Origin of the sequence: Candidatus Poriferisocius sp., assembly GCF_965208475.1 — a bacterium.
In the GTDB taxonomy this organism is placed as follows: domain Bacteria; phylum Actinomycetota; class Acidimicrobiia; order Acidimicrobiales; family Bin134; genus Poriferisocius.
This window is the reverse complement of record NZ_OZ242338.1, coordinates 287,457-345,127: the sequence shown is the minus strand read 5'-3', so window position 1 is coordinate 345,127 and position 57,671 is coordinate 287,457. Positions and strand designations below refer to the sequence as shown.

Genomic DNA, 57,671 nt, shown 5'->3' with positions numbered 1-57,671 from the left:
TCGCGCCGGGGCTTCGGGGCGTTGCGCAACGACGACTACCCGCTGTTCCCGGTACAGGTGGGCACCTGGGGGCCGCTGGTGTTCGTGAATCTGGACCTCGACGCCGAGCCCCTCGACGAGTACCTGGAGGCCATTCCCGGCCTCCTGGAGTGGGCTCGCCTCGACGAGTACGCCTGCGCGTATGACCTCACCGTGCCGCTGCCGTGCAACTGGAAGACCCTCATCGAGGCGTTCAGCGAGACCTACCACGTGCAGGGCATCCACCGGGAGATGCTGCCCAGCTGCGACGACGTCAACTCTGTTAACCGGCTCTACGGCCGACACGGGTCACTGCACCAGCCCTACGGAGTGCCCAGCCCCCGGCTGCGCAACGGAGCCACCGACCAGGAGATATGGGAGTCGATCATCGTTACCCAGGGCGCCCGCTACGGCCAAAACTCCGAGAATCCCGGACCGTGCCCGCCGACTCCCGACGGCGGAAGCGTGCGCGACGTGCTGGAGGAGATGGTGCGGGCCCAGACCACGCAGAAGGGCCTCGATCTGGGCAGCTTCGACCAGTCGCAGATGCTGGACCTGTTCCAGTTCAACCTGTTCCCCAACATCACGGTGATCGTGATGTGCGACTCCATCACCGTGCTGCGGTCCCGCCCCGGCGACACCCCCGACGACGCCTTCATGGACTTGCTTCACCTCGACCGCCGCCCCCCGGGCACCGAGCGAACCCAGCCCGTGCAGGCCACGATCCCCGCCGAGGAGGCATCAATGAACCTGGTGTTCGACCAGGACCTCTCCAACCTCCAACGAGCCCAACGCGGCCTGCACCAACCAGGGTTAGATCACATCGTGTTGAGCCGCGAGGAGATGCGGATCATCAACCTCCACTACAACCTCGAAGAGTTCATCGGCATCAGCGAGCTGTCTGACGAGGCCGTAGCCGAAATCGAAGCCCTCAGGGCTCAGCCCGCAGCCATCGGCCCCATGGTCAGCCAATAGAGATACTCGGTTTAACCGAGTATTGGATACTCGATTGAATAGAGTATCCAATACTCGACTTAATAGAGTATACTGGCAAGGTGGATCGAAGCCCGTTCCCCTACCATGGCCCGCTGCAAGCCGATCAGGTTTCTGGACGAGAAGCCTTGGTTGTCGACATTGCCCAACGCATCACAGATCGTCGACTTACTGCATTGGTCGGACCCCGCCGCTATGGCAAGACCAGCTTGTTGAAGCGGGTTGCCGCCGACCTTCAAGCAGTCGGCCCTCAGCCGGTGTGGATCGATCTCTATCAGCTGACATCCATGGCCGACTTGGCCAGCGCGGTAGACCGCGGTCTCGCCACCGTTGTTGGGCCAGTGCGCCAGGTGCTCGACTCCATCGCCAGCGGCATGTCGTTGAAGATCGGCATGTTGGGCATTGAGCTTTCGCGGCGGCACCGCCGAGAATCCGATCCTGGGCTGTCATTGCGATCTCTCCTTGAAGCGCTGGTGGACACAAGCCAGCGCCATGACATATTCATAGTGTTCGACGAGTTCTCCGGCATCGCCGGAGTGGAAGGCGGCGCGGGGGTGCTGAGGACCGAACTGCAACATCATTTCCAGTCGATGGGCATCGTGTTCGCTGGTTCAGAACCCTCCGTTATGCGGACACTGTTCAGCGATCAGACGCAGCCCTTTTTCGCCCAAGCCGATCTCGTGGAGGTCGGCCCGCTGGCCGATGACGCACTATTCCGCATCGTTGAAGACGGGTTCGACCGCACCGGTCGGAGTACCGGCGGCGTGACCAGCCGCATCGTGGACTTTGCCAAAGGGCATCCCCAGCGGGCAATGCAACTCTCCGACGCCGTTTGGAGGCTCGTTGATCCAGGTGGTACCGCCGACTCGCAGACCTGGGGGCGAGCCCTTGCCAATGTGCGCGCCAACGTGGACACGGGATCAGAGCGCATCTTCGGATTGCTTCCGACAGGGCACCAGAAGACCCTCAGGGCAGTGGCTTCAGCCGGGAGCATTTATGGCCGCCATGCCCAACTGCTCTACCTGTCGCCCGGAACTGCCCAAGGAGCGTCCATGGCTCTGTTGGGCAACGGCCTGCTGCGCCATCACCGAGGCCAACTCGTCGTTGTCGATCCCCTTCTCGCCGATTGGCTCCGTCGCCGTTTCCCCCTCTGAACCAACTCAGGTGTGGAGTATCTTTCGGAGCCAACTCCTTGCACGCCACGTGCGAGCGGGCAAGAACCTGTCATAGTGCCGCGGTGGTCGACGGCACCGCGACGCACCGGCCTTGCGATCAAGAACGAGCGGGCAAGAACCTGTCGTAGTGAAGGGCTAGCCTCCAGCGAGTGAATCGCCGTGAAACAGTAGAACGGGCTGCGGAGCAGTGGGCCAAGGAGCTGACCGACGAGTCCGGGCGGAACCGCCTGCTGTATTACAGGGAACTGAGGGTGGGCACGCTGAGCTTGGGCGACGCCGATCCCAGGGCACTGAAGAGCTTGTTGGGCGGCAAGAAGGTGCGGGCCCAAGAGCTGTTCCCCAATGACCACTTCGACGACGCGGTGCGGCGCATCCGGGCGGTCAACCGCAAGGCCGTGGCCAATTATGAGGAAAAGGGCATCAACACCCTGTTTTTGGGATGGGGGATGGCCACGTGGAAGCCGGCGTCGTCGAGCGCCACGCCGAACGCTCCAGTGCTCTTGTGCCCAGTGGATTTGGAGCGCACCGGCGCCGCCGAAGTCGATTTCGACCTGCGGCTGAGCGGCGACTGGACTCTCAACGAGGCATTGCTACAGCACTTGGACAACGAGTTCGACGTTGACGTGTCTGGCGAGAGCCTCATGGACCCTTATGGAGATGGGGAGCAAATCAGCGAGAAAGAGGAGCAGGCCATCTTCGCAGAGCTCAGCCGACGGGCCGAGCGGGTTCCCGGCTTCGACATAGACGAGCAAGTGGTACTGGGCAATTTCATGTTCAAGAAGATGCCAATGGTCAACGACATCAACAACAACATCGAAGCTCTGGCCCGACACAACCTGATCGCGGCGATCGCCGGCGACGAGGAGGCCGAGGAGTCGGTGCGGGCCGACCACGCCAGCACGGTGACGCCGTCTATGCCCGACCACACCCCTCCTCAGCAAGAGTTCTTGGTTCTCGACGCCGACTCTTCTCAGAACGCCGCTATCAACGCTGCTTTGGCTGGGGAGTCGTTTGTGCTCCAGGGCCCGCCGGGCACGGGCAAGAGCCAGACAATCTCCAACCTCATCGCGACCATGATGGCTCAAGGCAAAAGCGTGCTGTTCGTGGCCGAGAAGCGGGCGGCCATAGACGCGGTATCCAAGCGGCTGACCAAAGTGGGCTTAGACGGGTTTGTGATGGACCTCCACGGAGGAGTCTCCTCCCGCAAAGAGCTTGCCCGCCAGCTCGACAAATCGTTCGCAGCTATCAAACAGACCCCTCAAGTCGACCACCAAGACCTCCACCAGAAATTGGAGTTATCCCGCCAAGAGCTGTCGGGCTACGCCGAGGCGCTGCACAGCGAGCGCAAGCCATGGGGAATTTCGTATTTCGAGGTGCTGTGGCGGCTGATGCAACTAGAGGCATCAGGGTCTCAGAACGGCGACAAGCCTCAACCGCTGATGTGGATCCCGCCCCCGGCTCTGTCCGAATTGGACGAGGCAGTCGCCCAGCAGGTGCGCCGCGATATAAGAGACTGGGCCGACTGGGCCGAACCGCTCTGCTCAGGTCGCTCGCCATGGTCCGGTGCCCGAATCACCACCGACAAAGAGGCCCGGAGAGCGCTCGATGCGTGTACCCGACTGTCCTACGAGATCATTTCCGCCTGGCAAGCTCAACAGAGGGTGCTGGCAGATGATCTGGGGATCGACGATCCGGGGTCGATTTCCAGGTGGGGTGAGGTGGTTGGCGAAGTTGCTGACTTGGCGCGCGGCATTGCGAAAACCGAGTTGGCCCTTACCCTTGATGTGTTCGACCGAGACGTCAATCGGCTGGCCGAGGACATGGTCCCCGCGGCCAAGAATGTGTTCATCCGGCTGTTCAACAAGCGGTACAAGGCGGCCAAAGCAGAACTGAAGAGCCTCCAGCCTGAATCATCAACACTCGAGAGAAGAGCCGCGGCCGAAGCGGTCGACGCTGCCCGAAACCAAGCGCGTCGCTGGGCCGAACTGGGCTGTATCGGATTGCCCCGGGTCCCGGCCAACGCTGAAGAGGCAGCCGAGGCGTTCGCCGAGATGAAGAACACCATCGACGAACTAGCCCTGCTGCTGCCCGAGGGCAGGCTCGCGGCAGAGACCATCGACGGAATCTCCCAAACGATTCTAGAACTGCTCGACGATCAGCGCACACTGTTGAGTCTGCCCCGGTTGGCCGAAGTGGAACAGCGCCTACAGGTTGCCCACGTAGGACCGCTAATCGACAGGGTCGCCGACAACGCTCTTTCGCCTGCTGGCTTGGAAGCCGCCTTCGACTACTCATGGCTGAGGTCGATTCAACGGGACGTGCTGCTGGCAGGCTCCCGCTTGACGGGGTTCCAAGGATCCCGCCAGAGCCGCTACGTGAAAGAGTTCCAACAGAACGATGCTAAGCACCTAGATCAGGCACCGGCCCGAGTGGCCCGTCGCGTCGCTGAAAGCGCGGTGAAAGCGCTCAACCAGAATCCCGGCCAAAACCAGTTGATCCGCAAAGAGGCCCGGAAGAAGACCCGCCACTTGCCGCTGAGGAGTCTGTTCGAGCGAGCCCCTGAGGCGCTGACCGCGCTGCGCCCATGCTGGGCCATGTCACCGCTAGACGTGGCCCAGACCCTGCCGCCCCAACCGCTGTTCGACCTCGTGGTGTTCGATGAGGCCAGCCAGGTGATGCCCTGCGACGCCATCCCCGCACTGCTGCGGGGGCGACGGGCGATGGTAGCCGGAGACTCCCACCAACTGCCGCCCACTTCTTTCTTCGACACCACCAGTGCCGACAATGATCTCGACGAAGAGGAGGAGTCGGTGACGGATTACGAGTCGATCCTCGATGTCATGGACTCCCGGCTCAATCGGCACCCCCTCACCTGGCACTATCGCTCTCAAGACGAGCGGCTCATCGCCTACTCCAACCAGGAGATCTACGACGGCGGCCTTACCACTTTCCCCGGGGCCGATGCCGACCAGAGATTGGACTGGGTGCTGGTACCCCACCGTGAGGGTGTAGCCACCGAGAATGGCAGCAACTCTGACGAGGTGCAGCGAGTGGTGGACCTGATGATCGACCACGCCCACCAGCGGCCAGAGGAGAGCCTCGGGGTGACCGCCATGGGCTTGCACCACGCCAGCCACATCGAGGAGGCACTTCGACAGCGGATTGAAAGGGAGAACAAGCCCGAATTCGAGGAGTTCTTCAAGGAGTCGCACATGGAGCGGGCTTTCGTGAAGAACCTAGAGCGTGTGCAGGGCGATGAGCGCGATGCCATCATCTTGAGCATCGGCTACGGCAAGAACGCCGCTGGCAAGATGCAATACCGGTTCGGACCGCTGAATATGCAAGGCGGCGAGCGGCGTTTGAACGTGGCCATCACAAGAGCCCGCAAGCGGATGACTTTGGTCTCGTCTTTCGCCTTCTCCGACATGGACCCCGACAGGACAAAGTCCACTGGGGCGAACATGCTTCGGGGTTTCCTGAAGTTCGCCCAATCAGGCGGCACCGAGTTGGACGGAGCCGATGAGCGGACCCCTCTGAACCCCTTTGAGGTTGATATCGTCAATGAGCTTAGATCTGCTGGCCTCGATGTCGTGCCCCAGTATGGGTGCTCGGGCTATCGAATCGATTTCGCGGTGCGCCACCCGACCAGGACTGGCCAGTTCGCCCTGGCAGTGGAGGCCGATGGAGTCAGCTATAACTCCTCTCCCACAGCCCGAGATCGCGACCGATTGCGACAGGAGCATCTGGAACGACTCGGATGGCGGTTCTGCCGCATCTGGTCCACTGACTGGTTCAACGACCATCGTCATGAGGTGGACCGGGTATTGGCCGCCTACAAACAGGCAGTAGCTGGCATCGATTTAGGCATGGTCACACCGCCGAGGACGCTGGATTCCGCGCCTGCCCTCCAGGGCCTTGCACCCGACAGCGATCTGCCAGCCAGGGACGACAGGCCCAGAGTCCGGCGCTACCCCTCCATCAACGAATACTCACACCACGAACTCGTGCAACTGGTCAAGTGGATCAAATCTGACGGACTTCTCCGCACCGACGACGAACTATTTGAAGAACTGTTCCAAGATCTTGGCTTCGGACGTCGAGGCCAGAAAATCGTTGACGCCCTCAACGAAGCCATCGATTCGGCGGGATAACGAAGCAGGAGCGACTGCTGACAGCAAAGCACTACCAAGGCCTGACAACAAGGTTAGCCTCTTCTAACTGCCTGGCAATCCTGGGTAGAGGTCGTCCATGGTCCAGGAGATGACTTGGCGGGTGGGGTCGGCGACTTCGTGGAATGAGGGGGCGTAGCTGGCGGCGGAGACGAACCAGAAGGGCGACTGCGGGGCCAGGGCCTCTTTGGCCCAGCCGAGGCCGCTGTCGGCTAGGCGTTCGAGGGCGGCTACGTGATCCAAGTAGGTCTTGGCGTCGGCGGGGCGGGTGCGGAACTTGACTGAGCCGGTGACCATGCCTCCGTCGAGGGTGCGTCCTGCCAAGTCGATCTCCACCTCGCGGCGCAACCGGTCGCGGCCGGCCCATCTGCTCCACTCGGCCACTGGGGGCAAGCCCTGGGCAGGCCCCCAGCGCCGACAGGCTTGGCGGGCTACGTCCTCAAAGACGTGCTGGCCAACGTAGGAGGGAAATATTCCTGGCTCAATACGAACCCGCCATGCGGCCTCCGGGCCGAGCACGGCCACCGCTGACTCGGCCGGCAAACCGATTCCGTAGTGAAACCGCGTCGCGGGGTCGGCCAGGCGATAGCGGATCCCCCTCTGGGGGGAGGCCCCGAAGTTGACCTCGCGAACCAGATACGACATGTCCTCGAGCTGATCGACTACACGTTTCAATGCCGTGTCGGCCTGCTGGCCCATCGACGAGGCGACCTCCCCGACGGTGCGGGAACCCAGCCCGATACTGGCCAGCACTGCCCGATAGCGGGAGGTGTTGCGCAATCCCTCCTCCTGGTCGATCTCTGTCGCTAGACGAGAGCGGACCACACCGTGAGGCGACAGAAGGAGTTCAGCGATGTTCTCCCCCACCGAGTGGGTGTCATCCACCACGGCCAGATTGGCCGGCAGACCGCCGAACGCCGCGTAGGCGCGAACCTGGTCGCGGAGCCCATACCGGTGAACCATCTGGCCGGCGTTGTAATAGTCGAACGGTTCGAGTGGGATCACGGCATCAAGCCGGCCGTAGAGGGGAGACCCTCCGGCGGCCAAGGCCTCGAGGGTGCGCACCGCCGACCCGGAGAGCACCACTAGCAACCCCGCCGAGCGGGGCAAACCCGACTCCCACACCGCGTTCAGCTCCGAGGCGACCTCTCGCAACCCGCTCTCGCCATCGGCGAGATACTGGAACTCGTCCAACACGATGACGGTTGGCTGGGTGGGCCGCAGCCCGAACAGAGTGCGAAAGACCGTGCGCCAAGTCGGGTGATCCTCAAGGCGGATCTCTTCTCCCGACCAATGGGCTGCTTCTTCGATCAGCGCCTGGCGGTTGAACATCGGGGTGGTGGACGATGCCGAATAGTGCAGCGCTTGCTCGGACGGCCAGAGATTGGACAGCAGATATGTCTTTCCCACCCGTCGGCGGCCGCGCACCAACGCGAGAGCGGGCGTGCCCCGTTCCAGCAGAGTTTGCAGATTCTCCGCCTCCGCCTCCCGGTTGACTAGTGCCCTTGGCTCCATACTGCAACGGTACAGTCAACTATCAACTTAGTCAACTAATATATTAGTGTACTAATGCATTAGTTGACTAACATATTGATATATCACCGCGATGGCTCGCTAAAGTGCGTGTCCACCGCGGCGTTGGCGGGCGATCTCGAAGCAGAGGACGGTGGTTGCAGCGGCCACGTTGAGAGACTCGACCCCATCGGCCATGGGGATGGACACCCAGCGGTCTACTGGCGCAGTCTGATCGAGGCCGTGGGACTCGTTGCCCACCACCAGAGTGAGGGGGCCGGTAAGGTCAACTTGGTCGCAGGAGTCGCCCTGATGGGGGTCGGTGCCGAGGCGCTCCCCGACGGGTGCCGCAACAGCCAATGGGACTCGAAAGAGCGCGCCGGCGGATGCTCGCACTGTTTTGGGGTTCCAGGGGTCCACCGAGCCGGGGCTGAACACCACCGCTTGAGCGCCGGCGGCAACCGCGCTGCGCACGATGGTTCCGGCGTTGCCGGGATCGGCCACCCCCTCCAGCTCCACGACGAAGTCGCCGTCAGCCAAGGGCGCCAGATCGGGAATTCGGGCCGTGGCGGCAACGCCTTGAGGGGTGGCTACGGAGCCGATTTTGGCCAAAACGCCCTCTGCCACAGTCCACAGGGGTACGTCTACGGCAACCCCGGGATCCACGCCGGGCTCGACAAACACGTCCACCAACTCGATGCCCGCATCCGCTGCTTCGGCCAGCAGACGCGGACCGTCGATCACGAACTTGCCGGTTGCCGTGCGATCACGGCGCTTCTGGGCTAAGCGGCGTAGCTCAGCAACCCGGGAATTTCGCGAACTGATCAGCCCTACTACCCCACTGAGGCGGTCTCGGCCTTGTCGGCCGATTCTTCGGCCGCGGCTGCGGCTTCGTCGGCGGCTGCGTCGGCGGCTGCGGCTTCGGCGTCCGCTGCTGCTGGTTCGTCGGCGGCTTCGGCGGCTTCCGCGGTAGCAGTGTCGGAGTCAGGCTCGGCCCCGGCCGCGGCCCTGGCCACTCCAACCAGAGCGGTGAATGCCGCGGGATCATTCACGGCTAGCTCGGCCAGGATCTTGCGGTCGACCTCCACCTCGGCCAGCTTCAAGCCGTTGATGAAGCGGCTGTAGGAGGTGCCGTTCTGGCGGCAGGCGGCGTTGATGCGCTGGATCCACAGGCGGCGGAACTCGCCTTTGCGGGCCCGGCGATCCCGATAGGCGTACTGGCCGCTGTGCATAAGCTGTTCGTTGGCGCCCCTGAACGTGCGGCTCTTGTTGCCGTAGTACCCCTTGGCCCGCTTCAGGACCGCCTTCCGGCGCTTGCGGGCGGGTACGGCGCGCTTGACTCTGGCCATTGCGTGCTTCTCCTTGGACTCGAATCGGTCGCTTCAGGCCTAGAGGCCCAGCTGGCGCTTCACCGCGGGAGCATCAGCGGCTGACACCTGGGCCGGGCCGCGCAGCTGGCGCTTGCGCTTGGGGGACTTTTTCTCGAGGATGTGGTTCTTGTAGGCGCTGCGGCGGCGGATCTTGCCGGTGCCAGTGGTCTTGAACCGCTTGGCCGCGCCTCGGTGGGTCTTCATCTTGGGCATAGCTGTTACTCGCGCTGTAGTGAGCCTTGAAGTCACTCAATCAAGTGACCTAGATCAAATGATCCAGGCCAAATGATCTCAGATCTCAATTCAAGTTGCAGAATCGGTTGCCGCGGTCTCCTCGGCCGCAGCGCGAGCCGCCCGGGCGGCCTGCTTGCGAGACTTCTTCTTCACCGGGCCAAGCACCATGACCATGTTGCGGCCATCGAGCCGGGGATAGACCTCGACCTTGGCCACTTCCTCAACCTCCGCAGCGATGTTGTCGAGAATGCGCCGTCCCAATTCGGGATGCTGCACCTCGCGGCCCCGGAACATGATCGTTACCTTGACTTTGGAGCCTTCTTCCAGAAAACCCCGCACCTTGCGCGTCTTGGTCTCAAAGTCTCCGGGCCCGATCTTGGGCCGGTACTTCATCTCCTTGACGATGATGTTGGTGCTGTTTCGCCGGGACTCTTTGGCCCGCTGGGCGACCTCGTACTTGTACTTGCCATAGTCCATGATCCGGCACACCGGCGGGGTCGCCTTGTCAGCGACCTCCACCAGGTCCAAACCGGCATCACGGGCCATGTCCAACGCCTCGGGCAGTTGGCGAATGCCTATCTGCTGTCCATCCTGACCGACGAGCCGAACCTCATGGGCTCTGATCCGATCGTTGATCCGGGGCTCTGCATCTGCCGAAGCTATGGCCGATCACCGCTCTGCAATGCGCATGTTCCTCTCTCTCGACTATTGGGGTTGGCCCGCCGGGATTAATCTCATCCCGCTTGCGCGCCGAAGTTGCGGGGTAACAGTATCAGCGTTGAGGGACAATAACGCCAGACGAGGTAAAAAGGAGTCGAGAACGACAATGAGCACACTCTGGACACCAGGCGGGGAAATACCGGTTGAGGACGGCCGGGGGCGGTCGGCAGCCCCGTCGGCGCAGGCCCCTCCCGAGCCGTCGGAGGATCCGATGGCCGGGCTGAGCGACGAGGAGCGGGCCCAGGCCGAGGAACTGGCCCAGCAACTGGCCGAGGCCCGAGAGCAGATCGCCACCACGCCGGCATCGGTGGTGGTGGGCAACCATGCCATGGGCCTGTACGAGCTGGGGGCCATCCACCTCAGCCAGCAGCCGCCCAATCTGGACGAGGCCCGGCTGGCCATCGACGCACTAGGAGCGCTGGTGGAGGGGATGGAAGACCGCCTCGGCGAGCACAAGGCCACGCTGAAAGACGCCCTCCACCAGATCCGCATGGCCTTCGTGCAGGTGTCTAGGGCGATGGAGGGAACTGCTGAGGGGGATCCTGGGCAGGCTGCTGAGGGGTGACCCCAGTCGCCTCCCACACGCCGAGGTGGCCGGGAGTCAGATGAAAGACCACCGGGGCGCCTGCCTCGATGGACCGGGTTCCATCGGCGATCGCCGTGCAGTGGAACGGATAGCCGGTGCCATCGCCGGCCGCGATCACACCCCAGCCGGTGCCATCGTCGAAGCCGGCCACCGTGCCGATGAGGGAAACGCCGCGGCCTGACAGGCTCAATGGACGATCTTGGCCAGCGGCAACTCGATGATGTCGCTGGCCCCGGCGTCACGCAGGTCGGGGATCAAGATGTTGATGTCGGCTTTGGGCACAACTGTTTCCACCGCGTAGCCGTGGCCCCCGAACAGCTCGTTGACCGTGGGCGCCTTCATCGACGGCAGCAGGTCGATCACCTTGTCGAGGCGCCCGGCCGGCACGTTCATCTTCACCAGCACCTTGCCCCGCGCCTCCAGCACCCCGCACAAGAGCGTGTGGATCTGCTCCATGGCGTGGCGGCGCTCGGGGTCGGCGTAGCTGGCCGGGTTGGCCACCAGCTCGGTGTAGGAGGTGAGGATGGTGTGGATGATCTTGAGACCGGCGGCCCGCAGCGCCCGACCGGTTTCGGTGATCTCCACCACAGCGTCCACGATGTCGGGAGCTTTTGCCTCGGTGGCGCCGTATGACAGGGCGATGTCGGCCTCGATGCCCAGATCGTCGAAGAACCGCTTGGTCAGGGCGGGATACTCGCTGGAGATCTTCACCCCCTGGGGCAGATCCTCGGCGGCGTTCCAGGGCGAATCACCCGGCACTGCCAGCACCATCCGGATCGGCCGGGATGTGTTCTTGGAGTACTGGAGCTCGCCCAGCGACACCACTTCGCTGTTGGTCTCGGCCACCCAGTCGCGCCCGGTGATGCCCAGATCGAACAGCCCGTCAGCCACATATCGGGGAATCTCCTGGGGGCGGAGGATGCGAACCTGATCGATGCGGGGGTCGTTGATCGTCCCCCTGTAAGCCACATCCGAACCGCGGTGCACGGGGATGTCGGCGGCGTCGAAAAGCTCCAAGGTCGCTTTTTCCAGCGACCCCTTGGGCAGCACCAATGAGAGCATGTCCCAACGCTACCGGGCTGAAAGTCCGGGGCTGCCATCAATACCCAGATGGGAAATCCCGGTACCCCGTGCCCGTTTGCCATTCCCGGTTCAATGGGGCCGCAGGTCGATCCGAAGGTCCGATCCAAGCTGGGCGACCGAGGTGATCTCTCCCCGCCACAAGTCGGCGACAGAGGCCGCCCCCGGTCCGGCAAACATCGCACGGCCGTCTTCGCCGCCGAACAGGGCCGGGGCCAGGTAGACCGCGTACTGGTCTACCAGACCGGCCCGGTGGAAGGCGGCCGCGGTGGTTGCGCCCCCTTCGACGAGCAACTGGACCACGCCTTGATCCCCCAAATCTGCCAGCACCTGCTCCAATGGACCGCTCATCTCCAGCGCAGGGCGGATGCGGGCATCGGGGGGCGCGGCGCCCAGAACCACGCGAAGCGGCTGTTCGTTGCGGGGCGCCACCCCCGCAGGAGGCTGCCAGTCGCGCACGGTGAGGGCGGGGTCGTCGGCTCGAACAGTGCCCGCTCCCACCAGCACGGCGTCGCTCTCGGCTCGCAGCCGGTGAGCGTCGCGGCGAGCCTCAGAGCCGGTGATCCACCGGCTGGTGGCGTCGGGAGCGGCGATGCGACCGTCCAGCGAAGCGGCCAGTTTGAGCACGACCCAGGGGCGCCCGGTGCGACGGTGCTTCAGATAAGGGGCCAACAGCTCGGCAGCCTCGTCGGCCCGTATCCCCGTCTCCACCGAGACTCCGGCCCCTTGCAGGGCGGCGATGCCCCGCCCCGACACGGCCGGGTCGGGATCCTCGATGGCGACGAAAACCCGGGCTATCCCCGCACCAGCGATGGCGTCGGCACACGGCCCGGTACGTCCCTGGTGGTTGCAGGGCTCCAGCGTGGTGTACAGGTCAGCGCCCCGGACCCGCCCGCCAGCGGCCTCTAGGGCATTGATCTCGGCATGGTTTCCCCCGGGCGGCGACGTGGCCCCCGAGAACCGGCCCTCGCTGCTGTCGATCACGCACCCCACCCACGGGTTGGGCGACGTCACCAGCCGGCAGGAGCGGGCCGCCTCCAAGGCCAGATCCATCATCTGATCTGATCGATGCGGGCTTTGGGTCAATGCTCGGTGGGCTGATCGATGCGGGCTTTGGGTCAGTGCTCGGTGGGCTGGTCGGCCAGCAGACGCAGGGCGTGGGGGATGGCGTCGAGCACTGCGCCCAGACACTCCACCGATCCTTTGGGGGAACCGGGCAGGTTCACGATCAGCGCCGTGCCCCGGGTGCCGGCAATGGCTCGGGACAGGCGGCCGAACGGGCTCACCAGCCGAGCGGCCTCGGCCAAGCCGTCGGCCCGGCGCTCCAGCACCGCGGCGGTGCCCTCGGGGGTGAGGTCGCGGGGGCCGAAGCCGGTGCCCCCGGTGGTGACGATGAGGCCGGCAAAGCCATCGGACATGTCCGACAGGGCGTCGCGCACCGACTCCACGCCGTCCTCGACGGCCCGGCGGTCGGCCAACCGATAGCCCTCGCCCGCCAGCAACTCCACTAGGGCTTCGCCCGAGCCGTCTTGGCGGGTGCCGGCGATCACGCCGTCGGAAACGGTCAGCACTTTTGCCGCCAAACCCGCGGCCTCCTGATCAGCCATTGCCGGTCAGGCTAGCTGTCCGGGGTTTTGTAGATGACAACGAACATCCCATCGGTGTTGTGGTCTTGGGGGAGCACGAGGCCGCCGCGGGCATGGGAGCGCCAACGAGGGCCCCCAATGGGCACAGCGACGGCATCGGGATGCTCTCGGGCCACCAACTGGTCAATTTCCGACGTCTCGGCCGCGGTCAAGGTGCAGACGCTGTACACCACGACTCCCCCCGGCCTGACCAGGCTGAACGCCGAACGGACCAGCTCTGCTTGGAGGCGGGCCAGTTCCTCCACGTCGTCGGGTGCCACTCGCCAGCGGGCATCGGCCCGCCGGCCCAGCACGCCCAAACCCGAACAGGGGGCGTCCACCAGCACCCGGTCGAATGTTCCGGGACGAAACGGCGGGTGGCGGCCGTCGGCAACCACCACTCCGGCCAGGTTGGCGCCAGTGCGAACGGCGTTGGCCGCCACCAAAGATGCCCGGTGCCGGCGGTGATCAGCAGCCACCACGGTTGTAGGCCTGCCGGCCAGCGCGGTTGCCTTGCCGCCAGGGCCGGCGCACATGTCCAGCACCCGCTCGTGGGGCTGGGCGCCGACCAACTCGGCCACCCATTGCGACGCCTGATCCTGGATGTAGCCGTCAGACCGGGCGGACGCCCCACCGGGTCGATTCATCTGCTCTAGTGCGGCGCGGGCCTCGCCATGGCCGAGGTCATGCTCGAGGCGCTCCACCATCCAATCCGGGTAGCTCAGCCGAATCGCGTCGGTGGGCCAGGCTGGGGTCATATCAGCCACTCGGCGCAAGACGGCGTTGACGAACCCCCGCAGGCGCCGGGGCGCGGCTGCAACGGTCTCGCTCACCGCGGCGTAGGCCGGAGTGGCCATCATGTGGAGTTGGTAGGCCCCAATCCGCAGCAGATTGCGGGTGTTGAGATCGGGCGGCTCGGACACGAAGCCGTCGATGAGGTGGTCCAAAGCCCGGCGCATGCGGGTGGCGCCGTAGACCAGTTCGGTAATCAACCCGGCATCGCGTTCGGGCAGTTCAGCCGACGCCAACACCAGATTGGCGTAGGCGCCGTCCCGCTCAATCCGGTCGAGGAGATTGGCGGCAACGGCTCGGGCGTTCCCCGAAGCCTGGCCCGAGTGGGCGCGGCTCACGATCCGAGCCGGTCGCCGGGAACGGGACGGGCCCCCCGGAGCCAGTCCTCAGCGGCTTGCCGGGACTTGCCCTCGGCCTGCACTTCAACCAGGTGAATCTGGCCGTCGCCGGTGCCGACCAGGCAGCCGTCGAGCCCTCCCGGCGCCAGCGATCCATCTTCTGTGTGGGCTGGCCAGGTGTTCGGCATCTTGCCAGTGACCGGTGTAGTGCTCGGCAATTTCGCGACCGGGTGGGCCGACCAGATCTTCAGCACCTTGCCCCGCCATGTGGTCCACGCCCCACCAACCCGCACTTGCCGATGCAACAACTCCGCCGCTTGCTCCCAGTCGAGGCGAAGCTCGTCCCGGGTGATCTTGGCAGCGTAGACCGGCTCGCCATGTTGAGGTTCAGGCGAGCCGAGGCCATCGCGCAATGCACCGACGAGCATCGGAACCGCGGCGGCCACTAGTTCAGCCCGCAGCGAGGCCCCAGTGGCGTCGGGGGCGATGGGCACTTCGACTCGGCGGTACACCCGGCCGGTATCGAGCCCCTCAGCCACTTCCATGAGGCACACCCCGGTGGTCTGATCCCCGGCCAAGATGGCCCGCTCCACCGGTGCTGCGCCCCGCCACCGGGGCAGCAGAGAGAAGTGAACGTTGACCATGGCCAGACGATCGAGCACGTGGGGCTTGATGATCTGCCCGAAGGCCACCACCACGCCCAGGTCGGAATCGGCACCCAGCACATCGTCCACATCGGTGCAGACCGGGATGCCCAGGCTCTGGGCGGCGGCTTTCACCGGGCCGGGAGTGGGCTCGGCCCGCCGTCCTCGGCGTCTGTCGGGCCGGGTCACGGCCAGAACCACATCGAGCCCGTCCGCGGCCAGCGCCTCCAGAAACGGCACTGATTCACTAGGAGTGCCGAGGTAGACGAGCCGGCGTATTTCAGCCGGCGGGTCGATCACGGCAATCCCAGCCCGCCGCCGGCAAATGGTCGATCACGGCAGCGACAGCCCGTCGCCGGTGCTGGAGGGAAGGCTCGGCCCGCCCATCGCCCGCTGGCGCAGGATGCGCTTGGCCTCGCGGCGCTGATCGTCGTCTAGATAGTCGAGCAGGATCTTGCCCTCGAGATGATCCAGTTCGTGCTGGAACAGGCGGGCCTCGAGATCCTCAGCCTCGACGCTCACCTCCTTGCCATCCAGGTCGTACCCCTTCAAATGGATGCTGCGGGGGCGGACGATCTCCCACGACAGCTCGGGCACCGACAGGCAGCCCTCGTTGTAGGTCCACTCGCCGTCGCTCTCGGTGATCTCCGGGTTGACCAGCACGCCCGGCCCGTCGCCGAAGTCGTACACGAAAAACCGCTGCGACACCCCCACTTGGGGAGCGGCCAGCCCGATGCCGGGCGCCTCGTACATGGCGGTGAGCATCTCCCGGCACAGATCGGCCATGGCCCCGTCTATGTCGGCAACGTCTTGGGCCACGCGTCGCAGCACCGGGTCGCCGTACACCCGTATCCGCAGTGGGACCATCGTTTCAGGTTACCGTCAACCCGTGGGCGACTCCCATTACTTCAGCGCCTCGCCGGGGGGGAAACGGAGGGCGAAATCGGTCGAGTTGCGGGTGGGCGACCTAGACATGGAACTGGCCACCGACCGGGGGGTGTTCGCAGCCGACGAGGTGGACTTTGGCACCCGCTACTTGCTGGCTGAAGCGCCCCGACCGCCCCAAGACGGGCCCTTGCTGGATTTGGGCTGTGGCTATGGCCCGATTGCGGTGGCGCTGAGCCGATGGGCACCGCAGGCGCCGCTGTGGGCTGTGGACGTAAACCCCCGAGCGCTGGAGCTGTGCCGGGCCAACCTGGATCGACACAGCAGCGACACCAGCGGCGACGCCACCGTGTGCCATCCCGACGAGGTGCCCCCCGGCGTGCGCTTCGCCTCCGTCTACTCCAATCCGCCCATCCGCATCGGCAAAGCGGCCCTCCACAACGTGCTGGCCCAATGGCTGGGGCGCTTGGCCGACGAGGGGCGGGCCTACCTGGTGGTCAACAAGAACCTGGGCGCCGACTCCCTGGCCCGCTGGCTCAATCAGCAACAGTGGCCCACCACCCGGCTCAGCTCCCGCCGGGGCTACCGAATCCTGGAGGTGGTGGCTAAATCGCCCTGATGGGGTCGACGTCGATGCGGAGTCGGCCGGGGGGGCGCTCTACCGCAGCCAGGGCGTTGCAGAGGGTGTCGTAGTCGGAGGCACGCAGGTAGAACTGCCCGCCGGGATCGGGGGCGATGCGGATGTCCAGGGGATTGCCGAGGCGCGCCATGAAGTCTCCAGCGGCCGGGCCGGAGACCACGGCGATGGCCCCGTAGGGGGGCAGGCCCAGCTCTTGGCGGCGGTCTCGCTCAGAGCGGGCCAACAGCGCGGGGTCGGCCCGGAACGCGGCCACCACCGCGGGGTCGTCGGGCAGGCGGGTCTGAAGCAGGATGCGCCCGCCGGCGGTGCGGGGGCCGGTGATCCGGGCGGCCCGGGCGATGAGGGCCATGGCCTGCTCCCGGGCCCGGAATCGGGGGGCCAGCAGCTCTTGGTCGAGCTCCAAGAAGGCGACCACGTCGAAGGGACGGCCCAGGTGCAGCGCTGCTTCGGTGCCGACCACGACCCTGGCCGTGGCCGGTCCGACATAGCCGCTGCCGGTGACCTCGGCCACCGGGGTCCGGACCAGCGACTCAACTTCTTCGCGCACCCGCTTTATCCCGGCCCGCAGGTTTCGCATCCCGGTGCTGCCGCAGTCGGCGCACACCAGCGGGCGGGTATGGTCTCCAGACCGGCACTGCAACCACCCATCGTCACCCTGGCACATGGACATTCCACACTCGGTGCAGACAGCCAGCTCGCCGCACACCCGGCAGGCCAGCAACAGAGAGCGGCCCAGGCGGTTCAGCACGCAGGCCACCCGACCCCCGTCGCGCAGCGCTCGGACCAGCGCAGGAGAATACAGCCCAGCCCGAGCCGGGTCCTCGCTCCGGCGATCCACCACCTCTACCTGCGGCCAGCCGTCTCGCTCTGCCCCCCGGGACGGGCGCAGCACCGGCTTTGACCGCAGCGCTTCCAGGCTGGGCACCGGCGACAGCAGCACACAGGGCACGGCCGCTCGACGGGCCCGCTCGATGGCCACATCTCGGCCGCTCCAGGCGGGTGCCGACCCTGAGCGGTACGATTCGTCGTGCTCGTCGATAACGAGCACTGCGGCCAGATCGGGGGCCGGCGCCCACGCGGCCGACATGGTGCCCACCACGGTGGCGCCGGCCGCGGCTGCGGCCCAGCCATCCGGGTAGCGGGTTACCCATACTCCTTGCCTCGCCAGCCGCCTCACCAGCTCATCAGCTCGGTCGTGATCGGGCGTCAGGATCAGGGCCTGGCCTCGGGTGGCCGCGGCGATGGCCACTGGGAGCGAGTCGTCTGAAGGCCTCGACCGCAGGGTACGGCCTTCACCTTCGAACAAGTCGGCATAATCGCCCGTGTCCACCAGCCGAGTGCGCTGAGGGCGAGGGAGGGCGGCCACCATCCGAGGGGGGGAGGCGGTCCGCAGGTAGTGGGCCCGGCGTCCAGCCCAGCGCCACGCGGCCCACTCGCTCAACTCGATCAGCCCGCGGCTAGGTCCCCGGCTGCTGAGTTTGGCCAGGGGCGCCAGTTCCACGCCTTCGGGGCGCTCCACGTTGGCCTCAGTGATCCAACCACCCACTCGGCGGCCATGAAGCACCACCCGGACCATGGCCCCAATGCCGAAACGGGGGCTGTCAGCCCATCCTTCGGGAACCGTGTATGTGAACTCGCGGTCTATTGCGACGACATCGGGAAGAACCCGGACGAGCAACTACGACAGGCCCAGCGCGGCGCGGAGGTCGCCCACCCGGTCGGTGCGCTCCCAGGTGAAGGTGGCCTCGGGGCTGCGCCCGAAGTGGCCGTAGGCGGCCGTGTTCCGATAGATGGGCCGCAGCAACTCCAAATCCCGGATTATGGCTGCGGGCCGCAGATCGAATATCTCCTGCACCTCGTGGCTGATCTTGGCCGGGTCCACCGTCTCGGTGCCGAAGGTCTCCACCATCACCGACACCGGGCGGGCAACGCCGATGGCATAGGACACCTGCACCTCGCAGCGGGCGGCGGCACCGGAGGCCACCACATTCTTGGCCACCCAGCGGGCCGCATAGGCGGCCGAGCGATCCACCTTGCTGGGATCCTTGCCCGAGAAGGCGCCCCCGCCGTGGCGGGCCATGCCCCCGTAGGTGTCCACGATGATCTTGCGCCCGGTCAGCCCGGCGTCGGCCACCGGGCCGCCCCTCACGAACTTGCCGGTGGGGTTGACCAGCACGTCGTAGCCGTCGTCGCGGAACTGCTCGGGAACCACCAGATCGATGACCTGCTCTTTGAGATCGTCCTTCATCTCCACCAGATCGGTTCCGTCGCGATGGTGGGCCGACATCAACACGGTGGTCAGGCCCACCGGCCTGGTGCCCTCGTATTCGAAGGTCACCTGGCTCTTGCCGTCGGGCCTCAAATAGGGCACGCACCCTGAGCGGCGGACTTCGGTCAGGCGCTCCACCATGCGGTGGGCGATGTGGATGGGCAGGGGCATCAGCTCAGGGGTCTCGTCGCAGGCAAAGCCGAACATCATCCCCTGGTCGCCGGCGCCCTGCTCCAGCGGGTCGAGCTTGTCCACCCCTTGAGCGATGTCGGGTGACTGGTCGTCGATTGACACCATCACCCCGCAGGTGTTGCCGTCGAAGCCGTAGTCCTCCCGGTCATAGCCGATCCCGGTGATGGTGTCGCGCACCACTCGGGGGATGTCTATATAGCCGTCGGTGGAGATCTCACCGGCCACCACCACCAGCCCGGTGGTGACCAAGGTCTCGCAGGCCACCCGGCTGCCCATGTCCACCTCGAGCAGGGCATCCAGCACCCCGTCGGAAATCTGATCGGCGATCTTGTCGGGATGACCGCCGGTTACCGACTCGGATGTGAAGCGGTAACGGCCATTGGACCCTTGGCTCATGAATTCTCCTGAATATCGGCTCGGGCGCGGCGATCGGCCACCACCAGATCGAGCACTGCCTTGGCCACCTGGCGCTTGGAGCGCAGGCCGACCGGGTGGACCCGGCCGTCTGAAGCTAGCACCAGCACCTCATTGGTGTCGTGGGCAAAACCGGCGTTATCTGCGGACACATCGTTGGCCACGATGTAGTCGGCGCTCTTGCCGTTCAGCTTGGCGGCGGCGTTGCCGGCCACATCGCAGGTCTCGGCCGCGAATCCCACCAGAATCTGGCCGGCCGTCTTGGTCGCCCCCAGCGAGGCCAGGATGTCAACGGTGGGCTCCAATTGGATGGCGGGCACTCCATCGCGCTTCTTCAGCTTCACTTCGGCCGAGTCGACCGGGCGGAAATCGGCCACCGCCGCGGCCATGACCACCACATCGGCGGCCGAGGCGGCCCTGGCGGTGGCCGCGGCCATCTCCTCTGCGGTGTCGACCATCTCCACGGTCGCTCCCCGAGGAGCAGGGCGGTCCACGGTGGTGACGATGGTGACTTTGGCCCCCCGGCTGGCGGCCTCATCGGCGAAGGCATAGCCCTGCTTGCCCGAAGACCGGTTCCCGATGAAGCGCACCGGGTCGATGGGTTCTCGGGTACCCCCGGCGGTCACCACCACCGACAGCTCGGCCATGTCTCCGCGGTGGCCGCCGACCCCGAGCACTCGGACCACCGCGGCCGCGATGTCGGCTGGAGAGCTGAGGCGCCCAGCACCCTCGTCACCCCCTGCCAATCGGCCCGACTCCGGCCCCACGATATGGACCCCCCGCTGGACCAGGGTGGCGATGTTGTCGATCACCGCGGGGTGCTCCCACATCTCGGTGTGCATGGCCGGGCATATCACTACCGGGGCCCGGGTGGCGATGAGGGTGGCGGTGAGCAGGTCGGAGCTGATGCCCGCGGCATAGGCGCCGATCACCCGGGCGGTTGCCGGCGCTACGATCACGCAGTCGGCGGTCTGGCCCAAGGTGGTGTGGGGGATGGGGTCGTCTTCATCGAACAGGCTCGTTCGAACCGGCTCGGAAGCCAAAGCGTCGAAGGTGGTGCGGCCCACGAAGCGAGTCGCACCCCGGGTGAGCACGGGCACGACATGGGCACCCCCCTCGACTAGCCGGCGGCAGACCTCCACGGCCTTGTACGCCGCGATCCCGCCGCTCACGCCGAGCACGATCCTCTTGCCGGCTAGCGCGGTCATCGTCTGCCGAACCCGCTGCGCTTGCCAACGACCGACATCACGGCTCGGTCAGGAGGCAGAGTCGAGATCGACCTCGTCCTGTTGGGCGCCGTCGAGGTCATCTCCGCCGAGGTCGGTATCGCCGGTGGGGATCAATGCCTCGGCCGGAGTTTCCTCCTCGGTCGCCTCAGCGGGGTCCACCGCGATTATCTTGTCGGACGCGACCTCTTCGAAGGCAATGGACAGAGGCTTGCGGGACATGGTCAGCACCTGGGGTGGGACCATCGCCCCCAAGCCGTCGCCGAGCTGGCCGAAATAGGAGTTGATCTGGCAGGCCCGAAGCGCTCCCAGGGTGACCAGGCGGAACTTGGAGTCGGTGCGGCTCAGGAGTTCCTCGATGGTGGGGTACATCATGGTGTCGTGCTGTTCGGTCATCAGTGCAGCCTTCTTCCAACAGGCACTAGGGAGAGCGGGTCAATACTACCAAATCGGGGGGCCTCAATCGTCATCGACGGGAGGGATCCGCCAGGGGGGCCGTGTACCGGGAGCGGCTGCCGAAGCGGGGGCCCTCAATCGTCGTTGGCAGACCGCTCTTGGCGGGCATTGGCGATGAGGTCGGCGATGGCGGCCACCGCCTCGGCGAGACTGTCGTTGACCACGTGGACGGCGTTGAGCTCATAGGCCAGGACCCGCTCCGAGTCGGCCAGGGCCAGCCGCTTGGCGATATGGGTCTCAGAATCGCCCCGGCCGCGCAGCCGGGACTCCTGCTCTGCCGGTGAAGGCGCCTCAACGAAGATGCACAGGGCCTCGGGATAGCGGTCCCGCACTTGGGCCGCGCCCTGCACATCGATCTCCAACAGCACATCGCAGCCCGCGGGCGGAACGGGTTGGGGCGTGCCGTAGAAGTTGCCGGCAATCTCCGCCCATTCCACGAAACCGCCCTCGGCCGCCTTGGCCCGGAATGCGTTCTCGCTTGCGAACACGTAGGCGGTTTCCACCTCGCCGAAGCGGCGCGCTCGGGTGGTCCATGAGCGGCTGAGCCACAACTGGGGGTCAGCCGCCACCAGGGCAGCCGCGATGGTTCCCTTGCCGACCCCACCGGGGCCGGAAAGCACAACGATCAGTGGCTGATCTAGTCGCCGCAGCGCTCAAGCAGCGATGCCCGCTGCTGGTCGCCCAGGCCGCGGATGCGACGGCTGTCGGCAATGCCGACCTCGTCCATCATCTTGCGGGCCCGAACTTTGCCCATGCCCGGAAGAGACTCCAGGACGGCAAGCACTTTGGTGCCGGCGACGACATCGTCGGTTTCAGCTTGTTGCAGCAGATCAGAGAGTGAGATTGACCTCATCTTGAGCTTGGCCTTGACTTCGGCTCGCCTCTTGCGCACCTCGCCAGCCTTCTCCAACGCCTTCTGGCGCTGCTCTGCTGTTAATTGTGGGGGTCCTGCCATTACACCATTGTAGTTTATACTTCAAGTCATGTGGGGGATTTGTCCAAATCGTGGTGCAGTTGAACTGTGCTGCCTACAAATAGCTGATATCGGCAGCTAGCATTCGGGCTCTTTCGGCCATTTCGGCCAGCGTCTCCCCCAGTTGCGGAGACTCGGCCGTCAGCGCCTGCGCCTCCGCGGTGAGGGTTCGGCCTATGACCAAGATGGAGGCCCCGGCCATGATCGCCGCCGCAGGTGTGGCCACAGAGGCCTGATCGTTGTGGCTTGAGCCCGGCCTGCGGATCCCGGGCACCACTAGGACCAACTCGGGCGCGACCTCTTTCACCACTTCGATATCGGCCGCCGAGCAGATCACCCCACCGCAACCGGAATCACGGGCCAACGCCACCCGCTTCTTTAGAACGCTTCGGGTTCGATCCTGATCGCTGGTCAGGATCGTCACGCCCAGCACTTGGGCCGTCCCGCCGCTGCCATCGGCTAGGCCCTCCACCCCTGCCCGCAACATGTCGGGCCCGCCCACGGTGGGGACGGTCAGCCAGCGGGCGCCGGCGCGACCCACCTTGGCCGCCGCCCGCCCCACCGTGGTGGGGATGTCGTAGAACTTGAGGTCGGCGAACACCGCAAAGCCCCGATCCACCATGGCCCCGATGGCGGCGGGTCCAGCGGCAGCGAACAGCTCCTGGCCCACCTTGGCCACCCCCATCCAGGGGCGAACGGCGTCGGCTATTGAACAGGCCATATCCAAACCGTCTACGTCCAAGGCGATGGCCAAGCGGGGATCGGGCCCTGGGGATCCTGCTTCACTCATGGGCTGCTCCAATCAGCTCGTCTAGTCGGCTTACGCCGTGGTCGGCACACCAGCGGGCCAATTCCGCCAGAACCTTGGCCGGCGCCCGGGGGTCGGCAAAGGTGGCGGTTCCCACCTGCACCGCGTTGGCCCCGGCCATCATCATCTCCACCGCATCGGCGCCTGAGGCGATCCCCCCCACCCCCACGATGGGCACCTCGGGCAGGGCGGCGCGCACATCGTAAACCGACCGCACCGCCACCGGGCCCATGGCCCGGCCCGACACCCCTCCCCCACCGCCCCCCAAAAGGGGCCTGCGGGCCTCGGTGTCGATGACCATGCCCAGCAGGGTGTTGATGAGAGTGAGGGCGCAGGCGCCGCCCTCAACCGCGGCGCCGGCAATCTCCACCAAGTCGCCAGTGGCGCTGAGCTTGGCCCACCGGGGAAGGCCGCAGGTTGCGGTGGCGGCCAGCGCGGCCTCGGTCATGGCCCCGGAATGGGAGAACATTCGCCCCCGATCCTCCAGGTTGGGACAGGAAACGTTGACCTCCACCGCGACCACCGCCTCGGTGCCAGGCCCATCGGCCGAGGCCAGCAGGTCGGAGGCCGCCGCATAGTCGTCCAAAGAGCGCCCCCAGATCGACGCCACAACCCGGGCACCGGCCGCGGCCAGCGCGGGCAGCTCCTCGTCCAGCCATCGGGAAAGGCCGGGGCCTTGCAGGCCCACGCTGTTGATCATCCCCGCGGCAATCGGGTGGAGCCGGGGCGCAGGGTTGCCGGGCCACTCATAGGGGGCCAGCGACTTGACCACCACCGCGCCCAGCTTCGAGTAGTCGAGATAGCGGGCCATCTCGGTGCCGTGGCCCACCGTGCCCGAGGCGGTCATCACCGGGTTGGGCAGCCGAACCGAGCCAACCGCGGTTTCCAGCCCTGGCCCTTGGCCGCCTCGTGTCATGGGCCCTCCGGCCCCCGATCACCGCGGGCCATCGCCTCTGGCCTCGGGAGACCGCGCCCGCTCATAGCTCCAACACCAGTTGATCGCTGGTCACCCCTCGGTGGTATTCCTGAAGCGACCGCACCCTAAGCTGGTGGCGGGACCAATCGGCCATGCCATCGGCTGCGGCCAAACCGGCCGAGGCGGTGGTGAGCAGCGGCACCCGATTGCGGCTGGCTGCCCGGCGGATGTGGTCGCCATCGGCCCTAGATCCCCCACCCCTCGGCGTGTTGACCACCAACTGCACCTGTCCGCCGTCGATCAGCTCCACCACATCGGCGCCGCCCTCGCCCACTTTGGCCACCACCTGGGCCACCGGGACACCAGCGTCGGACAACGCGGCCGCGGTCCCCGAGGTGGCCGCAATCGAAAGGCCCAACCGGTCGAACACCCGGGCCATCTCCACTCCGGCGGGCTTGTCCCGGTTGGCCAGCGACATCAGCACCGTGCCCCGGGCGGGCAGCGGCGCCCCGGCGGCGATCTGGCTCTTGGCGAAGGCCAGGCCGGGGCGCAGGTCGATGCCCATGACCTCGCCGGTCGACTTCATCTCCGGGCCAAGGATGGCGTCGGCCTCCGGGAAGCGGCTGAACGGCAGCACCGCCTCCTTCACCGATATGTGGTCGCCCCCGGCCCGGCGCCCCAACAGCCCCTCATGGCGCAACTCGGCCAAAGAGGCCCCCATCATCACACGGGTGGCCACCTTCACCAGGGGCACACCGGTGGCCTTGGCCACGAACGGCACGGTGCGCGACGCCCGGGGGTTGGCCTCCAGCACGAACACCTGGTCGGCGGCGCCTATGCCGTATTGCTTGACCGCGAACTGCACGTTGATGAGCCCGACCACCTCCAGCGCATGGGCGATGTCCTTCACATGGCGCTCCAAAAGGGCCACGGTGGCCTCGGAGAGATGGATCGGGGGCAGCAGGCAAGCGCTGTCGCCGGAGTGGACCCCGGCCTCTTCCACATGCTCCATCACCCCGCCGATGAGCACCTCGCCGGACATGTCCCGGATGGCGTCCACATCCACCTCGGTGGCGTCCTCCAAGAAGCGGTCGATCAGCACCGGGCGCTCCGCCGACAGCCCCCCCTCCCGGCCCAGCGAGCCAGAGGCGGCCATCTCGGCCATGGCCGCCCGCAGATCGTCGTCGGCGTAGACGATGACCATGGCCCGGCCGCCCAGCACATAGGAGGGCCGCACCAGCACGGGGTAGCCGATGCGGTCGGCCACCGCCAGGGCCTCGGCCACGGTGGCCGCAGTGCCGCCGGCCGGCTGGGGGATGTCGAGCCGGGCGCACAGCGCGCTCCACCGCTCCCGGTCCTCGGCTAAGTCGATGCTGTCGGGTCTGGTGCCCACCACCAGGCCGTCGGGCAGCACGCCGGCCAGCTTGAGCGGCGTCTGCCCGCCCAGCGACACCACGATCCCGGCGATGCCGGGGCCGCCCGCAGCCTGCGACGACTGCACCTCGGCGTCGATCACGTTGAGGACGTCCTCCTCGGTGAGGGGCTCGAAGTACAGGCGGTCGCTGGTGTCGTAGTCGGTGGACACCGTCTCGGGGTTGCAGTTGACCATCACGGTCTCGTAGCCGGCCTCCGACAGCGCGAACGAGGCGTGGACACAGCAGTAGTCGAACTCGATGCCCTGGCCGATCCGGTTGGGGCCCGACCCCAAGATGATGACCTTGGCCCGGTCGGAGGGGACCACCTCGCCCACGTCCTCATAGGTGGAGTAGTGGTACGGGGTCTCGGCCTCGAACTCGGCCGAGCAGGTGTCCACCGTCTTGAAGGTGGACTCGACCCCGGCGGCGATGCGGGCCGCGCGCACCTCGGTGGCCGGCACCCCCCAGAGATAGCCCATCTGCTCGTCGGAGAAACCGAACTGCTTGGCCCGCTTCCACGCCCGGGCGCCCATGTCATCGAAGCCGCACTCGGTGAGCGCGGCCCGCTCCTCGGCGATCTGGAGGATCTGATCGCAGAACCACGGGTCCACCTTGGTGGCCTCGTGCAGCCTCTCCACCGTGACCCCCCGGCGCAGCAGGGCCTCGAGCTGGAACACCCGCTCGGGGGTGGGCACCGCGGCGGCGGCCAAGAGCTCATCGTCGCTGAGGGGATCGTAGGCCGCCTCGGCCGGGTCGGCATTGAGGCCGTGGCGACCCAGCTCCAGCGAGCGCAGCCCCTTTTGGAGCGATTCGGTGAAGGTGCGGGCGATGGCCATGACCTCCCCCACCGACTGCATCTGGGTGTTGAGCACCCCGGGCACACCGGGAAACTTCTCGAACGCCCACCGGGGCACTTTGGTGACCACATAGTCGATGACCGGCTCGAAGCAGGCCGGCGTCTTGTGGGTGATGTCGTTGGGAATCTCGTCGAGGGTGTAGCCCACGGCCAGGCGGGCGGCGATCTTGGCGATGGGGAATCCGGTGGCTTTGGAGGCCAGCGCCGAGGAGCGAGACACCCTGGGGTTCATCTCGATGACGGCGAACTCGCCGGTTTCAGGATGCACCGCGAACTGGATATTGGAACCCCCGGTTTCCACCCCCACCCGGCGGATGCAGGCGAAGGCGGCGTCGCGCAGTGCCTGGTACTCCACGTCGGAGAGGGTCTGGGCCGGGGCCACGGTGATGGAGTCGCCGGTGTGGACCCCCATCGGGTCGAGGTTCTCGATGGTGCAAACCACCACGCAGTTGTCGGCCCGGTCGCGCATCACCTCCAGTTCGTATTCCTTCCAACCGGCGATGGACTGCTCTATGAGGATCTCGGTGATGGGGCTGGCTGCCAATCCCGCCTCGGCCATCTGGCGGCCCTGCTCAGGGGTGTGGGCGATGCCGGTGCCGGTGCCGCCCAGGATGTAGGCCGGGCGGATGATCACCGGCAGCCCTATTCGGCCCATGATCTCCATCGCCTCGTCCAGGGTGCGGGCGGTGGCCGAGGGGGGCACGGGCAGGCCGATGTCGATCATGGCCTGGCGGAACTTGGCCCGGTCCTCAGCAGTGGAGATGGCGGCCTCGTCGGCGCCGATCACCTCCACCCCGTAGTTGTCCAACACTCCCGACTCGATCAGCTCCATGGCCAGGTTCAAGGCGGTTTGGCCGCCCAGGGTGGGCAGCAGCACGTCGGGCTGCTCCCGTCCGATGATGCTGGTGAGCACCTCGGCGCTGAGGGGCTCCACGTAGGTGGCGTCGGCGAACTCGGGGTCGGTCATGATGGTGGCCGGGTTGGAGTTGGCCAGCACCACCCGGTAGCCCTCGTCGCGCAGCACCCGGCAGGCCTGGGTTCCGGAGTAGTCGAACTCGCAGCCTTGGCCGATCACAATGGGGCCGGAGCCGATGAGCAGTATCGACTCGATGTCGGTCCGCTTAGGCATGGTTGCCCCTCGCCATGAGCTCGTCGAAGAGGTCGAATAGGTAGCGGGAGTCGTGGGGTCCGGGGCCGGCTTCGGGATGGTATTGCACGCTGAACGCGGGCAGGCCGCGGCAGGCAAGGCCTTCCACAGTACCGTCGTTGAGGTTGATGTGGGTGATGTCGGCGCCGGGAATGGAGCCGTCGGCCACGCAGAAGTTGTGGTTCTGGCTGGTGATCTCCACCGCGCCGGTGGCCAGGTTGCGCACCGGGTGGTTGCCGCCGTGATGGCCGAAGGGGAGTTTCTCGATCTCCCCGCCCAGCGCGGCCGCTAGGAGTTGGTGGCCCAGGCAGATGCCGAATATGGGAACCTCGCCCAATAGCGCCGCGATGGTGTCCGCCGGGCCGACCACCGCGGTGGGGTCGCCGGGACCGTTGGACAAGAACACCCCGTCGGGCCGCCGGGCCAGGATGTCGGCGGCTGAGGTTCGGGCCGGCACCACCTCCACCTCGGCGATGGCGCGCAGGTGGCGGACGATGGTGGCCTTCAGCCCGTAGTCGAGGGCCACCACCCGGCGGGGGGGTTGGCCGTCGTTGCGAGTGCTGGGGAAGTGCTCGGGCGCCGAGCGGGTCACCGTGGCCACCAGGTCCACCCCGTCGGTGCCGGGCTCGGCTTTAGCGGCGGCCCGCAAGTCGGACTCGGGCGCGGTCCCGAAGGCGCCCGGCATGGCCCCGGCGTCGCGGATGTGGCTGGTGAGCCGCCGGGTGTCCACCCCGGCTAGGCCGGCGATGCCCTGTTCAACCAGGAAGGCCCCCAAGTCGCCGGTGGCCCGCCAACTGGAGCGGCGGCGGGCCATGTCCCGCACGATCACGCCCCGGCAGAATGAGCGACGGCTCTCGTGGTCGGCCGGGGTGACGCCGTAGTTGCCGATGTGGGGGTAGGTGAAGGTGATTATCTGACCGGCGTAGGACGGGTCGGTGATCACTTCCTGATAGCCGGTGAGCACGGTGTTGAACACCACTTCGCCCGACGTGATCCCGCCGGGAGATTCCGCACCGATGGCCTCCCCCTCGAACACCTCGCCATCGGCCAGCACCAGCGCCGCGGGGCGGATCATGGCATCGACTCCGAAGCAGTCGCTTGCGGCCTTGGCATAAGGATCATGGCCGCATCTCCCGGTCGACCAGAACCGCCCGGCCCTCAACGATGGTGTGGCGCACCCTGCCGCGGACACGGCGGCCGGCATAAGGGGTGTTGCGGGAGCGGCTGGCCGAGTCGCTGGGGTCAACGGTCCATGTCTCATTGGGGTCGAACACGCACAGGTTGGCTTGGGCGTCGGGGGCGATCGGGCCGCCGTGGGCGCCGTTCAGGCCGGCGATGGCCGCCGGCTGCCAGCTGAGCAGTCCCACCACCTTCGCCACCGGCAGGCCCAACTCGGTCAGGGCCAGAGCCAGGGCGGTCTCCAAGCCCAACATCCCCGGCGGCGCCTGGTCGAAGGGCTGCTCTTTGGCGTCGGGGGGATGGGGTGCGTGGTCGGTGGCGATGGCGTCGATGGCACCGTCGCCGAGGCCCTCGCGCACCGCGTCCCGGTCGTCGGCCGGGCGCAGGGGAGGGTTGACCTTGAACACCGGGTCGTAGGAGGCGCAGGCCTCATCGGTAAGGGTGAAGTGGTGGGTGGCGGCCTCGGCGGTCACCATCACTCCGGCCTGGCGGGCCGCTCCGACCATGGCGACGGAGCCTCCAGTGGAGACGTGCTGGAAGTGGACGCGGGCGCCGGTGAACCGGCTGAGGGCAATGTCTCGCATCACCATCAGCTCCTCGGCCTCGGCGGGCACACCGGGGATGCCCAAGCGGCTCGACCACTCCCCCTCGTGCATATGGCCCCCCGCGGCCAACGAGTCCACCTCGCAGTGCTGGGCCAGCACCACATCGAGTCCGGCGGCGTATTCCAACGCCCGGCGCATGAGTCCGGCGTCCTGCACGCCGTTGCCGTCGTCGGTGAACATGCGCACCCCCAGCGCGGCCATCTCGGCCATGGGGGCCAGCCGCTCGCCCTGGCGGTCCACGGTGATTGCCCCGGCGGCGTACACCTGACACGGCGCTGAGCGGCCCAGGGCCAGCACTTCCTGCACAACCGCGGCGCAGTCGATGGGCGGGTCGGTGTTGGGCATGGCCACCACCGCGCTGAACCCGCCCCGCACCGCGGCCCAGCCCCCGCTTTCAATGGTCTCGGCCTCCTCGGCGCCGGGCTGGCGCAGGTGGGTGTGCAGGTCGACGAAGCCGGGGGCCACCACGCAGCCGGAGGCATCCAAGATCTCATCACCCGACAAATCGGGGCCGACGGCGGCAATCCGGCCGTCGGCGACAACCACATCGGCCAAACGCTCCCCGCTCTGGTCGATGACCAGGCCCCCCTTGATAACGGTGCTCATGGGGCTTCGTCCTCCGAGCGCGGCTCGGGGTCGGCGGCCAGCAGGAGATACAAAACAGCCATCCGCACCGCCACCCCGTGGCGGACCTGCTCGTTGAGGGTGGCGTTGGGCCGGTCCAGCACCTCGGGGGCGATCTCCACGCCCCGGTTCACCGGGCCGGGGTGCATGACCAGTGCACTGGGATGCAGGTGGGCCGCACGGTCTACGGTGAGCCCCCACTGGGCGGTGTACTCCCGCAGCGACGGCAGCAGGGCCTCAGACTGGCGTTCGGATTGCACCCGCAGCCCGTACACCACGTCGCAGTCGCTGAGCACCGCATCGAGGCTGAAGCTGACATCAACCGGCCAGGCGCCCACCGCCGGAGGCAGCAGCGTAGGCGGGGCCACCAGGGTGACCTTGGCCCCCAGCGCGGTGAACGCCAGCACGCAGGAGCGGGCCACCCGGGAGTGCTTGATGTCGCCCAGGATCACGATGCGCCGACCGGACACCGAGCCGAGCCGGTCGCGGATGGTGTAGCAGTCGAGCAGGGCCTGGGTGGGGTGCTCGTGCCAGCCGTCGCCGGCGTTGACCACGCTGGCATGGGTCCAGGCCGCGGCCTGCTGAGGCACCCCGGCCGACCCATGGCGAATCACTATGGCATCGGGGCCCATCGCTGAGATGGTGTTCACCGTGTCGCGCACCGACTCCCCCTTGTTCACCGATGAGCTGGACACGCCGAAACCCATAACGTCGGCCGACAGGCGCCGGGCGGCCACCTCGAACGAAAGCCGGGTGCGGGTGGAGTCCTCGTAGAACAGCATGGCCACTGTTTTGCCCCGCAAGGCGGGCACCTTGGGGATGGGCCGTTGCGACACCTCGGTGAAGTGGTCGGCCAGGCGGCAAATCTCGTCGATGCCCTCCGCGCCCAGATCGTTGACCGACAAGAGGTGCTTCACTTGACCACCTCCCCGAGATCTACTCCCTCGCGGTGGGCATCCACCACCTCGTCGCGGCGAGTGGGCAGGTTCTTTCCCACGAAGTCGGGGCGGATGGGCAGCTCCCGGTGGCCCCGGTCGATCATCACTGCGAGCTGCACCGCCCGGGGACGGCCATAGGTGGTGAGGGCGTCGAGCGCGGCCCGGATGGTGCGCCCGGTGAACAGCACGTCGTCCACCAACACCACCGCCTGGCCGTCGAGGCTGACCGGGATGTGGGTAGGGGCCTCAGGCAGGAGGGGTCGCAGGCCGATGTCGTCGCGGTGAAACGCCACATCCAAGGTGCCCAGCGGGGGATGCCCCCCCTCGATCTCCCCCATAGTGTGAGCCAGTTGCTCGGCCAGCCACACTCCGCCAGTCTGAAGCCCGATAAGCACCACGCCATCGAGTCCGTGGTTGCGCTCGACTATCTCGTGGGCCATGCGCCAGATGGCCCGACCGATCTCGTCGGCGTCCATAACCCGGGTGCGGGCAACGAAAACGCCCCCGTACGGGGGCGTTCTTCGGCGCTCGCGTTCAGCCAAACTCGGATTCCTCCATGTCCGTATGGGCCTCACCGGACCCACTTCACGGGTGTTTCGGAAACTATACACCCGCCGGTGTTCAGATCGGGGATGGCATTTGCCTATTGGCCCTCACTCGGGCGGGCAGCCAATGCCACCTGGGACAACAGGCCGTTTATGAATCCGGCGGAGGCGGGGGTGGAGTATTCGTGGGCCAGCTCAACCGCCTCGTTGATGATCACCGCCACGGAGATGTCGGTGCTGTGGGAGAGCTCGAAGCTGGCCATGCGCAGGATGGCCCTATCCAGCGCGGGCATCCGGGCCACCGGCCAGCGCGCCGAGAACTCCTCCAAGCGGGCATCGATCTCCGCCTGGTGATGGGCCGTCCCGGTGACCAGGGTGTGGGCGTAGGGGTCGAGGGGCAGCTCTTGGGCGGCAACCAGCTCGGCCATCTCCATGCCCTTGACCTCGGCTTCATAGAGCAGGCCCAGAGCCCTCTCCCTGACCTGGCGGCGCGGTGATCCGGCAACCAGCGGATCGGGTGTGCTCATGACTCGGATCTGGCCAATGCCGGCTGGGAGAACAGAGGGCTAGCCGGTCAGGCCCGGCTGATGTAGGCGCCGGTGCGGGTGTCCACCTTGACGCGCTCGCCCGGGTTCAAGAATAGGGGCACCTGCACCACCAGGCCGGTCTGGCAGGTGGCCGGCTTGGTGGCCCCCGACACCCGGTCGCCCTGAACACCGGGCTCGGTCTGGGTTATGTCGAGCTCCACCGCGGCCGGCAGGTCGGTGCCCACGATCTCGGCGCCGAACATGTTGAGGATGACGGAGTTGTTCTCCACCAGATAGTTGACCGCCTCTCCCAGTACCTCAGCGCTCACATGAAGCTGGTCGTAGGTCTCGGTGTCCATGAACACGTAGCCGTCGCCGTCGGAGTACAGGTACTGCATCTCCCGGCGGTCGATGTTGGCCCTCTCCACCTTCTCCCCGGCCCGGAAAGTGCGCTCGACGACAGCGCCGGTGCGGGCGTTCTTCAGGGTGGTGCGCACGAATGCCCCGCCCTTGCCCGGCTTGACATGCTGGAACTCGACCACGTTGAACAAGCCGTCGTCGAGGTTCAGCGCCATGCCGTTCTTGAGGTCGTTGGTGGTGATCGTGGGCATGGCCAAAGTCTGGCCCAAGCAATGCCCTCAGGCCACAGCGAGCGCCGGTGCGGACCAGGGCCAAATCGCCGGTCCCGACGGTCCAGCGGGCTGCATCAGCTTTGCCGGCCGAACCAGGTGTCGTGGAGCCGCTGGTAGGTTCCGTTCTCGACTAAGGCCAACAGCGCGAGGTTTATGCGCTCGCGCAGTTCCTCATCGTCGGGGCTGAGCATGAGGCCGTACTGGACCCTCTGAAAGTCCGATCCCACTGTCGTGACTTCACCGGCGCCTTCGCGGGCGGCGTGGAACTGAAGCACGGGAGCGTCAAACACCACGGCATCCACCTCGCCTTCCAGCAGGAGCGGGTAGGCGTCGTCGATGTTGTCCACCAGCACCGGTCCCACCCCGATTGAGGGAAGGTACGTCTCCCCGGCTGAGTGGGTGGCGGTGGCCACCCGCTTGCCCGCCAGGTCGGAGGGGCCGGAGATCTCTGATCGCAGCTCGTTCACCGCCAGCGACGAGGCGATGGCCGCAGTGAAGCTGGCGAATACCAGGGTGCCCAAGCCAATCCACACCAGCGCCAGCACCCGTCCCCGCGTGCCGCGGGCCACCTTGTCGCCGTACCCGACAGTGCTCATGGTGACCACCGACCAATAGAACGAGTCCCAGATGCCGCGCCGGTAGGGGACCGCGAAATCCGGATTGTGATGGCGCTCCAACCACCAGATCAAGTGGGCGGCAACCAGCACCGCCACCCCGAACACCACCAGCAGCCACGGCAGGTCCGAGGATGCGATGGCATCGAGGAAGGCAACGATCCGCTCGCCGATGCTCCGCGACGAATCGTTGAGCACGAGGATGGTCAAGCCGGAGTCGAGGACTGGATGGGAGAAGTCCACCACCTCCTCTCGAGACCCGGTGATGGCCACCCCTCCCAATCCGAGCCGGGCAACACCCCGGCCTATGTCGTCGATCTGCTTGGCGGTGGTGTCTACCGCAGAGATCTCCACCGCCATGCCCAATTTGGCCGCCACCAGCCGCACCAACTCGACTTCGAAGCCGCTGTAAATGCGGTTCTCGTAGATCACGAACGGCGCCAGCGCCCTCGCCGCCACCTTCAGAGTGCCCCCGGGCGCGGTCTCGTCCACTGTGGGCGCCTCGATCCCCACCGCGTCGGGATCGGCGGCCGAGACCCAGCGATTGACCATTGCCAGATTGGCCGCCACCCACTCCTCGGCGTGGCGCCGTATATCCGCGGGATCGCCGCCAGTGGTGACCATGCGGACGTTCTGATCGGAGATGTCGGCCAGCGGGATGACCACCTGTTCCAGCAGGCGACGAATCGTCGGGTTGGCGTCCAGGAAATCGGTGTTGGCCACCGCTCGTATGTCGTTGGGAGGCCAGCCGGTCTGGCAGGGATCGTGGGCGCAACCGGGAATCCCGGCGATCATCGTCTGGTCGAGCGCTGAGGACTGATCGGGGGGCAGCGACGGGAACGGGGTTTCCAGCCACACCACATCAGAGCCGGGAACCAGCTCGCCGGCTGTCCAATTGGGCGTCCAGGTGAAATACAGCACCGGCTGCCCAGCCCGGTAGCGGTCGATGGTCTCGGAAATCAGCGGGGAGTAGTCGCCCTGCACATGCTCCACCGTGCCGGTCAATCCGTAGGCGTCGATGTGGTGGTCGATGGTGGCCGCGCAGGACCATCCGACGTTGCAGCCCACCAGGTCGGCCCGGCCGTCGCCGTCGTGGTCGAACAGCCCCGCTACGGCAGGGTCGGACAAGTCGCCCAGGTTTGCGATCCCGTGCGCCTCGGCGGTGGCGGCATCCACGAAATAACCCTGCAACGCCCCGTCGTCCACCGCAGTGCCGACCACCGAGACCGCGGCGCGGTCGGGAATGAATACTTCATGGGACGGGAACCAACCGTTGGCCCACAGATCGACCTCGCCCTCAGACACCGCGGCATAGAACTCGGCGTTGTCCATCGTCGTGGGACCGTCGACCCGGTAGCCCAGCCGCTCCAAGAGCAGCCGGTAGACCTCCGCCTGGAACCACCCCGTGTCCCAAGTGGCGCGGGCCAACCGAGCCCGGGGCGCGTCGTCGGAATTGTCCTGCGCGGCAGCTACGGCACCCAGAGGCAGCGCCAAGACGCCCAGCACCAGAGCCAATAGGGCAACCAGCACTCGGCGGAGTGAAGGATGCACCATCAGTCAGTTTGTCGGGTCAGCCCCTTGCGGTGGCGAGCCATCTGTCGACGGTGTCGCGGTTGGCCTCGATCCAGTCGGCGGCATCGGCTTTGATCTGGGCCTCTGAGTAGCCCAGATCCGCGCCGGCCATAGCGGCGTTTTGGGCCGCGATGTCCGACAGCGGTATCGACACCACCTCCAGCAGGCGGCGTATGTCGGAGTTGTCGTCGAGGAAGTCCTCGTTGCCAACGGCGCGGATGCTGCTCACGGCCCAGCCGAGGTTGCAGGGATCAGAAGCGCAGCCCCGGAGGCCCTGAACCTCGGTGCTCGCCTCCTCATCGTCGAGGGCGGGCGATTCGAGCCAAACAACATCAGTGCCCGGGGTGAGCACCTGGTAGGTCCAGTTGGGCGTCCAGGCATAGAACAGCACGGGCTCGCCGGAGGCGACTCGATCCCTTACCCCTGCGACCAGGCTGTTGTAGTCGCCGGAGATCTGCTCCACGTTGGGGCCCCAACCGAGCTCGCCAATGTGGGAGTCGATGACATTCTGGCAGCCCCAACCGTCGTTGCAGCCGATCAAGTCGGCGAGTCCGTCGCCGTCTTGATCGAAGATTCGGGCTACCGATGCGTCAGCAAGCTGGCTCATGGAGGTGATCCCCCTGGCGTCAGCCGTCGCCTTGTCGATCATGTATCCCTGAAGGGCGCCGGAGCGCACCTGGAAGCCCACGGGCTCAATGGGCAGATCGACAGACTGGCCGGTGACCCGCTCACCCTCCAGGTAGATGTCGTGCAGGGGGAACCAGCCGTTGACCCAGAGGTCGAACTGGCCACTGGCCAGCGCGGGGTAGAACCCGTTGGGGTCACGGGTGTTATCGGCTGGGTCGCTGACCTCGTAGCCCAGCTCTCCAATGAGCTGGGCGTAGATGGCGGCCTGCATGTAGCCGCTGTCCCAGTTGGCTCGGGCCATCGTGACGGTTCCGTCGTCTTCGTCGGTTCCGCAACCCGCGATCACCAGCGCCATGGCGGCGAGCACGGCCAGCAGGATTCTTGCCGTCCGGCCGGCAGTGCCTCGCCGATTCCCTTTTCGACTAGTCATGGGAGGCCTCCTCGCGTTGCATGACGGGTCCATCGGTGGGCCCTGCCTCAAGCCGAGACTTGACCTCCTCGATCAGACCGCTGTGCCGACTTCGGAACAGTGCCTCGTCGTAGTGGCCCTCCAGCAGATCCAGCTCTTCGTTGAACACCTTCTTGAGGCTCCACAACATCACGAGAAGGATCAGAGCGAAGGGAAGACCGGTGGACACCGCCGCGGTCTGCAAGGCCGACAGCCCTCCGCCGAGGAGCAGGACCACGGCGACCGCGCCCTCCATCATCGCCCAGAAAACCCGCTGGGGCTTCGGCGAGTCCAGCTTGCCGCCCGAAGTGAGGTGGTCAACCACCAGCGACCCCGAGTCGGAGGAGGTCACGAAGAACGACACCAGCAGCAATACACCGACCAGCGACACGAAGTCGGTGAGCGGGAACGCCTCCAGCATGTCGAACAGAGCCGTGGCCACGTTGTCGTTCACCGCAGTGGCGACATCTCGCTCACCGGTGAGCTGCAAGTCGATGGCTGCGCCGCCGAAGACGGAGAACCAGGCGAAACACAGCAGCGATGGCAAGAAGATGACGCCGGTAAGAAGCTCGCGAACCGATCGGCCCTTGGATATGCGGGCGATGAACATGCCCACGAACGGCGACCACGAGATCCACCATCCCCAATAGAAGATCGTCCAGCCGGCTTGCCAGTTGGTGCCGGTGAAGGCCTCGTTCCAGAACCCGAACTCGGGGATGATCTGAACGTAGTAGCCGACACTCTGGGTGAACAGCGAGAGTATGAACAGCGTCGGGCCAACCAGGGCCACGAACAACAGGAAGGCCCCAGCCAGGTAGATGTTGAGCTGGCTGAGCCTCTTGACTCCCGCATCGAGGCCCGCGACCACCGAGATGGTGGCCAGACCGGTGATGGCGGCGATGAGCAAGATCTGAAAGCCGGTGCCCGAGGGCACGCCGTAGAGCTTGTTGAGCCCGGCGGCGGCCTGCTGCGCTCCGAGGCCCAGCGAGGTTGCCAGGCCGAACAGGGTGGCCACGACGGTCAGGGTGTCGATGGCGTTGCCCCAGTTGCCGTAGATCCTCGGCCCCAAGATGGGGTAGAAGATCGAGCGGAAGGTGAGCGGGAGGCCCCGGTTGTAGGCGAAGAAGCCCAGCGCCAGCGCCACCAGCCCGTATAGGGCCCAGGCATGCACGCCCCAGTGCAGGAACGTGGTTGCCACCGCGGCCTTGGCCGCCTCTCCAGTGCCTGGATCAGCGCCGAACAGCGGGGGAGGCGACGCCAGGTGGTAGATCGGCTCAGCCACGCCCCAGAACATCAGCCCGATGCCGATGCCGGCCGAAATCAGCATCGCATACCACGCCCCGGTGGAGAACTCCGGACGGGCGTAAGGGCCTCCAAGCCGGATCTTCCCGTACCGGCTGAACGCAAAGTACAGCGCCACAAACAAGAAGATGTTGAAGTCGATGACGTAGAGCCAGCCGAGCTTCTCGTTGATGAACGAGAGGACCTCGCTAAAGACATCGCTTGCCGTGTCCTGGAATATCAGCGTCCAGCCGATGAAAACCAGCAGGAACCCGGCCGACCAGAGGGTGACTTGCGGATGGATGTCGAAGCCGTACTTGACAATGTTCTTGTCACCGGGCTCGCGGTCGGCCACCTCCGGGTAGAAGTCGATGTCGGGATCAATCTGGAGACCCTGGAAGGGCTGGCGGTCGCGGATAGCCTCATCCCGCAGACGATCCTCCTCGGCCTCCCATTCTAGGAGGGCTTGCGTGGCCTCCGTGAGGTCTACGTCGGTGTCATCTGGGCTTCGGCGGCTGCGCGATCCCCCCGACGCCGTGGCGCCTGCGTCGTCCATGATGGTCCCCCCCATTAGATTTCAATGAACCAGCGACGCTCCGATGTACGGACAGTTTGGTTGGATACCCAGAGTTTCGGGGGCTAGCTAGCTCGCAGAGGCAGCCACCTCGGCCCCGTTCTCAATTTGGGGTCCGGTCCTCCTATTCGCCGCTGTGAGCAATTGCTCTGGCGAGTTTCTACCAGCAAGCATCTGTCAGAGTCAAGAGGCAACTAAACCGATTTCAATGACATCATGAGCAGCCCGTCGCGTGGTTTCGGGGACTGTCAGCGGGATCGGTGTCCGCCGAGGTGTCCCGACGACAAGACGCATCGGGCGTGTGCTCGCGGCATCCAGGCGTTGCATCGAGAAGCCGGTCGAGGTTCAAGCAGGGAAGCGTCGCCTGGTGTGTGCATCGCTTCCTGCCCGCGGATCTGTTCAATGCTGTCAACCGTGATTACGTCTGCGACTCGGAATGCGCCGCCGGTTCCAGGTTCAATACACCCGGTATTGAGCAGGTGTCGCCATGCACGGGTGAGGGTTCTCGGGTTGCTGGGCATTGCTTCAGCCATTTGTTGAGGAGTGGCTTCACCGCCAAATCCAGCAAGGTGGCTGAGGTATGCCTGTTCTGTTTCGTTGAGGGCATGCCATGCGGGGAGCGAAACCCGTTCATGCATCAATCGGTTCGCTTCGGTTATCGCCCCGTTGACGGACCGCCAGTCGATTGGGTGAGCAGGCGCATCGGCGGCGTTCCAGGCGCAGTACCCTACGAGTTGCATCTTGTACGGCAGTGAACCGGCCGCCGCGACCAATGCGCCCAGCACTCCGTCCTCGAATGATCCGCCGGCGTCTCTGACTGCTCCATTCAAGAACCGCTGCGAGTCGATGGGGCTCAACGGAGGCATGTCTTCTCGGTTGCAGCGAGCGAAGAATGTCATCCGCTTGTCTTCAAGCAGGGTATGTTTCATTTCAGAAAGCCCCGCTCCCAAGAACGCCAGCGGTAGACCTTCGCCCTTGGTGATGTGCTGAAGGTCGGCCGCGAGCCGACGGAGTTCAGTGGGGTCGCCACTGTGAATCTCGTCCAATACCAGCAGCACCGCGGTGTCGTGCAACGCTGCGTGCTCCGCGAGTGACGACAATTGACGGCGAAGCGCCCACTTGGGACGAACCTCGCGAAGCGTTTCGCGCTGCCATTGCGCTGGCGGAATCTTAATCGTCAGCGCATGGCGCTTGGTCACCTCACCGTCGTCGTCTGGCATTGTTTCAGAGGACTCACGCGCCCAGGCGATCAGTTCGTTGACGCGTTGTTGAACTCCGGCGGTTGTTGCGTCCACTGTCAGCACTGTCCAGCCGGATGCTTGAGCCTCGTTTTTGATGTGGTTCAAGACGACGGTCTTGCCTGAACCGCGGGCGCCCAACAGCATGGATGTGAACCTCGGATCACGCGGTCCCGACTCCAGGCCTTTTCGCAGCGACCCCACCAGGTTGTCGCGTCCGACTAGACGGTATGGCTGCTGCCCGAAATCTGGGGTGAAGGGATTGCTGGGAAGTTCGTCGGCTTGAACTCTGCGCAGCACGCCAACAACCCTAGTACACGACCTGTCGCACAAACGCACTAGCTGTCGCATAAACTTGCTCTCGTTGCTCATCGAAGACACGAGCCGGAGTGCAACCAGCTCCATCTCGGCAACGCGTTTGGCGTCTGGGAGTGAGCGTTGTGGGAACCCAGTTCACCGCGACCTCGTGGCTTGACGCCTCAGAGAGGGTAACCCGGAACACCACCTTGCCGCCCTCGGGCCCCGAGGCGTCTTCCACCGTTATCGTGGCCGTGGTCTGCGGCGGCGGGGGATCGTCGGCGGCGGCGACGGCGACTGTGGCCGCTTTGGCCGTTCCGAGGTCGTAGCCGGTTCCGTCGACGAGGGTCGCGGTTACCGACCCGTCGGCCTCATCGGCCGAGTCGCCTGCGGTGGAGACCGCGAACGCGTCGCGGCCCGAAATAGGGACGGTCACTGTCCGCGACCCGACAGCCGCGCCGAAATCGCCGCTGGCCGACACCGTCACGGCGACCGACAACGCGCTCGCCGGCACCGGGCTCTGGGTGCTGCCCTCCTCGAGCCAGTCCTGGACGGCCTTCCACGGGTTGCCGCAATACCTTGAACATGGAGGTGTTGGGAACCACCTGCTGGTGGACCGTACTGGACTTGAACCAGTGACCTCTCGCGTGTGAGGCGAGCGCTCTAGCCAGCTGAGCTAACGGTCCGGGGCCGTTCAGGGTAGCTCAGGCCAAGCGGGGGGAGCGAAGAGATAGAGCTCCTCTTACCCTCAGGCTGCCGAGGGCCACATCGGCGGAGCGAAGAGTTGTTCGCAGTGGGACATGGCTTGGAGAACCCGCACATCGCTGAGCTGAGAGCCGACAATCTGGAGTCCGACCGGCATGCCGTCGGAGGCAAAACCAGCCCTCACGCTGCCCGCCGGGAGGCGGGTCAGGTTGTACGGATAGGTGTGGCGGATCCAAGCGTCGGTGTGGTGGCCGTTGACCACGCCCTTTTCCCCGCTCTCGGGGAAAAGGCCGGCCACGGTGGGGGTAAGCAGCAAATCGGCATCGTCCAGCACTTCGGCCACGGTCTCGGCCATGGCGTGGAAGGTGTCCAGCGCCTGATTGAAATCGGCCACCTTGGGGCCGGTGGACAAGCCCAGGTAGTAGCGCAGACCAGGGGTGATCTGATCCATCTGCTCTTCGGTCAATTCGTCGAATTCGCCCGACACCGCGTTCGCCGACAACAGCACGTACTCCCAGATGGGGTCGTCGAACAGGGCCTCGTCTCGAACCTCTACCTCCATCCCGGCCGCCTCCATCTCGGAAATGGCGGCCTCGCAAACGCCAGCCACCTCCGAATCGGTGGGCTTGCCGTCGGGCGAAGGGCACCACACCGCCCTCTGCGGCTGCCAGCCCTCGTTGAGCGCCTCCCGCCACGACCGGTCGGGACGGGGCAGCGAGTTGAGGTCGCGAGGCGACGGCCCCATGACAAGGTCGGACACGAAGGCGACATCGGCCACCCGCAGCGCCATCGGGCCGTGAACCGAAATGGGCCACAGCCGTGACGGACCTTCCACCGGTATCCGGCCCAGGCTGGCCTTGAAACCCGAGAAGCCGCAGGCCGCGGCGGGTATGCGGATCGACCCGCCTCCATCGGAGCCGGTACACAGCGGCACCAGCCCGGCAACCAGCGCGGCCGCGGTGCCCCCCGACGACCCGCCGGGAGAGCGCTTCGGGTTCCAGGGATTTGCTGTGGGGCCGAACAGGGGGTTGTAGGTGTCGCCGGTCCAGCCGAACTCCGGCGTGTTGGTCTTGCCCATCACCACGCCGCCCGCGGCTCGCAGCCGCCCCACCAGCACGCTGTCGGCTTCGGCGGGCGGATCGTCGGCGTGCAGCATCGAGCCCTGGGTGGTCACATACCCCGCCGCGTCCTCCAGATCCTTGACCCCGAACGGAATGCCGGCCAACGGTCCGACCTCATCGCCGGAGGCCAGTCGGGCATCGATCTCGTCGGCGGTGGCCAAAGACAGCTCTGGGTTAGTGGCCACAAAGGCATTCAGCTCTTCTTGCGCCTCTATGGCCGCCAGCGAGGCCTCGACCATCTCCCGGGCCGAAACCTCCCGGCTCTGCACCACCGCGGCCCACTCCTGCACCGACCGCTCCCGAAAGTCCATCTGCATCTCCTATGTTGCCGAAATCTTGACAGTACAGGCCGATGTTTGAATGGCTAGTGGTCGCCAAGGGCGTTGGCCACAGATTCCAAGCCCGCGGCTCGGCTGGCCTTGACCAACACCGCGGTGTCACTGTCGACCGCGCCCAGGGCGGCCACCGCGGCAGCGGCGTCGACCACAGGAGCCAACCCGTAGTCGGCGGTGGCCACCGGGATGATCTCGATACCCAGTTCTCGGGCCAATGCGCCTATAGCGGCGTGCTCGGCGGCGGCCCGCTCCCCCAGTTCGGCCATGACTCCGAGCACCGCCACCCGACGGGGGCGGTTCACTGCGGCCAGCGAACGCAAGGCGGCGGTCATGGACATGGGGTTGGCGTTGTAGGCATCGTTTATGAGCACCGCCCCCGAGGCCAACTCGGTCACCTCCATGCGCCACGGCGACAGCTTGGCCGAGCCCAAACCAGCGGCGATCTCATCGATTCTCACTCCCACCGCCAACGCGGCCGCCGCCGCGGCCAAGGCATTGTCCACCATGTGCTCGCCGCGAGCCGCCAGGGCCACCTCGGCCTGCCCGTTCGGGGTCTCCAAACGGAACCGGGCCCGCAGCCCATCGTCCACACTCACCCCAGAGGCCCGCACTTCGCCCCCAGAGCGGCCAAAAGTCAGCACCTGGGCCTCGGTTCGCTCAGCCATGGCCGCCACCAGCGGATTGTCGGCGTTGAGCACGGCCACGCCCGATGGGTCCAGTGACTCCACCAGCTCGCCCTTGGCCTCGGCCACCGCCTCCACCGTGCCGAACAGCTCGGTATGGGCCGCACCCACCGCGGTCACCACGCCGACGGTGGGCCGGCTCAGCGAGCACAGCCAGGCGATGTGGCCCCGGCCCCGGGCGCCCATCTCCACCACCGCTGCCTCGGCGCTCTCCGGGCGGTTCACCAGGGTGAGCGGCACCCCCAGCTCGTTGTTGAACGACATCGGGCTGGCGTGAGTCGGCCGGTCGGCCCCGATGGCGGCGGCGGCCATGTCCTTCACCGAAGTCTTGCCCACCGACCCGGTGATGCCCACCACCGGGCCGTCGAACCGGCCGCGGGCAAAGCGTCCCAACTCGGCCAACGCGGCGGCGGTGTCGTCCACCTCTACCGCGGTTGCTCTTCGGGGTGCCGCTTCTCCTCGGGGTGATTGTGCGGTCAGATAGGCCGCTGCCCCCGCAACCAGCGCGTCGCCGATGAAGTCGTGGCCGTCTCGCTCGGCCACCACCGGCACGAACAACTCACCCTGCGCCACCGTCCGGGAGTCGATCGACACCCCGGACACCGCGACATCGGGGCCAACCAGTCGACCGCCCACCGCCTGGGCCACCTCCGACGCCATGAGCCTCACCCCCCTAGCCTCCCACCATCAGCCCGAGCGGTGGGGTACCGTCGGCCTGTGGGATCTCGCACCCGCTTGGTGCTGCTTTTCGGCGGCCGGTCGGCCGAGCACGACGTGTCTTGCGTTTCGGCTCGCCATGTGGCCGCCGCTGCCGACAAAGATCGCTTCGAGGTCGTGGCGCTGGGCATCACACGAGAGGGTCAGTGGCAGTTGGCCGAGCTTCCCGAACCCCTTCCCGACCATCTGGATGCCGACGGACTCGGCGTAGCGCCAGCCGAGATATTCGCCGAGCCCGACTCGGTGGTGTTCCCCCTGGTACACGGCCCCATGGGCGAGGACGGCACCCTCCAGGGCCTGCTGGAGGTGGCCGACGTTCCCTATGTGGGATCGGGGGTGCTGGCCTCGTCGCTGTGCATGGACAAGGCCATGGCCAAGCTGGTGTGTACCCAGCATGGCCTGCCCCAATGCCGATACCTGTCGGCCTCAGCCGACGACGATCCCGAAACCGTGGCCAGGGCTGCCATCGCCGAACTGGGGCTGCCGCTATTCGTGAAACCGGCCAACATGGGCTCGTCGGTGGGGGTGAGCAGGGCCACCACCGAGCTCGAGGCGGTGCAGGCCCTAGAGGCAGCCGGCCAGTACGACCAAACCATCATGATCGAGGAGGCCATCGCCGGCCAGGAGATCGAGGTGTCGGTGCTGGGCAATAAAGACCCGGTGGCCTCGGTCCCCGGAGAGATCGTGCCCGGTGCTGAGTTCTACGACTACGCCGACAAGTACCTCACCGACGGCGCCAAGCTGCTGGTTCCCGCTGAGATTCCCCAGTCAGCCGCCGACGAGGCGCGTCGTTTGGCCATAGACGCCTACCGCGTCCTGCGGTGCGAGGGCATGGCCCGAGTGGACTTCTTATACGAGCCCACCGGACGAGGAATGCTGCTCAGCGAGGTGAACACCATCCCCGGATTCACCCCCATAAGCATGTACCCCAAGCTGTGGGAGGCATCGGGCCTCCCCTACCCGCAGCTCATCGAGACGCTGGTCGACTTGGCCATCGAGCGCTACGAGCGCCGTCTCCAACACCGCCGCATCGACCGCTAAGAGCGTGAGTGGGCTGGGGAAAAGTGCCTGGGTTTGGTAGAACACTGCGGTGATCTCTGATGCGCTGGCCGGCAAGCGACTGGCGATCACCGGCACGACCGGCTTTTTGGGCACCGCCCTCGTGGAGCGGCTGCTGCGCTGCGTGCCCGAGGTGGAGTTGGTGCTTTTGGTACGCCCCGGCCGTCGAGGCGTGGAGCAACGCATCCGCCGGGAGATCATCCGCAACGATGTATTCAACCGGCTGCGCGACGAACTGGGCGCCGACGAATTCGAGCGTCTGTGCCAAGAGCGGGTCACCGGGGTGGCCGGCGACGTGGGGGTCGACGGGCTGGACCTCGACAACGCCGGCCGGGAGCTGATCGCCACCAGCGACATCGTCATCCACTCGGCCGCCGCGGTGGCGTTCGACAATCCGCTGGATACCGCAGTGGAGGTCAACCTCATGGGGCCGGTGCGCCTGGTGCAGATGCTCAGCGAGATGGGGGCGTCTCCCCACTTCATCGCGGTGTCCACCTGCTACGTGGCCGGCAGCCGCCGAGGGAACGCCCCCGAGGAGCCGCTGGTCGACGGCCCCATGTACGTGCCGGTGTCGTGGCAGGAGGAGGCCGAGGCCAGCCGCCGCCGGCGCATCACCACCGAGACCGAGAGCCGCGATCCCAGTCGCCTGGCCGAGTTCCGCAGCCGAGCCCGCCACGAGCTGGGCGCGGCCGGCGCCCCGGCGCTGGCCGCCAAGACCGAGCAGCTCCGCAGCCGATGGGTCCACGACCACATGGTGGAATCCGGCCGATCGCGGGCGTCGTCTTTGGGATTCCCCGACGCCTACGCCTTCACCAAGGCCCTGGCCGAGACCGCGGTGGCGGAGATCAAGGGCGACCTCAAGGTCACTACCGTGAGGCCGTCGATCATCGAGTCGGCCTACTCCGAGCCCTTCCCGGGGTGGATCCGGGGATTCCGCATGGCCGAGCCCATCATCATCGGCTACGGGAGGGGGCTACTCACCGACTTTCCCGGCATCCCCCAGGGGGTGCTGGACGTTATCCCGGTGGACCTGGTGGCCGCCGCCATCTGCGCGGTGGCCGCCCAAGGCCACGATCCTGAGCGGCCGGTGATCCAGGTGGCATCGGGAGCGGTCAACCCGTTCCGGCTCAACCAGCTGGCCGACTTGGCCCACGGCTGGTTCAGCGAGAACCCCATCTATGACGACCGCGACCAGCCCATTCCCCCGCCCAACTGGACCTATCCGGGCCGGGGCCGGGTGGTCCGCCAGCTCAAGCGGCTGCGCACCGGGCTGAATGCGGGCGAGCGGGTGCTGGGGCGGCTGCCCATCCGAGGCCGGCAGGCCGAGATCACCGCCGATCTGGACGAGCGCCGCGACCAAGTGGAGCGAGCCCTGGGCTACGTGGAGCTTTACGGGGCCTACACCGAGTGCGAGGCCCTATTTGGACTAGACCGGCTGCTGGAGCTGTGGGACAGCCTCGACGACGATGACCAACAGGCATTCTGCTTCGACCCCCGGATCATCGACTGGCCCCACTATGTGACCGACATCCACCTGCCCACCGTGGTGGCCCAGGGCCGGGTCAAGACCGCCCCGTCTGGGCGGTCGGGGCCGTCCCGCAAACACCGCCAGCGAACCCAGGTGCTTTCCCCCGACCGGCACATGGCGGCCTTCGATCTGGAGAACACGGTCATCGCCGCCAACGTGGTCATGGCCTACGGCTGGCTGGCCACCCGGCGCCTCCCCCTCGACGAACGGGCCCGACTGGTGGCCAAGATTCTGCTGGAGGCCCCGTCGCTGTTGGCGCTGGACCACCGGGACCGCAGCGACTTCCTCCGCCACTTCTACCGCCGCTACGAAGGGGCGCCGGTGGGGCAGATGGCCGAGGACTCCGGGGAGATGTTCAGCGACCTGATCTTGACCCAGGCCTACCCCGCGGCCATCCGCCGGGTGCGCCGGCACCGGGCCGCGGGCCATACCACCGTTCTCATCACCGGCGCTCTCGACTTCATTGTGGAGCCGCTTCGCCCCCTGTTCGACCACATCGTGTGCGCCGAGCTGGGCCAGTCCCACGGCCTCTACACCGGCCAGTTGGCCGAGGTTCCGCCCACCAGCGAGTCCCGCGCCGAGGTGCTGCGGGACTTCGCCAACTCCGAGGGCCTGCTGATGTCGGAGTCGGTGGCCTACGCCGACTCGGCCAGCGACCTGGCCCTGCTGGAGGCGGTGGGCTATCCGGTGGCGGTGAACCCCGAGCCCAAGCTGGCCATGCTGGCCCGCAAGCGGGGCTGGCTAATCGAGTACTTCGACAAAGCCCCCGGCGGCCCCCGCAAGCTGCTGCCCATCGGATCCCGGAAGGCGTCATGAAAGACCGAATTAGGCCCACCCCCCGACCGGGCATGGTGCTGGAGGTCGACCGCTCCACCCCGCCGATCCTGTTCCACCACGGCGAGGGGTTCCGCACCGAGAAGCTCCCCGCCGGTCGCAGCCGGGTTATCTACCCGGCCGAGCCGCTGTTGGGCCTGGCCGACCCCGAGGGCGCCATCCGCCGGGCGCTGCTCAACCCCATCGACCAGGATCCGCTGCCCGCCCAACTCCGGCCGGGCATGAAGCTCACCATCGCCTTCGACGACATCTCCCTGCCGCTGCCGCCCATGCGCCGACCCGACATCCGCCAGATGGTCATTGAGCAGGTGCTGGAGATGGCCGCGGCGGCCGGGGTGGACGACGTCCACGTCATCGCCGCTTTGGCCCTGCACCGGCGCATGACCGAGGCCGAGTTGCGCCACGCGGTGGGCGACCGCACCTACGACGCCTTCGCCCCCTCGGGATGCCTCTACAACCACGACGCCGAGGACCCCGACGGCATGGTCATGCTGGGCACCACCCCCCACGGCGAGGAGGTGCAGTTCTCCAAGCGGGCCGCCGACAGCGATCTGGTGGTGTACGTGAACATCAACCTGGTGGCCATGGACGGCGGCCACAAGAGCACCGCCACCGGCCTGGCCGGCTACCGGGGGCTTCGCCACCACCACAACGTGAAGACCATGCAGGAGTCCCGCTCGTTCATGGACCAGCACCGCTCCGAGCTGCACGCCTCCAACTGGCGCATGGGCGAGGTGCTGCGCGACGCCGGGGTGAAGATCTTCCAGATTGAGACGACGGTCAACAACAACACCTTCGGGGTGGACGGCCCCCTGGCCATGCTCCAAAAGCGGGAGTGGGAGTGGACCGCCAAGGACCGGGCCGCGTTCGTGGCCATGACCACCGGGCTGAACTACGCCCCGCCCCAGATGGCCCGGCAGATTTTCCAGTCGTGGCGGTCGCCCTACGAGCTGACCTCGGTGCAGGCCGGCGAGGTGGAGGCCGTCCACAAGGTGACCACCGAGAACGTGTACGAACAGCACCTGGTGCCGGTGGAGGGCCAGACCGACATCTTGACCATGGGCCTGCCCTACATCTGCCCCTACAACGTGAACTCGGTGATGAACCCGATCCTGGTCATGTGTTTGGGCCTGGGCTACTTCTTCAACCTGTATCGGGGCCGCCCGCTGGTGCGGGAGGGCGGCGTGGTCATCATGGGCCACCCCACCCGGTGGGAGTTCCACCCGGTACACCACCCCAGCTACATCGACTTCTTCGAGCAGGTGCTGGCCGACACCACCGACCCGGTGGAGATCGAGGCCCGCTACGAGCGCCAGTTCGCTGAAGACGAGTGGTACATCCACCTGTACCGCACGTCGTACGCCTACCACGGCGTCCACCCCTTCTACATGTGGTATTGGGGGGCGCACGCCCTCCAGCACCTGGGCGAGGTCATCATCGTGGGCGGCGACACCCGAGCGGTGCAGCGCATGGGCTTTCGCCCCGCGTCCACCCTCCAGGACGCCCTGGAGATCGCCAGCGACACCGTGGGCCGCCAGCCCACCGTCACCCACCTCCACAATCCCCCCATCCTGATGGCCGATGTCAGCTAGGCGGGCGATCTCGAAGCTGGAGTTCCCCTACCGGGCGGGCCGACCGCCGGTGGGGGTGCCGCCCGCGCCCCAGACCAAGAACCGAGGCGCCGACTACGACACCGACTGGGCCCGCAAGCCGGCGGCCCGGGCCGCCCGGCGGGTTATCACCGAAGTCGTGATGCAGCCAACGATGACCGCCCTGGCCCGGCCCCAGCGCAAGGGCTTGGACCGGTTGGAGCGCCTCGACGGCCCGGTGATCTTCGCCGCCAACCACCACAGCCACATCGACACCCCGTTGCTGTTCACCTCTATCCCGTCCCGGTGGCGCCACCGGCTGGTGGTGGGGGCGGCGTCGGACTACTTCTTCGCCGGGGCGCTCAAGTCGGCTGCCTCGGCACTGGTGATCGGCGCCATCCCCATCGAGCGCTCCAAGGTGGGACGGCGCTCGGCCCGGCTGGCCGCATCGCTCATCGAGGACGGCTGGAGCCTGCTCATCTTCCCCGAGGGCGGCCGCAGCCCCGACGGCTGGGGCCAGCCATTCTTGGGCGGGGCCGGCTACCTGGCGGTGCGCTGCGGCGTGCCGGTGGTACCGGTTCACGTGGAGGGAACCGACCGAATCCTGCCCAAGGGCCGCAAGGTGCCCAAGGTGTCGGCCACCACCATCACCTTTGGCGACCCCCTGGTGCCCACTGAACAAGACAATGCCCGGCGGTTCGCGGCCCGCATCGAGGTGGCGGTGGCCACCCTGGCCGACGAGTGCGCCACCGACTGGTACCAGGCCCGCCGCCGGGCCCACGCCGGCACCACCCCCGGACTCACCGGCCCCAGCATCTCCCCCTGGCGCCGAGCCTGGGCCCTAGGCGACCGCTCCCCCCGCTCCCGCCGCCAACACCGCCGCTGGCCCTGATGGCACAGAACCCTCCCATTCCGTGCTCTACCACGAAGACATGCGGATCCAGAGGTGCGCCATGTCCAAGATTCAGTGCAGCAACCCATACCACGCTAAGGGCGGTTGACAATTCTCGAGTAGCGAACTCGAATCCCGCTCACGGCCCCAGCAGTGAGAGGGGCACCACGTCTACTCCGTCGGGGCGGCGGTATGCCTGGCGGCCGAGAGCAGTGAGGAGCACATGAGCCGCCGGTGGGCCGCGGCGGGAGTTCTTGACAGCCTGGCAGGCCACGGTCAATAGCGATTCGGCCGCGTCATCCAATGCCGAGGGCACGCCTCCGAGTTTGACCTCCACTGCCATCCACCGTCCGTCAGGATGCTCGATCACGGCATCCAGTTCTCGATGCTTGTCGTCGTGGTAGTGCCAGACAGACATGTCATGGGCTTCTGCGTACACCCGCAAATCTCTGATCGCCAGCGACTCGAACAAGAGTCCAAGCGTCCTGAGATCAGAAGACAGCTGATCGGGCCCCGCCCGCAGCACGGCTGTCGCCAGCGATGGATCGACCATGTGACGCTTGGGAGATTGGCGCAAGACTGATTTGGAGCGCATCGCCGGCACCCAGCCATCAAGGTCATCCAGCACGAATAGCCGGTGCATGGCATCGAGATAGCCGCTGGCGGCATGACGGCCCAAGGGTGGCCCGTCACCGGCGGTGTCCCGGGCCAGCGATGCCTGGGTGGCGATGGTCGCACTGTGGCGGGCGTGCGAGCGCATAAGACGCATGACCTTCGCTGGATCGCGACGCACACCGGTCTCCAGCGGCAGATCAGCCCTGACGGTCTCGTTCAGGTAGCCGATCAGCAGCCTCTGGGCGGCATCGGAGGGCATCCCCAGATGCCGGGGCCATCCGCCCGCACAAGTGATCTCCGACCAAGCCCGAAGCGACCTCTCCACCGTTCGGGCTGTTGGCGGTGGTTCGCCAGCCATCAATGAGCGCAGCGACACCTCACCGGTGGAATGACCGGTCTCGAACAGCGACATCGGCCGCAGGCGGACGCGGATCAACCGCCCCGCACCGGAGTGGCGGGTGACATCGTCGACCTTCTCAGCGGAGCCGGTCAAGACGAACCGGCCGGGATCGCGGCCTTCGTCGCAAACGCCCCTGATGGCGTTCCACAGCTCGGGCACTCGCTGATACTCGTCCACAAGTTTGGGGTAGGGACCCTCACGGAGAGCGTCTCGCGGCGACGCCCGAGCAAATGCCAGATCATTGGCGTCAGCGTCCAGCAGCAGCTTGGAACGGGCCATGCTCAACCCAGCCCAGGTCTTCCCACAGCCCTTCGCGCCCTCCAGCAGCACCATCGGCGCCGCGGCAAGTGCTCGGCGTATCGAGGATTCCGCTACTCGGGGGATGTACCCAGAGGGGGTGAGAAAACTGTTGTCGATCACCCAACCCTACCAATTCCGCTACCTGTGATCTACTATTTCCGCAAAGTATAATCTACCAATTCCGCCATTACCGATCTACCATTCCCGCCGATGGAGTCCCTGGGTTCGCTGGAGGACGTGGACTACGCAGACCGCGCCGATCCCAACCATGTGGGCAAGCCCCGTCTGGGCGCCGGGATGTTGTCGTTCACCGGCCTCGTGGCGCAACTGGGCAGTGATCTCGCAGATCTGGCCGATTCCCGTCGGGCCGATGGGGTGGCCCATGGCCAACAGACCGCCCGACGGGCTGATTGCCACCCGTCCCCCGATGTCGAAGTCGCCGTTCATGAGGTGCTCGGCGGCTCGGCCTGGCTCGCTGATGCCCATCGCCTCGACGTACAGCAGCTCCTCTACGGTGAACGCGTCGTGCAGTTCCACGATGTCGAGGTCGGCCGGGCCCATCGAGGCGTCGTCTAGGGCCTGGCGGGTGGTTTCGGCGGTTAGCGCGGCATCGAAATTCTCGCCGTCGTAGACAGTCTCTGACCGCGCCGCGGAGGCGACGACCCGGACGGACCGCTGGGAATCGAGGCCGAGTCTCTCGATGGCGTCGTCCGACGCAACGATTGCGGCGGCGGCGCCTTCGCCGATCGGGGTGCATTGCAGCCGCGTGAGAACGCCGCTGATCTGGGGCGGCTCCATGACCTGTTCGAGAGTCCGGGCCTTGCGGCGTTGCGCATTGGGATTGAGAGCGCCATTGCGGCTGTTCTTGACCGCGACCGCCGCGAAATGCTCTGGGGTCGCGCCATGGTCGTGCATGTATCGCTCGGCTAGGAGGGCGAAGTGGGTGAACGGTGCGACGCGTCTGCCCACGAGGTCCTTCACCCCCGCAGCCGCCTGAGGCGAGGAGAACTTCATCGGCTTGTCGACACCCACGGCAATGGCGACGTCAACAATGCCGGCGGCAACTTCGATACAGGCCTGGCGGAACGCGCTTGATCCCGACGCTGAGGCGTTCTCAATCTGAACCACGGGGATGCCAGTGGACCCGAGATGGCGGTACATGAGCCGCGACAGCGCCATCGAGGTGGTAGCGGTGCCCGTGCAGGCCGACTCGATATCGGCCCAGCGAAGGCCGGCATCGGCCAGAGCGGCGCGGACCGCTTGAACGCCGAGTTCGGTGTAAGGCGTGTCGCTTGGCCGCTGGTAGGGGTGGAGGCCGACGCCGACGACGCGAACGGGGCGAAGAGCCAACAGTGGGCGGTTCATCAATCTGCCCTGGTGAATGCCGGCTCGACGACATCGTTGCCGTCATCGTCGACCCGGAGGACCTGCCAGGTGCCTTGTACCCGATCGCCGATCCGCAGCTCGTCGCCGGTGCCTGAGGCGACCATGGCTCGAATCAGCGGCCCGTCGTCGAGCCTGATGTCGGCAACGACGAAGGGGGCCGCTGGTTCACCGCGATGACGGTTGACTGTCGCTATCGAGTGGACTTCACCGACCGTGGCCAGCGCGACCGGCTCGAGCTGCTCTTCGGGTCCGCCGCAGCCATCGCAGCCAATCGTCAGCGGCGGGAAGCAGACCCGCCCGCACGCGCTGCACCGGGTGCCCCGCAGGGCGGGCTCTTCGCAATCCGACGAGTAGAGATCCGGCTTCGCGGCGACTCGCATAAGGGCGTCTGCGTCCTCTCGATGGCACTTACTTGCTAAGCGCTCAGCATGTTATCTTTGCGATGTGGTGGGGTTGGCGCTCGCACGAGAAGCATTGGTTTCGATGGTTCAAGCGAGCCTCTTGTGCTGAACGAGGCGGAGCGGGGCACCCCGGAGTACTGGGCAGAGTCGAGGCCCGACGCCCCCGCCGTTGTCCAGGGCGACCGCATGATGACCTACGGCGAGTGGAACGACGACGCCGACCGGGCCGCCGAGACGCTCGAGGGGATGGGCCTTGAAGCGGGAGATCGCATCGGGATGCGATTCCGCCTGGGGTTCGAGTGGTTCGTTCTTCAGCGGGCGCTCCAGAAGCTGGGGGTTGCTCAGGTGGCGGTGAACTGGAAGCTGACCCCAGAGGAAGCGGCCTACATCGTCGTCGACAGCGAGGCGAAGGGGCTCTTCTGCAACGACCCCGACCCTTCGGCTTGGGCCGCCCACGACGTCGGGCTGTTGGTTACCGTCGGCCAAGAGGCTGGCGGTCTCGGCGTGCGCTACGAGGACCTAATCGCAACCCCGACGGCGCAGAAGCGCTTCGGCCCCCAGCGCGCCAACATGGTGCCGTACACCTCAGGCACAACGGGCGCACCCCGCGGCGTAGCCCCGCCTGATCTAGCGAAGCTCGATATCGATCGGCTCCTTCGCTATGCGGCATCGGTCGGGTCGGTTCCGCCGCATCCCCACAACGCGGTCGTATTGCTCTCAATGCCGGTTCATCACGGCGCCGGCCCGGCAATTGCCGGCGCGGCCTGCGCCAAGGGCGGCACTGCGATCCTCTTGGATCCATACGACCCAGAAGAAGCACTGCGGCTCATCGAGAGTCATCGCGTCCAAGTGTGGACGGCCGTGCCCACGATGCTGCTTCGGATTCAGGCCCTCCCGCCCAAGGTGATCGACCAATACGACCTGTCGTCTCTGACCGCGCTGACAACCGGTGCCGCCGCGGTGCCGCAGACCCTGAAGGAGTGGATCGTCGAGCGCTGGGGCCCCGACATCTTGTGGGAGGCCTACGGATGCAGCGAAGCGGGCATGCTGACCTACACCGCACCCGAGCATCAGCTATCCAAGCCCGGCAGCAGCGGCTTGCCGTTCGATGGAGTTGAGATCGCCATCGTGGATGACGAGTGGAACCGATGCGAGGTGGGCGAGACCGGAGAAATCGCGGTCAACACACCGCTCGTATTGACGAATTACCTCGGTGGCAAGCCGCTCGGGGAGGACACGGTAAAAGACGGCTTCTACCGCACCGGCGATGTCGGGCACGTCGACGAGGACGGATTCCTCTTCATCACCGACCGGGCAAAGGACATGATCGTCGCGGGCGGCGTCAACATCTATCCCGCCGAGATCGAGAAGGAGATCGTCGCGCACCCCGAAGTAGTGGATTGTGCAGTCATCGGCATCCCGCATGAAGACTTCGGCGAGCAGCCGCTCGCCTTCATTGTCCGAGCAACCGACGGGAATCTCACCGAGGCTGACATCAGAGCGTTCCTCGACGGACGGCTCGCCTCATTCAAACAACCTCGCCGGGTCGAGTTCATCGACCAACTCCCCCTCAACCCGGTGGGCAAGGTCCTCAAGAACGAGCTCAGGGCCCCCTACTGGGAAGGTCGAGAGCGACGTGTCTGAGCCGGTCGGTGATCTGCTCGACCTCACCGGACGAGTGGCGCTGGTTACCGGCCAAACCTACCCGGTGAATGGGGGATTCAGTGTCAGCCTCTGACGCCCCCGGTGCCGCACCGAACGGCACCGACGCCATCTCAAGCGAACGCATCGGTGATCACCTCGTTGTGATCCGCATCGATCGGCCGCACCGGCGCAACGCCTTCGACGGCGCAACCGCCCGGGCCATGGAGGCGGCCATCGACGCCTACGAAGACGACGACACGCTGCGATGCGCCATCCTCACAGGCTCCGATGAGGTCTTCTCCTCGGGACAAGACCTCATCGCCGCAGCACACCGCGACATGGGCATTGCCCCCAACCGGGGAGGCTTCGGCATCATGGCCAAACCCCCGGCCAAGCCGATCATCGCGGCAGTCGAGGGCCACGCGCTCGCCGGTGGCCTCGAGCTCTGCTTGTCGTGCGACCTCGTGGTGTCGTCGCGCACCGCGACGATGGGGATTCCCGAAGCGGCTCGCTCGCTCGTGGCAGTGGGCGGGGGGCTGTTCCGACTTCCCAAGCGCATCCCGTATCACCTGGCCATGGAACTAGCGCTCACCGGCAAGGCCTGGTCGGCAGAACGAATGGCCGAGTTGGGCTTGGTCAACAAGCTGACCGAGCCCGGCGCCGCGCTGGAAGGGGCCATCGATCTCGCCAACGAGGTTCTGCGCGCCGGGCCTCTCGCGGTTCGGGCCAGCAAGCAGATCGTGCGGCGCGCCTATGACTGGCAAGACCGGGACGGATGGAAGAACCAGATGGAGTTCGCTGGCCCCGTCATGGCCTCAGAGGACCTGCAAGAGGGTCTGCGGGCATTTGCCGAGAAGCGCGACCCGGTCTGGAAGGGCCGCTGACATGATGATCGAGCCGATTCTTCGATCCGATCTGCTCAAGGGCCAGACCGCGATCGTGACCGGCGGCTCACGCGGCATCGGCGGGGCAACCGCCGCGATGCTTGCGGCCAACGGGGCAAACGTCGTCATCGCCGAGGTCGACGCGGCCAAGGCCCGCGAAGCGGTCGATAACCTCAACTCGTCGGACGGCGAGGGCACCGCGAGCGCGTTCATTGCCGACCTGGTCGCCCCTGACGCGTGTGACCGACTGGTCGAGCACACGCTTGAGACTTTCGGCGGACTCGACATCGCCGTCAACAACGCCGGCTACGCGTGGGACGGCGGCATCCACTCGATGTCGGACGAGCAGTTCCAAGCCATGCTCGACATCCATCTCGTCGTCCCCTTTCGGCTCGCTCGGGCCTGTGCGCCGGTGTTTCGCGCCGCAGCCGAGGCCGACTCGGAAATGGGTCGCACACGGCATCGCAAAACGGTGATGGTCTCTTCGATGGCCGGCGAATGGGGCCTCGCCGGCGCCGGAAACTACGCCGCGGCCAAGGCCGGGGTGCTCGGGCTGATGCGCACGCTGGCCCAAGAGTGGGGCCGCTACCGCGTCAACGTCAACGCGGTGGCCTTTGGCATCATCCAGACGAGGTTCGGGCTTCCCCAGTCCGAGAGCGAGGTCATCGAAACCGGCGGGCGAACGATCCACGTCGGCATGCCCGCCAAGCAAGCAGAGCGCCTGGGCATCACCCTTGATCCCGACAAGCCGCCCACCAACGAGCAGACCTACGCGGCTAAGCCCATGCCCAGTTCGGTGGTCGCTCTCGGCCGCTCCGGCACCATCAGCGATGCCGCCAACTCCATCTTCTGGCTCTGCTCGCCAATGAGCGACTACATGACCGGCCAAGTGTTGGCCGTGAACGGCGGCGCTCGCGGCGGCATGAGCTGAATCGCCCGACTCGAACTGGGGGACAACGGGAACGGGCCCCGTTCCGCGACAAGGCCAAATTGCCGATAAGCCCGTAGGATCGGAGGTATGCCGGTTGCCGCCTCCACCCCCATTGAGCTGATTGAAAACGTGTATTCCACCCTGGGCGAGCGGGTTGGCGCCGCCCGGGAGCGTTTTGGCCGAGAACTCACGCTGGCCGAGAAAATCCTGGTCAACCACCTCGGCGACCCCACGGCCACCCCCGAGCGGGGCGTGTCTTACGTGGATCTGCGGCCCGACCGGGTGGCCATGCAGGACGCCACCGCCCAGATGGCCTGGCTCCAGTTCATGACCGCCGGGCTCGATGAGGTGCGGGTGCCCACCACCACCCACTGCGACCACCTCATCTCGGCCCGGGTCGATGCCCAGCACGACCTGGCCGCCGCGCTCGACAACAACGAAGAGGTGTACGACTTCTTGGAGTCGGTGTGCGCCCGCTACGGCGCCGGATTCTGGAAGCCGGGGTCCGGGATCATCCACCAAGTGGTGCTGGAGCAGTACGCCTTCCCCGGCGGCATGATGATCGGCACCGACAGCCACACCCCCAACGCCGGTGGGCTGGCCATGGTGGCCGTGGGCGTGGGCGGAGCCGACGCCGTGGACGTGATGACCGGCTTCGGTTGGAACGTGCGCTGGCCCAAGCTCATCGGCGTACACCTCACCGGAGAGCTCGACGGCTGGGCCGCCCCCAAAGACGTGATCTTGAAGGTGGCGGAGATCCTCACCGTGGCCGGAGGCACCGGGGCCATCGTGGAGCACTTCGGGCCTGGGGCCCACTCGCTGTCGGCCACCGGCAAGGCCACCATCTGCAACATGGGTGCCGAGATCGGCGCCACCACCTCGCTGTTCGCCTACGACGACGCCATTGCCCGCTACCTCAAGGCCACCGGACGCGAAGCGGTGGCCGACGCGGCCAACGCATCGGCCCACGACCTGCGGGCCGATGACGCCGTGCTGGCCAGCCCCGGCGGTTACTTCGACCGGGTGGTGGAGATCGACCTGTCCAAGCTGGGACCGCACATAAACGGCCCCCACACCCCCGACCGGGCCCGCCCGGTGGCCGAACTGGGGACCGAGGCCAAGTTGAACGGCTGGCCCCTAGAGGTGAGCGCCGCGCTGGTGGGATCGTGTACCAACTCCAGCTACGAGGACATCACCCGGGCGGCCAGCATCGCCCGCCACGCCGCGGCCCACGGACTTACCGCCAAGTCGCCCCTGATGGTCACCCCCGGCTCCGAGCAGGTGCGGGCCACCATAGAGCGCGACGGGCTGCTGGCCGACCTGGAGGCCATCGGCGCCACCGTTTTGGCCAACGCCTGCGGGCCGTGCATCGGCCAGTGGAACCGCGACGACGTGGCCGACGGCACCCCCAACAGCATCGTCACCAGCTACAACCGGAACTTCCCCAAGCGCAACGACGGCTACGCCTCAACCAACGCCTTCGTGACCTCGCCCGAGACAGTGGTGGCCCTGGCCCTGGCCGGCACGCTGGATTTCGACCCGGCCAGCGACACCATCGCCGCCCCCGACGGCACCGAGGTGGCGCTCATGGTGGGCCCGGGCACCGAGTTGCCCGACCAGGGGTTCGACCCCGGTGCCAGCGGGTTCGTGGCCCCGCCCTCCGATGGCAGCGGGATTGACGTGCGGGTTGCGCCCGACTCCGAGCGGCTCCAGGTGCTTGAGCCGTTCGCCGCCTGGAACGGCGAGGACTTCCACGGCCTGCCGGTGCTCCTCAAGGCCCAGGGCAAGTGTACAACCGACCACATCTCCATGGCCGGGCCGTGGCTGCGCTACCGGGGCCATCTGGAGAACATCTCCGGCAACCTGTACCTAGGGGCGGTCAATGCCTTCACCGGGGCGGTCGGCGAGGGCAAGAACCAGCTCGACGGCACCACCGGGCCGTTCCCCGACGTGGCCGCCGCCTACCACCAAGCGGGCCAGCGGTGGGTGGTGGTGGGCGACCGCAACATCGGCGAGGGCTCGTCGCGCGAGCACGCCGCCATGGAGCCCCGCTTCCGGGGGTGCGCCGCGGTGATCGCCCGGTCGTTCGCCCGCATCCATGAGACCAACCTCAAAAAGCAGGGAGTGTTGGCCCTGACCTTCGCCGACCCCGGCGACTACGACCGCATCGGCGAGGACGACCGCATCTCGATCCTCGGCCTGGCCGAGTTGGCACCCGGTTCGCCGGTGCGAGTCCAAGCCGCCAAACCCGACGGGACCACCGTCGAGATCACCGCCGAGCACACCCTCTCGCACGACCAGATCGAATGGTTCCAAGCCGGCAGCGCCCTAAACCTGATCCGCCAGCGGACCAAGGGCTGATTGCCCGCTAAGACCCGCATGGACATCCGCTCCTGCTGCCAGCCCTAAATTTGCAACCATGGACATCCGCCAGCTCGACGCCCTGTTGGCCATCGCCGAGCACAAGACGTTCTCCAGCGCAGCCCGGTCGCT

General features: G+C 66.5%; 50 protein-coding genes, 1 tRNA gene and 1 pseudogene (2 of these 52 cut by a window edge). 14 read left to right on the top strand and 38 right to left on the bottom strand.

The window, feature by feature from the left end:
* The 3 genes from ACOGXA_RS01630 to ACOGXA_RS01620 form a co-directional block, all read left to right on the top strand.
* Positions 1 to 993, top strand: the 3' portion of a protein-coding gene (locus tag ACOGXA_RS01630) for an aromatic ring-hydroxylating oxygenase subunit alpha (protein ID WP_419925548.1). 402 nt of this gene lie to the left of the window's left edge; the window shows 993 of its 1,395 coding nt (coding positions 403-1,395); its start codon lies off the left edge, out of view; the stop codon is at positions 991 to 993.
* Positions 994 to 1,073: 80 nt separating this feature from the next.
* Positions 1,074 to 2,165, top strand: a complete 1,092-nt coding sequence (locus ACOGXA_RS01625) for a hypothetical protein (RefSeq protein WP_419925547.1) — start codon at positions 1,074 to 1,076, stop codon at positions 2,163 to 2,165.
* 170 nt (positions 2,166 to 2,335) lie between these two features.
* The gene (locus ACOGXA_RS01620; RefSeq protein ID WP_419925546.1) at positions 2,336 to 6,337 is read left to right on the top strand and encodes an AAA domain-containing protein; all 4,002 of its coding nucleotides are present in this window, start codon (positions 2,336 to 2,338) and stop codon (positions 6,335 to 6,337) included.
* Positions 6,338 to 6,400: 63 nt separating this feature from the next.
* Here the strand turns inward: ACOGXA_RS01620 and ACOGXA_RS01615 are convergent, their stop codons facing one another.
* From ACOGXA_RS01615 to infC, 5 genes and pseudogenes are all read right to left on the bottom strand, one after another.
* Entirely contained in the window at positions 6,401 to 7,870 is a 1,470-nt protein-coding gene (locus ACOGXA_RS01615) for an AAA family ATPase (RefSeq protein WP_419925545.1), read from the bottom strand.
* Positions 7,871 to 7,969: 99 nt separating this feature from the next.
* Positions 7,970 to 8,692, bottom strand: a complete 723-nt coding sequence (locus ACOGXA_RS01610; RefSeq protein ID WP_419927025.1) for a TrmH family RNA methyltransferase — start codon at positions 8,690 to 8,692, stop codon at positions 7,970 to 7,972.
* Positions 8,693 to 8,838: 146 nt separating this feature from the next.
* A pseudogene (rplT, locus tag ACOGXA_RS01605) lies at positions 8,839 to 9,216 on the bottom strand (50S ribosomal protein L20); the annotation flags it as partial.
* A gap of 39 nt (positions 9,217 to 9,255) precedes the next feature.
* Positions 9,256 to 9,450, bottom strand: coding sequence for a 50S ribosomal protein L35 (gene rpmI, locus ACOGXA_RS01600; RefSeq protein ID WP_419925544.1), 195 nt, complete (start codon positions 9,448 to 9,450; stop codon positions 9,256 to 9,258).
* A gap of 90 nt (positions 9,451 to 9,540) precedes the next feature.
* Positions 9,541 to 10,107: a translation initiation factor IF-3 gene (infC, locus tag ACOGXA_RS01595; RefSeq protein WP_419927024.1), complete on the bottom strand. Its 567-nt coding sequence runs from the start codon at positions 10,105 to 10,107 to the stop codon at positions 9,541 to 9,543.
* 190 nt (positions 10,108 to 10,297) lie between these two features.
* Between infC and ACOGXA_RS01590 the strand changes: the two genes are divergently transcribed.
* A complete protein-coding gene (locus ACOGXA_RS01590; protein ID WP_419925543.1) occupies positions 10,298 to 10,756 on the top strand; it encodes a DUF1844 domain-containing protein in 459 nt (152 codons plus the stop codon).
* Here ACOGXA_RS01590 and ACOGXA_RS01585 read toward each other — a convergent pair.
* From ACOGXA_RS01585 to def, 7 genes are all read right to left on the bottom strand, one after another.
* Positions 10,701 to 10,967 carry a hypothetical protein gene (locus ACOGXA_RS01585; RefSeq protein WP_419925542.1) on the bottom strand — a complete coding sequence of 89 codons (267 nt, stop codon included), beginning with the start codon at positions 10,965 to 10,967 and terminating at the stop codon, positions 10,701 to 10,703. The two genes, ACOGXA_RS01590 and ACOGXA_RS01585, sit on opposite strands and share 56 nt — an antisense overlap.
* A complete protein-coding gene (hisG, locus tag ACOGXA_RS01580) occupies positions 10,964 to 11,839 on the bottom strand; it encodes an ATP phosphoribosyltransferase (protein WP_419925541.1) in 876 nt (291 codons plus the stop codon). The genes ACOGXA_RS01585 and hisG overlap by 4 nt, the downstream gene beginning before the upstream one ends.
* 90 nt (positions 11,840 to 11,929) lie before the next feature.
* Positions 11,930 to 12,910, bottom strand: coding sequence for a bifunctional diaminohydroxyphosphoribosylaminopyrimidine deaminase/5-amino-6-(5-phosphoribosylamino)uracil reductase RibD (gene ribD, locus ACOGXA_RS01575; protein WP_419925540.1), 981 nt, complete (start codon positions 12,908 to 12,910; stop codon positions 11,930 to 11,932).
* A gap of 65 nt (positions 12,911 to 12,975) precedes the next feature.
* On the bottom strand, positions 12,976 to 13,464 hold the full coding sequence (locus ACOGXA_RS01570) for a MogA/MoaB family molybdenum cofactor biosynthesis protein (RefSeq protein WP_419925539.1): 489 nt from the start codon (positions 13,462 to 13,464) through the stop codon (positions 12,976 to 12,978).
* Between the two features lie 11 nt (positions 13,465 to 13,475).
* A complete protein-coding gene (locus tag ACOGXA_RS01565; RefSeq protein WP_419925538.1) occupies positions 13,476 to 14,612 on the bottom strand; it encodes a transcription antitermination factor NusB in 1,137 nt (378 codons plus the stop codon).
* Positions 14,609 to 15,556, bottom strand: a complete 948-nt coding sequence (locus ACOGXA_RS01560) for a methionyl-tRNA formyltransferase (RefSeq protein WP_419925537.1) — start codon at positions 15,554 to 15,556, stop codon at positions 14,609 to 14,611. Before ACOGXA_RS01560 ends, ACOGXA_RS01565 begins: the two co-directional genes overlap by 4 nt.
* A gap of 33 nt (positions 15,557 to 15,589) precedes the next feature.
* Entirely contained in the window at positions 15,590 to 16,123 is a 534-nt protein-coding gene (def, locus tag ACOGXA_RS01555; protein ID WP_419925536.1) for a peptide deformylase, read from the bottom strand.
* 22 nt (positions 16,124 to 16,145) lie between these two features.
* Between def and ACOGXA_RS01550 the strand changes: the two genes are divergently transcribed.
* On the top strand, positions 16,146 to 16,760 hold the full coding sequence (locus ACOGXA_RS01550; protein ID WP_419925535.1) for a class I SAM-dependent methyltransferase: 615 nt from the start codon (positions 16,146 to 16,148) through the stop codon (positions 16,758 to 16,760).
* On the opposite strand, the gene ACOGXA_RS01545 is transcribed toward ACOGXA_RS01550, so the two are convergent.
* The 23 genes from ACOGXA_RS01545 to ACOGXA_RS01435 form a co-directional block, all read right to left on the bottom strand.
* A complete protein-coding gene (locus ACOGXA_RS01545; protein WP_419925534.1) occupies positions 16,747 to 18,459 on the bottom strand; it encodes a hypothetical protein in 1,713 nt (570 codons plus the stop codon). The two genes, ACOGXA_RS01550 and ACOGXA_RS01545, sit on opposite strands and share 14 nt — an antisense overlap.
* Positions 18,460 to 19,638: a methionine adenosyltransferase gene (gene metK / locus ACOGXA_RS01540; RefSeq protein WP_419925533.1), complete on the bottom strand. Its 1,179-nt coding sequence runs from the start codon at positions 19,636 to 19,638 to the stop codon at positions 18,460 to 18,462.
* Positions 19,635 to 20,864: a bifunctional phosphopantothenoylcysteine decarboxylase/phosphopantothenate--cysteine ligase CoaBC gene (gene coaBC / locus ACOGXA_RS01535; RefSeq protein ID WP_419925532.1), complete on the bottom strand. Its 1,230-nt coding sequence runs from the start codon at positions 20,862 to 20,864 to the stop codon at positions 19,635 to 19,637. Before coaBC ends, metK begins: the two co-directional genes overlap by 4 nt.
* 48 nt (positions 20,865 to 20,912) lie before the next feature.
* Positions 20,913 to 21,278 (bottom strand): DNA-directed RNA polymerase subunit omega, encoded by a 366-nt coding sequence (gene rpoZ, locus ACOGXA_RS01530; protein WP_419925531.1) that lies wholly within the window; start codon positions 21,276 to 21,278, stop codon positions 20,913 to 20,915.
* Between the two features lie 134 nt (positions 21,279 to 21,412).
* The gene (locus tag ACOGXA_RS01525) at positions 21,413 to 21,958 is read right to left on the bottom strand and encodes a guanylate kinase (RefSeq protein ID WP_419925530.1); all 546 of its coding nucleotides are present in this window, start codon (positions 21,956 to 21,958) and stop codon (positions 21,413 to 21,415) included.
* Between the two features lie 17 nt (positions 21,959 to 21,975).
* Positions 21,976 to 22,293, bottom strand: a complete 318-nt coding sequence (gene mihF, locus ACOGXA_RS01520) for an integration host factor, actinobacterial type (RefSeq protein ID WP_419925529.1) — start codon at positions 22,291 to 22,293, stop codon at positions 21,976 to 21,978.
* A gap of 73 nt (positions 22,294 to 22,366) precedes the next feature.
* Entirely contained in the window at positions 22,367 to 23,101 is a 735-nt protein-coding gene (gene pyrF / locus ACOGXA_RS01515) for an orotidine-5'-phosphate decarboxylase (protein ID WP_419925528.1), read from the bottom strand.
* Positions 23,094 to 24,035, bottom strand: a complete 942-nt coding sequence (locus ACOGXA_RS01510) for a dihydroorotate dehydrogenase (RefSeq protein ID WP_419925527.1) — start codon at positions 24,033 to 24,035, stop codon at positions 23,094 to 23,096. The genes pyrF and ACOGXA_RS01510 overlap by 8 nt, the downstream gene beginning before the upstream one ends.
* Positions 24,036 to 24,096: 61 nt before the next feature.
* Positions 24,097 to 27,435 carry a carbamoyl-phosphate synthase large subunit gene (gene carB, locus ACOGXA_RS01505; protein ID WP_419925526.1) on the bottom strand — a complete coding sequence of 1,113 codons (3,339 nt, stop codon included), beginning with the start codon at positions 27,433 to 27,435 and terminating at the stop codon, positions 24,097 to 24,099.
* A complete protein-coding gene (carA, locus tag ACOGXA_RS01500) occupies positions 27,428 to 28,528 on the bottom strand; it encodes a glutamine-hydrolyzing carbamoyl-phosphate synthase small subunit (protein WP_419925525.1) in 1,101 nt (366 codons plus the stop codon). The genes carB and carA overlap by 8 nt, the downstream gene beginning before the upstream one ends.
* A gap of 43 nt (positions 28,529 to 28,571) precedes the next feature.
* Entirely contained in the window at positions 28,572 to 29,843 is a 1,272-nt protein-coding gene (locus tag ACOGXA_RS01495; RefSeq protein WP_419925524.1) for a dihydroorotase, read from the bottom strand.
* Positions 29,840 to 30,778 (bottom strand): aspartate carbamoyltransferase catalytic subunit, encoded by a 939-nt coding sequence (locus tag ACOGXA_RS01490; RefSeq protein ID WP_419925523.1) that lies wholly within the window; start codon positions 30,776 to 30,778, stop codon positions 29,840 to 29,842. The genes ACOGXA_RS01495 and ACOGXA_RS01490 overlap by 4 nt, the downstream gene beginning before the upstream one ends.
* Positions 30,775 to 31,341, bottom strand: coding sequence for a bifunctional pyr operon transcriptional regulator/uracil phosphoribosyltransferase PyrR (pyrR, locus tag ACOGXA_RS01485; RefSeq protein ID WP_419925522.1), 567 nt, complete (start codon positions 31,339 to 31,341; stop codon positions 30,775 to 30,777). Before pyrR ends, ACOGXA_RS01490 begins: the two co-directional genes overlap by 4 nt.
* 101 nt (positions 31,342 to 31,442) lie before the next feature.
* Positions 31,443 to 31,871, bottom strand: a complete 429-nt coding sequence (gene nusB, locus ACOGXA_RS01480) for a transcription antitermination factor NusB (RefSeq protein ID WP_419925521.1) — start codon at positions 31,869 to 31,871, stop codon at positions 31,443 to 31,445.
* Positions 31,872 to 31,918: 47 nt separating this feature from the next.
* Positions 31,919 to 32,482 carry an elongation factor P gene (efp, locus tag ACOGXA_RS01475; protein WP_419925520.1) on the bottom strand — a complete coding sequence of 188 codons (564 nt, stop codon included), beginning with the start codon at positions 32,480 to 32,482 and terminating at the stop codon, positions 31,919 to 31,921.
* 95 nt (positions 32,483 to 32,577) lie between these two features.
* Positions 32,578 to 34,668, bottom strand: a complete 2,091-nt coding sequence (gene proX / locus ACOGXA_RS01470; RefSeq protein WP_419925519.1) for a glycine betaine/L-proline ABC transporter substrate-binding protein ProX — start codon at positions 34,666 to 34,668, stop codon at positions 32,578 to 32,580.
* A 19-nt stretch (positions 34,669 to 34,687) separates the two neighbouring features.
* Positions 34,688 to 35,746, bottom strand: coding sequence for a glycine betaine/L-proline ABC transporter substrate-binding protein ProX (gene proX / locus ACOGXA_RS01465; RefSeq protein WP_419925518.1), 1,059 nt, complete (start codon positions 35,744 to 35,746; stop codon positions 34,688 to 34,690).
* Positions 35,739 to 37,601, bottom strand: a complete 1,863-nt coding sequence (locus ACOGXA_RS01460) for a BCCT family transporter (RefSeq protein WP_419925517.1) — start codon at positions 37,599 to 37,601, stop codon at positions 35,739 to 35,741. Before ACOGXA_RS01460 ends, proX (ACOGXA_RS01465) begins: the two co-directional genes overlap by 8 nt.
* Before the next feature lie 266 nt (positions 37,602 to 37,867).
* Entirely contained in the window at positions 37,868 to 39,208 is a 1,341-nt protein-coding gene (locus ACOGXA_RS01455) for an AAA family ATPase (protein ID WP_419927023.1), read from the bottom strand.
* The gene (locus ACOGXA_RS01450) at positions 39,168 to 39,668 is read right to left on the bottom strand and encodes a hypothetical protein (protein WP_419925516.1); all 501 of its coding nucleotides are present in this window, start codon (positions 39,666 to 39,668) and stop codon (positions 39,168 to 39,170) included. The genes ACOGXA_RS01455 and ACOGXA_RS01450 overlap by 41 nt, the downstream gene beginning before the upstream one ends.
* Positions 39,669 to 39,763: 95 nt before the next feature.
* Positions 39,764 to 39,840: transfer RNA gene (locus ACOGXA_RS01445), tRNA-Val, on the bottom strand.
* Between the two features lie 62 nt (positions 39,841 to 39,902).
* Positions 39,903 to 41,291, bottom strand: coding sequence for an amidase (locus ACOGXA_RS01440; protein ID WP_419925515.1), 1,389 nt, complete (start codon positions 41,289 to 41,291; stop codon positions 39,903 to 39,905).
* A gap of 53 nt (positions 41,292 to 41,344) precedes the next feature.
* Positions 41,345 to 42,667, bottom strand: a complete 1,323-nt coding sequence (locus tag ACOGXA_RS01435; RefSeq protein ID WP_419925514.1) for a UDP-N-acetylmuramoyl-tripeptide--D-alanyl-D-alanine ligase — start codon at positions 42,665 to 42,667, stop codon at positions 41,345 to 41,347.
* A gap of 48 nt (positions 42,668 to 42,715) precedes the next feature.
* Between ACOGXA_RS01435 and ACOGXA_RS01430 the strand changes: the two genes are divergently transcribed.
* From ACOGXA_RS01430 to ACOGXA_RS01415, 4 genes are read left to right on the top strand one after another with little or no spacing between them, the layout of a single operon-like run.
* The gene (locus ACOGXA_RS01430; protein ID WP_419925513.1) at positions 42,716 to 43,756 is read left to right on the top strand and encodes a D-alanine--D-alanine ligase family protein; all 1,041 of its coding nucleotides are present in this window, start codon (positions 42,716 to 42,718) and stop codon (positions 43,754 to 43,756) included.
* Between the two features lie 49 nt (positions 43,757 to 43,805).
* Positions 43,806 to 46,118: an HAD-IB family hydrolase gene (locus ACOGXA_RS01425; RefSeq protein WP_419925512.1), complete on the top strand. Its 2,313-nt coding sequence runs from the start codon at positions 43,806 to 43,808 to the stop codon at positions 46,116 to 46,118.
* Entirely contained in the window at positions 46,115 to 47,728 is a 1,614-nt protein-coding gene (locus ACOGXA_RS01420) for a lactate racemase domain-containing protein (RefSeq protein WP_419925511.1), read from the top strand. Before ACOGXA_RS01425 ends, ACOGXA_RS01420 begins: the two co-directional genes overlap by 4 nt.
* Positions 47,718 to 48,617 carry a lysophospholipid acyltransferase family protein gene (locus tag ACOGXA_RS01415; protein ID WP_419925510.1) on the top strand — a complete coding sequence of 300 codons (900 nt, stop codon included), beginning with the start codon at positions 47,718 to 47,720 and terminating at the stop codon, positions 48,615 to 48,617. The genes ACOGXA_RS01420 and ACOGXA_RS01415 overlap by 11 nt, the downstream gene beginning before the upstream one ends.
* A gap of 139 nt (positions 48,618 to 48,756) precedes the next feature.
* Here the strand turns inward: ACOGXA_RS01415 and ACOGXA_RS01410 are convergent, their stop codons facing one another.
* The 3 genes from ACOGXA_RS01410 to ACOGXA_RS01400 form a co-directional block, all read right to left on the bottom strand.
* On the bottom strand, positions 48,757 to 50,052 hold the full coding sequence (locus tag ACOGXA_RS01410; protein WP_419925509.1) for an ATP-binding protein: 1,296 nt from the start codon (positions 50,050 to 50,052) through the stop codon (positions 48,757 to 48,759).
* A gap of 75 nt (positions 50,053 to 50,127) precedes the next feature.
* Entirely contained in the window at positions 50,128 to 51,297 is a 1,170-nt protein-coding gene (locus tag ACOGXA_RS01405) for a thiolase family protein (RefSeq protein ID WP_419925508.1), read from the bottom strand.
* Entirely contained in the window at positions 51,297 to 51,698 is a 402-nt protein-coding gene (locus tag ACOGXA_RS01400) for a Zn-ribbon domain-containing OB-fold protein (protein ID WP_419925507.1), read from the bottom strand. Before ACOGXA_RS01400 ends, ACOGXA_RS01405 begins: the two co-directional genes overlap by 1 nt.
* A gap of 123 nt (positions 51,699 to 51,821) precedes the next feature.
* On the opposite strand from ACOGXA_RS01400, the gene ACOGXA_RS01395 reads away from it, so the two are divergent.
* From ACOGXA_RS01395 to ACOGXA_RS01375, 5 genes are all read left to right on the top strand, one after another.
* Positions 51,822 to 53,363: a class I adenylate-forming enzyme family protein gene (locus ACOGXA_RS01395; RefSeq protein ID WP_419925506.1), complete on the top strand. Its 1,542-nt coding sequence runs from the start codon at positions 51,822 to 51,824 to the stop codon at positions 53,361 to 53,363.
* Positions 53,364 to 53,443: 80 nt separating this feature from the next.
* Positions 53,444 to 54,247, top strand: a complete 804-nt coding sequence (locus tag ACOGXA_RS01390) for a crotonase/enoyl-CoA hydratase family protein (protein WP_419925505.1) — start codon at positions 53,444 to 53,446, stop codon at positions 54,245 to 54,247.
* 1 nt (position 54,248) lies between these two features.
* Positions 54,249 to 55,178, top strand: coding sequence for an SDR family NAD(P)-dependent oxidoreductase (locus ACOGXA_RS01385; protein ID WP_419925504.1), 930 nt, complete (start codon positions 54,249 to 54,251; stop codon positions 55,176 to 55,178).
* An 87-nt stretch (positions 55,179 to 55,265) separates the two neighbouring features.
* Positions 55,266 to 57,539 carry an aconitate hydratase gene (locus ACOGXA_RS01380; protein WP_419925503.1) on the top strand — a complete coding sequence of 758 codons (2,274 nt, stop codon included), beginning with the start codon at positions 55,266 to 55,268 and terminating at the stop codon, positions 57,537 to 57,539.
* 58 nt (positions 57,540 to 57,597) lie between these two features.
* Positions 57,598 to 57,671: the beginning of a LysR family transcriptional regulator gene (locus ACOGXA_RS01375; protein WP_419925502.1), read on the top strand. 829 nt of this gene lie beyond the right edge of the window; 74 of the gene's 903 nt are visible here — the first part of the coding sequence; its start codon is at positions 57,598 to 57,600; the stop codon falls past the right edge of the window.

What these genes read in the sequence shown, in the direction of transcription:
- ACOGXA_RS01455 (WP_419927023.1), bottom strand. Translation starts at nt 39,208, where the DNA reads ATGCGACAGCTAGTGCGTTTGTGCGACAGGTCGTGTACTAGGGTTGTT.
- mihF (WP_419925529.1), bottom strand. Translation starts at nt 22,293, where the DNA reads ATGGCAGGACCCCCACAATTAACAGCAGAGCAGCGCCAGAAGGCGTTG.
- nusB (WP_419925521.1), bottom strand. Translation starts at nt 31,871, where the DNA reads ATGAGCACACCCGATCCGCTGGTTGCCGGATCACCGCGCCGCCAGGTC.
- ACOGXA_RS01415 (WP_419925510.1), top strand. Translation starts at nt 47,718, where the DNA reads ATGTCAGCTAGGCGGGCGATCTCGAAGCTGGAGTTCCCCTACCGGGCG.
- def (WP_419925536.1), bottom strand. Translation starts at nt 16,123, where the DNA reads ATGGTCCCACTGCGGATACGGGTGTACGGCGACCCGGTGCTGCGACGC.
- ACOGXA_RS01420 (WP_419925511.1), top strand. Translation starts at nt 46,115, where the DNA reads ATGAAAGACCGAATTAGGCCCACCCCCCGACCGGGCATGGTGCTGGAG.
- efp (WP_419925520.1), bottom strand. Translation starts at nt 32,482, where the DNA reads ATGCCCACGATCACCACCAACGACCTCAAGAACGGCATGGCGCTGAAC.
- ACOGXA_RS01590 (WP_419925543.1), top strand. Translation starts at nt 10,298, where the DNA reads ATGAGCACACTCTGGACACCAGGCGGGGAAATACCGGTTGAGGACGGC.
- ACOGXA_RS01440 (WP_419925515.1), bottom strand. Translation starts at nt 41,291, where the DNA reads ATGGACTTTCGGGAGCGGTCGGTGCAGGAGTGGGCCGCGGTGGTGCAG.
- ACOGXA_RS01495 (WP_419925524.1), bottom strand. Translation starts at nt 29,843, where the DNA reads ATGAGCACCGTTATCAAGGGGGGCCTGGTCATCGACCAGAGCGGGGAG.
- ACOGXA_RS01400 (WP_419925507.1), bottom strand. Translation starts at nt 51,698, where the DNA reads ATGCGAGTCGCCGCGAAGCCGGATCTCTACTCGTCGGATTGCGAAGAG.
- ribD (WP_419925540.1), bottom strand. Translation starts at nt 12,910, where the DNA reads ATGGATCTGGCCTTGGAGGCGGCCCGCTCCTGCCGGCTGGTGACGTCG.
- ACOGXA_RS01570 (WP_419925539.1), bottom strand. Translation starts at nt 13,464, where the DNA reads ATGGCTGATCAGGAGGCCGCGGGTTTGGCGGCAAAAGTGCTGACCGTT.
- rpmI (WP_419925544.1), bottom strand. Translation starts at nt 9,450, where the DNA reads ATGCCCAAGATGAAGACCCACCGAGGCGCGGCCAAGCGGTTCAAGACC.
- carB (WP_419925526.1), bottom strand. Translation starts at nt 27,435, where the DNA reads ATGCCTAAGCGGACCGACATCGAGTCGATACTGCTCATCGGCTCCGGC.
- ACOGXA_RS01510 (WP_419925527.1), bottom strand. Translation starts at nt 24,035, where the DNA reads ATGACACGAGGCGGCCAAGGGCCAGGGCTGGAAACCGCGGTTGGCTCG.
- ACOGXA_RS01385 (WP_419925504.1), top strand. Translation starts at nt 54,249, where the DNA reads ATGATGATCGAGCCGATTCTTCGATCCGATCTGCTCAAGGGCCAGACC.
- coaBC (WP_419925532.1), bottom strand. Translation starts at nt 20,864, where the DNA reads ATGACCGCGCTAGCCGGCAAGAGGATCGTGCTCGGCGTGAGCGGCGGG.
- ACOGXA_RS01615 (WP_419925545.1), bottom strand. Translation starts at nt 7,870, where the DNA reads ATGGAGCCAAGGGCACTAGTCAACCGGGAGGCGGAGGCGGAGAATCTG.
- metK (WP_419925533.1), bottom strand. Translation starts at nt 19,638, where the DNA reads ATGAGCCAAGGGTCCAATGGCCGTTACCGCTTCACATCCGAGTCGGTA.
- hisG (WP_419925541.1), bottom strand. Translation starts at nt 11,839, where the DNA reads ATGCTCTCATTGGTGCTGCCCAAGGGGTCGCTGGAAAAAGCGACCTTG.
- ACOGXA_RS01460 (WP_419925517.1), bottom strand. Translation starts at nt 37,601, where the DNA reads ATGGACGACGCAGGCGCCACGGCGTCGGGGGGATCGCGCAGCCGCCGA.
- proX (WP_419925518.1), bottom strand. Translation starts at nt 35,746, where the DNA reads ATGACTAGTCGAAAAGGGAATCGGCGAGGCACTGCCGGCCGGACGGCA.
- ACOGXA_RS01380 (WP_419925503.1), top strand. Translation starts at nt 55,266, where the DNA reads ATGCCGGTTGCCGCCTCCACCCCCATTGAGCTGATTGAAAACGTGTAT.
- ACOGXA_RS01405 (WP_419925508.1), bottom strand. Translation starts at nt 51,297, where the DNA reads ATGAACCGCCCACTGTTGGCTCTTCGCCCCGTTCGCGTCGTCGGCGTC.
- rpoZ (WP_419925531.1), bottom strand. Translation starts at nt 21,278, where the DNA reads ATGACCGAACAGCACGACACCATGATGTACCCCACCATCGAGGAACTC.
- pyrF (WP_419925528.1), bottom strand. Translation starts at nt 23,101, where the DNA reads ATGAGTGAAGCAGGATCCCCAGGGCCCGATCCCCGCTTGGCCATCGCC.
- carA (WP_419925525.1), bottom strand. Translation starts at nt 28,528, where the DNA reads ATGATCCGCCCCGCGGCGCTGGTGCTGGCCGATGGCGAGGTGTTCGAG.